Source organism: Vibrio sp. L85 (genome assembly GCF_963871815.1).
GTDB lineage: Bacteria > Pseudomonadota > Gammaproteobacteria > Enterobacterales > Vibrionaceae > Vibrio > Vibrio harveyi.
The window spans coordinates 57672-115342 of sequence record NZ_CAWMYL010000246.1; the positions used below are offsets into that span (position 1 = coordinate 57672).

The 57671-nt window shown below is 45.4% G+C and carries 56 protein-coding genes (2 of these 56 cut by a window edge); 28 read left to right on the forward strand and 28 right to left on the reverse strand.

The genetic code is table 11. The features are described from left to right. Window positions 1–1672: the 5' portion of an SgrR family transcriptional regulator gene (locus AACR11_RS27105; protein WP_029788591.1), read on the reverse strand. 101 nt of this gene lie to the left of the window's left edge; only the first 1672 of its 1773 coding nucleotides appear in the window; its start codon is at window positions 1670–1672; its stop codon lies off the left edge, out of view. A 227-nt stretch (window positions 1673–1899) separates the two neighbouring features. On the opposite strand from AACR11_RS27105, the gene AACR11_RS27110 reads away from it, so the two are divergent. Both AACR11_RS27110 and AACR11_RS27115 read left to right on the forward strand, forming a co-directional pair. Then, window positions 1900–2040, forward strand: coding sequence for a hypothetical protein (locus AACR11_RS27110; RefSeq protein ID WP_009696400.1), 141 nt, complete (start codon window positions 1900–1902; stop codon window positions 2038–2040). 237 nt (window positions 2041–2277) lie between these two features. Further along, window positions 2278–2817 carry a redoxin domain-containing protein gene (locus tag AACR11_RS27115; protein WP_009696401.1) on the forward strand — a complete coding sequence of 180 codons (540 nt, stop codon included), beginning with the start codon at window positions 2278–2280 and terminating at the stop codon, window positions 2815–2817. Between the two features lie 105 nt (window positions 2818–2922). Here the strand turns inward: AACR11_RS27115 and AACR11_RS27120 are convergent, their stop codons facing one another. After that, window positions 2923–3291: a winged helix-turn-helix transcriptional regulator gene (locus tag AACR11_RS27120; protein ID WP_017190783.1), complete on the reverse strand. Its 369-nt coding sequence runs from the start codon at window positions 3289–3291 to the stop codon at window positions 2923–2925. Window positions 3292–3445: 154 nt separating this feature from the next. Further along, window positions 3446–4030: an NAD(P)H-dependent oxidoreductase gene (locus tag AACR11_RS27125; RefSeq protein ID WP_009696403.1), complete on the reverse strand. Its 585-nt coding sequence runs from the start codon at window positions 4028–4030 to the stop codon at window positions 3446–3448. Window positions 4031–4299: 269 nt separating this feature from the next. On the opposite strand from AACR11_RS27125, the gene AACR11_RS27130 reads away from it, so the two are divergent. The 3 genes from AACR11_RS27130 (at window position 4300) to AACR11_RS27140 (ending at window position 6146) form a co-directional block, all read left to right on the forward strand. Next, window positions 4300–4641, forward strand: coding sequence for an ArsR/SmtB family transcription factor (locus AACR11_RS27130; RefSeq protein WP_005452482.1), 342 nt, complete (start codon window positions 4300–4302; stop codon window positions 4639–4641). Window positions 4642–4726: 85 nt separating this feature from the next. Further along, a complete protein-coding gene (arsB, locus tag AACR11_RS27135; protein ID WP_005425129.1) occupies window positions 4727–5782 on the forward strand; it encodes an ACR3 family arsenite efflux transporter in 1056 nt (351 codons plus the stop codon). Between the two features lie 151 nt (window positions 5783–5933). Then, window positions 5934–6146, forward strand: a complete 213-nt coding sequence (locus AACR11_RS27140) for a hypothetical protein (RefSeq protein ID WP_005452486.1) — start codon at window positions 5934–5936, stop codon at window positions 6144–6146. A gap of 20 nt (window positions 6147–6166) precedes the next feature. On the opposite strand, the gene AACR11_RS27145 is transcribed toward AACR11_RS27140, so the two are convergent. Together AACR11_RS27145 and AACR11_RS27150 are read right to left on the reverse strand one after the other, a co-directional pair. Then, the gene (locus tag AACR11_RS27145) at window positions 6167–6949 is read right to left on the reverse strand and encodes a helix-turn-helix transcriptional regulator (RefSeq protein WP_029788592.1); all 783 of its coding nucleotides are present in this window, start codon (window positions 6947–6949) and stop codon (window positions 6167–6169) included. Between the two features lie 31 nt (window positions 6950–6980). After that, window positions 6981–7514: a YbhB/YbcL family Raf kinase inhibitor-like protein gene (locus AACR11_RS27150; protein WP_005452491.1), complete on the reverse strand. Its 534-nt coding sequence runs from the start codon at window positions 7512–7514 to the stop codon at window positions 6981–6983. Window positions 7515–7706: 192 nt separating this feature from the next. On the opposite strand from AACR11_RS27150, the gene AACR11_RS27155 reads away from it, so the two are divergent. The 3 genes from AACR11_RS27155 (at window position 7707) to AACR11_RS27165 (ending at window position 11268) form a co-directional block, all read left to right on the forward strand. Further along, complete coding sequence (locus tag AACR11_RS27155) at window positions 7707–8498, forward strand: PhzF family phenazine biosynthesis protein (protein ID WP_029788593.1); 792 nt, start codon at window positions 7707–7709, stop codon at window positions 8496–8498. Between the two features lie 197 nt (window positions 8499–8695). After that, complete coding sequence (locus AACR11_RS27160) at window positions 8696–9313, forward strand: NAD(P)H-dependent oxidoreductase (RefSeq protein WP_029788594.1); 618 nt, start codon at window positions 8696–8698, stop codon at window positions 9311–9313. Beyond that, the gene (locus AACR11_RS27165; RefSeq protein WP_005452494.1) at window positions 9310–11268 is read left to right on the forward strand and encodes a monovalent cation:proton antiporter-2 (CPA2) family protein; all 1959 of its coding nucleotides are present in this window, start codon (window positions 9310–9312) and stop codon (window positions 11266–11268) included. The genes AACR11_RS27160 and AACR11_RS27165 overlap by 4 nt, the downstream gene beginning before the upstream one ends. Before the next feature lie 51 nt (window positions 11269–11319). Here the strand turns inward: AACR11_RS27165 and AACR11_RS27170 are convergent, their stop codons facing one another. Continuing rightward, window positions 11320–11613, reverse strand: a complete 294-nt coding sequence (locus AACR11_RS27170) for a hypothetical protein (RefSeq protein WP_005452495.1) — start codon at window positions 11611–11613, stop codon at window positions 11320–11322. Between the two features lie 152 nt (window positions 11614–11765). Continuing rightward, window positions 11766–12632 (reverse strand): LysR family transcriptional regulator, encoded by an 867-nt coding sequence (locus tag AACR11_RS27175; protein WP_029788597.1) that lies wholly within the window; start codon window positions 12630–12632, stop codon window positions 11766–11768. A gap of 117 nt (window positions 12633–12749) precedes the next feature. On the opposite strand from AACR11_RS27175, the gene AACR11_RS27180 reads away from it, so the two are divergent. Beyond that, the gene (locus AACR11_RS27180) at window positions 12750–13121 is read left to right on the forward strand and encodes a YybH family protein (RefSeq protein ID WP_009696409.1); all 372 of its coding nucleotides are present in this window, start codon (window positions 12750–12752) and stop codon (window positions 13119–13121) included. 179 nt (window positions 13122–13300) lie between these two features. Next, entirely contained in the window at window positions 13301–13507 is a 207-nt protein-coding gene (locus AACR11_RS27185; RefSeq protein WP_050922556.1) for a hypothetical protein, read from the forward strand. A gap of 183 nt (window positions 13508–13690) precedes the next feature. Here AACR11_RS27185 and AACR11_RS27190 read toward each other — a convergent pair whose 3' ends face one another. Then, window positions 13691–14785 (reverse strand): permease, encoded by a 1095-nt coding sequence (locus tag AACR11_RS27190; RefSeq protein WP_005452504.1) that lies wholly within the window; start codon window positions 14783–14785, stop codon window positions 13691–13693. 251 nt (window positions 14786–15036) lie between these two features. Here AACR11_RS27190 and AACR11_RS27195 point away from each other — a divergent pair, with 251 nt between their 5' ends. Further along, on the forward strand, window positions 15037–15330 hold the full coding sequence (locus AACR11_RS27195; protein WP_005433559.1) for an ArsR/SmtB family transcription factor: 294 nt from the start codon (window positions 15037–15039) through the stop codon (window positions 15328–15330). Further along, the gene (sigZ, locus tag AACR11_RS27200; RefSeq protein WP_009703482.1) at window positions 15317–15877 is read left to right on the forward strand and encodes an RNA polymerase sigma factor SigZ; all 561 of its coding nucleotides are present in this window, start codon (window positions 15317–15319) and stop codon (window positions 15875–15877) included. Before AACR11_RS27195 ends, sigZ begins: the two co-directional genes overlap by 14 nt. Before the next feature lie 7 nt (window positions 15878–15884). Here the strand turns inward: sigZ and AACR11_RS27205 are convergent, their stop codons facing one another. Beyond that, complete coding sequence (locus tag AACR11_RS27205) at window positions 15885–16778, reverse strand: LysR family transcriptional regulator (RefSeq protein ID WP_029788598.1); 894 nt, start codon at window positions 16776–16778, stop codon at window positions 15885–15887. Window positions 16779–16863: 85 nt separating this feature from the next. Here AACR11_RS27205 and AACR11_RS27210 point away from each other — a divergent pair, with 85 nt between their 5' ends. Continuing rightward, window positions 16864–17979 carry a linear amide C-N hydrolase gene (locus AACR11_RS27210; protein WP_079325286.1) on the forward strand — a complete coding sequence of 372 codons (1116 nt, stop codon included), beginning with the start codon at window positions 16864–16866 and terminating at the stop codon, window positions 17977–17979. Window positions 17980–18272: 293 nt separating this feature from the next. Here AACR11_RS27210 and AACR11_RS27215 read toward each other — a convergent pair whose 3' ends face one another. Beyond that, window positions 18273–19052, reverse strand: coding sequence for an SDR family NAD(P)-dependent oxidoreductase (locus AACR11_RS27215; protein WP_029788600.1), 780 nt, complete (start codon window positions 19050–19052; stop codon window positions 18273–18275). 325 nt (window positions 19053–19377) lie between these two features. Between AACR11_RS27215 and AACR11_RS27220 the strand changes: the two genes are divergently transcribed. Then, window positions 19378–20367: a zinc-binding dehydrogenase gene (locus AACR11_RS27220; RefSeq protein WP_029788601.1), complete on the forward strand. Its 990-nt coding sequence runs from the start codon at window positions 19378–19380 to the stop codon at window positions 20365–20367. A gap of 70 nt (window positions 20368–20437) precedes the next feature. Here the strand turns inward: AACR11_RS27220 and AACR11_RS27225 are convergent, their stop codons facing one another. Further along, window positions 20438–21787 (reverse strand): alpha-amylase family protein, encoded by a 1350-nt coding sequence (locus AACR11_RS27225; RefSeq protein WP_029788602.1) that lies wholly within the window; start codon window positions 21785–21787, stop codon window positions 20438–20440. 591 nt (window positions 21788–22378) lie between these two features. On the opposite strand from AACR11_RS27225, the gene AACR11_RS27230 reads away from it, so the two are divergent. Further along, entirely contained in the window at window positions 22379–23449 is a 1071-nt protein-coding gene (locus tag AACR11_RS27230) for a hypothetical protein (RefSeq protein WP_029788603.1), read from the forward strand. A gap of 52 nt (window positions 23450–23501) precedes the next feature. Here the strand turns inward: AACR11_RS27230 and AACR11_RS27235 are convergent, their stop codons facing one another. Next, on the reverse strand, window positions 23502–24416 hold the full coding sequence (locus AACR11_RS27235) for a BRCT domain-containing protein (protein WP_017818602.1): 915 nt from the start codon (window positions 24414–24416) through the stop codon (window positions 23502–23504). Between the two features lie 158 nt (window positions 24417–24574). Then, entirely contained in the window at window positions 24575–24868 is a 294-nt protein-coding gene (gene ppiC / locus AACR11_RS27240) for a peptidylprolyl isomerase PpiC (protein WP_079722410.1), read from the reverse strand. Between the two features lie 253 nt (window positions 24869–25121). Between ppiC and AACR11_RS27245 the strand changes: the two genes are divergently transcribed. Beyond that, window positions 25122–26036 (forward strand): chemotaxis protein, encoded by a 915-nt coding sequence (locus AACR11_RS27245; protein WP_079325288.1) that lies wholly within the window; start codon window positions 25122–25124, stop codon window positions 26034–26036. Between the two features lie 18 nt (window positions 26037–26054). On the opposite strand, the gene AACR11_RS27250 is transcribed toward AACR11_RS27245, so the two are convergent. The 4 genes from AACR11_RS27250 to hutW form a co-directional block, all read right to left on the reverse strand. After that, the gene (locus AACR11_RS27250; protein WP_005452525.1) at window positions 26055–26591 is read right to left on the reverse strand and encodes an ATP:cob(I)alamin adenosyltransferase; all 537 of its coding nucleotides are present in this window, start codon (window positions 26589–26591) and stop codon (window positions 26055–26057) included. A 103-nt stretch (window positions 26592–26694) separates the two neighbouring features. Beyond that, window positions 26695–27225, reverse strand: a complete 531-nt coding sequence (gene hutZ / locus AACR11_RS27255; protein ID WP_005452526.1) for a heme utilization protein HutZ — start codon at window positions 27223–27225, stop codon at window positions 26695–26697. Window positions 27226–27359: 134 nt separating this feature from the next. After that, a complete protein-coding gene (gene hutX / locus AACR11_RS27260; protein ID WP_005452528.1) occupies window positions 27360–27863 on the reverse strand; it encodes a heme utilization cystosolic carrier protein HutX in 504 nt (167 codons plus the stop codon). 17 nt (window positions 27864–27880) lie between these two features. Further along, a complete protein-coding gene (hutW, locus tag AACR11_RS27265) occupies window positions 27881–29251 on the reverse strand; it encodes a heme anaerobic degradation radical SAM methyltransferase ChuW/HutW (protein ID WP_079325290.1) in 1371 nt (456 codons plus the stop codon). Between the two features lie 166 nt (window positions 29252–29417). Between hutW and AACR11_RS27270 the strand changes: the two genes are divergently transcribed. From AACR11_RS27270 to AACR11_RS27315, 10 genes are all read left to right on the forward strand, one after another. After that, window positions 29418–30170, forward strand: coding sequence for an energy transducer TonB (locus AACR11_RS27270; protein ID WP_005452531.1), 753 nt, complete (start codon window positions 29418–29420; stop codon window positions 30168–30170). Continuing rightward, entirely contained in the window at window positions 30170–30868 is a 699-nt protein-coding gene (locus AACR11_RS27275; protein WP_005452532.1) for a MotA/TolQ/ExbB proton channel family protein, read from the forward strand. Before AACR11_RS27270 ends, AACR11_RS27275 begins: the two co-directional genes overlap by 1 nt. Next, entirely contained in the window at window positions 30865–31278 is a 414-nt protein-coding gene (locus AACR11_RS27280) for an ExbD/TolR family protein (RefSeq protein WP_029788605.1), read from the forward strand. Before AACR11_RS27275 ends, AACR11_RS27280 begins: the two co-directional genes overlap by 4 nt. Before the next feature lie 26 nt (window positions 31279–31304). Continuing rightward, a complete protein-coding gene (locus AACR11_RS27285; protein WP_029788606.1) occupies window positions 31305–32174 on the forward strand; it encodes a heme/hemin ABC transporter substrate-binding protein in 870 nt (289 codons plus the stop codon). 9 nt (window positions 32175–32183) lie between these two features. Further along, window positions 32184–33221, forward strand: a complete 1038-nt coding sequence (locus AACR11_RS27290; RefSeq protein WP_009696421.1) for a FecCD family ABC transporter permease — start codon at window positions 32184–32186, stop codon at window positions 33219–33221. After that, window positions 33221–34003: a heme ABC transporter ATP-binding protein gene (locus AACR11_RS27295; RefSeq protein ID WP_017190799.1), complete on the forward strand. Its 783-nt coding sequence runs from the start codon at window positions 33221–33223 to the stop codon at window positions 34001–34003. The genes AACR11_RS27290 and AACR11_RS27295 overlap by 1 nt, the downstream gene beginning before the upstream one ends. Before the next feature lie 406 nt (window positions 34004–34409). Further along, complete coding sequence (locus AACR11_RS27300; protein ID WP_029788607.1) at window positions 34410–36041, forward strand: methyl-accepting chemotaxis protein; 1632 nt, start codon at window positions 34410–34412, stop codon at window positions 36039–36041. Window positions 36042–36628: 587 nt separating this feature from the next. Beyond that, window positions 36629–37579, forward strand: coding sequence for an HlyD family secretion protein (locus AACR11_RS27305; protein ID WP_408642790.1), 951 nt, complete (start codon window positions 36629–36631; stop codon window positions 37577–37579). Between the two features lie 3 nt (window positions 37580–37582). After that, window positions 37583–38509 carry an ABC transporter ATP-binding protein gene (locus tag AACR11_RS27310; protein WP_029789398.1) on the forward strand — a complete coding sequence of 309 codons (927 nt, stop codon included), beginning with the start codon at window positions 37583–37585 and terminating at the stop codon, window positions 38507–38509. Beyond that, complete coding sequence (locus AACR11_RS27315) at window positions 38509–39606, forward strand: ABC transporter permease (RefSeq protein WP_033001387.1); 1098 nt, start codon at window positions 38509–38511, stop codon at window positions 39604–39606. The genes AACR11_RS27310 and AACR11_RS27315 overlap by 1 nt, the downstream gene beginning before the upstream one ends. A gap of 236 nt (window positions 39607–39842) precedes the next feature. Here the strand turns inward: AACR11_RS27315 and AACR11_RS27320 are convergent, their stop codons facing one another. The 8 genes from AACR11_RS27320 to AACR11_RS27355 all read right to left on the reverse strand — a co-directional run bounded on the left by AACR11_RS27320 (window position 39843) and on the right by AACR11_RS27355 (window position 49755). Beyond that, window positions 39843–40205, reverse strand: coding sequence for a RidA family protein (locus tag AACR11_RS27320; RefSeq protein ID WP_029788776.1), 363 nt, complete (start codon window positions 40203–40205; stop codon window positions 39843–39845). 14 nt (window positions 40206–40219) lie between these two features. Continuing rightward, on the reverse strand, window positions 40220–41266 hold the full coding sequence (locus AACR11_RS27325) for a lactonase family protein (protein WP_029788777.1): 1047 nt from the start codon (window positions 41264–41266) through the stop codon (window positions 40220–40222). 80 nt (window positions 41267–41346) lie between these two features. Then, complete coding sequence (locus AACR11_RS27330) at window positions 41347–43800, reverse strand: beta-N-acetylhexosaminidase (protein WP_079325292.1); 2454 nt, start codon at window positions 43798–43800, stop codon at window positions 41347–41349. Window positions 43801–44156: 356 nt separating this feature from the next. Next, the gene (locus tag AACR11_RS27335) at window positions 44157–44786 is read right to left on the reverse strand and encodes a bifunctional 4-hydroxy-2-oxoglutarate aldolase/2-dehydro-3-deoxy-phosphogluconate aldolase (protein ID WP_029788779.1); all 630 of its coding nucleotides are present in this window, start codon (window positions 44784–44786) and stop codon (window positions 44157–44159) included. A gap of 16 nt (window positions 44787–44802) precedes the next feature. Further along, the gene (locus tag AACR11_RS27340) at window positions 44803–45747 is read right to left on the reverse strand and encodes a sugar kinase (protein WP_029788780.1); all 945 of its coding nucleotides are present in this window, start codon (window positions 45745–45747) and stop codon (window positions 44803–44805) included. Window positions 45748–45849: 102 nt separating this feature from the next. Continuing rightward, window positions 45850–47370, reverse strand: a complete 1521-nt coding sequence (locus AACR11_RS27345) for a sodium:solute symporter family protein (protein WP_029788781.1) — start codon at window positions 47368–47370, stop codon at window positions 45850–45852. Between the two features lie 495 nt (window positions 47371–47865). Then, window positions 47866–48258: a RidA family protein gene (locus tag AACR11_RS27350; protein ID WP_005425100.1), complete on the reverse strand. Its 393-nt coding sequence runs from the start codon at window positions 48256–48258 to the stop codon at window positions 47866–47868. A 51-nt stretch (window positions 48259–48309) separates the two neighbouring features. Next, window positions 48310–49755 (reverse strand): N-acyl-D-amino-acid deacylase family protein, encoded by a 1446-nt coding sequence (locus tag AACR11_RS27355; RefSeq protein ID WP_029788427.1) that lies wholly within the window; start codon window positions 49753–49755, stop codon window positions 48310–48312. Between the two features lie 179 nt (window positions 49756–49934). On the opposite strand from AACR11_RS27355, the gene AACR11_RS27360 reads away from it, so the two are divergent. Both AACR11_RS27360 and AACR11_RS27365 read left to right on the forward strand, forming a co-directional pair. Beyond that, window positions 49935–51206 (forward strand): amino acid deaminase, encoded by a 1272-nt coding sequence (locus AACR11_RS27360; RefSeq protein WP_029788426.1) that lies wholly within the window; start codon window positions 49935–49937, stop codon window positions 51204–51206. A gap of 89 nt (window positions 51207–51295) precedes the next feature. Next, window positions 51296–52159 (forward strand): MurR/RpiR family transcriptional regulator, encoded by an 864-nt coding sequence (locus AACR11_RS27365; RefSeq protein WP_079325294.1) that lies wholly within the window; start codon window positions 51296–51298, stop codon window positions 52157–52159. A gap of 155 nt (window positions 52160–52314) precedes the next feature. On the opposite strand, the gene AACR11_RS27370 is transcribed toward AACR11_RS27365, so the two are convergent. The 3 genes from AACR11_RS27370 to fdhF form a co-directional block, all read right to left on the reverse strand. Then, complete coding sequence (locus tag AACR11_RS27370) at window positions 52315–52686, reverse strand: hypothetical protein (RefSeq protein WP_005452561.1); 372 nt, start codon at window positions 52684–52686, stop codon at window positions 52315–52317. Window positions 52687–52936: 250 nt separating this feature from the next. Next, the gene (locus AACR11_RS27375; RefSeq protein ID WP_029788424.1) at window positions 52937–53863 is read right to left on the reverse strand and encodes an endonuclease/exonuclease/phosphatase family protein; all 927 of its coding nucleotides are present in this window, start codon (window positions 53861–53863) and stop codon (window positions 52937–52939) included. 92 nt (window positions 53864–53955) lie between these two features. Further along, window positions 53956–57671, reverse strand: the 3' portion of a protein-coding gene (gene fdhF / locus AACR11_RS27380; protein WP_029788423.1) for a formate dehydrogenase subunit alpha. Its footprint extends 523 nt past the window's final position; 3716 of the gene's 4239 nt are visible here — the last part of the coding sequence; its start codon lies off the right edge, out of view — the gene reads right to left on this strand; its stop codon occupies window positions 53956–53958.

The following is a 57671-nucleotide window of genomic DNA, read 5'->3' on the forward strand; positions in this document are numbered from 1 at the left end:
ACATAGGCGCTATCCAATACTCACTGACCAGTGTTGAGGCGATCGGCTCTAACGCTTTGAGATAATCCTCTAACGCCGTATAGCCACGTACATTCTCTAGTTGCTCATTCAACCATTCGGCATTCTCTTCTCCCAAGGTGTGATGTAATACGACGTTGCTGAAAAAGTTAGTAAACACCGAAGCGTGGCGATTGTCATCCAAGTTGATATTGGTGATCACTAACGTCTCATCAAGGGTACCATTTCGAGCTTTTTCACTTAACTCTCGGTAGGTGTACATGACGATATCAACCTTACTTCCCGTTCCCTCTAAACGACTCGCGATTGCACGCGCGCATCGACGCAATGCCGTATAGTTATAGCCGGCAATGGTGATGTTTTTTGGTAGTTTGCTCTCTTCACCAAACGGACGTAATACAGGCTTCCAGTTCGGTAGCAAGTTGTAAGCAGGCACGCTTCCAAACACAATATTTTCTTTGCGCATGACCTCCGTAAGTCGCTCCGGTTGGATTAACTCGGCAATATAGCGACGTTGACTCTGAGAAAGCGGATGCCTAGCATGCTGATTAAACAGAGCGAACAAACATCCATCCTCTGTGCGACTATGTTGGCTTGCAGGTGCAGACTCTGCATCTTGGGTCGACATATAATGCCCACACATGCTCTCAGAAAGCTCATCTCTGACTTTTTCCACCTGCTTTTGAGGGGGATTTGCGGCTAAGGATGGGTTTTCCATCCTCTCGTCATTGACGATCCAGATCGTCACCATATCAGTCAGTACTCGACATGCGTAATAACCATCGAACGCCTGCAGCTTTAACCGATGAGCACTGTGCTCAATCACAGAGAACGGACCACTACCAACGACCAAGTTGTTGTTGGCAACGTTGACTTGGCTAACGGGTTGAATGCCATATTTCACACCAGAGATTAGCCCTGCAAACCCCAAATCTGGTTTACTAAGGGTAAAGACCACTTTTAGAGGATTTGGCGCAGTAATGTTTGCCACATGGGCAAGTTCTTTTTCATACAGTTCGAGTGAACTGAGTTTGGCAAAAAGACTAACGACTGTATCGGCATTTATCGGTGTACCATTGTGGAATGTTAGCCCCGGACGAAGATAAAACGTCCACTCATAGCTTTTCTCATCATATCGCCAATGGTGTGCCAGCTCTGGCTTCACCACACCGTAGTAGTCACTCGATACCAAGCAGCAATAAATTTGGCGCAAGAAAAAGCGTTCACTGCTGCGGTGCAATTGGTGCGGGACAATACGTTCAAACATGCGTTTATAAGTGAGCTGAATATTGAGTCGACCTTCTTGAACGGATGCACCTGATGTGGTCTTGAGTAGTCGACCAAATGCCGCCTCGTCTTCATCAAGGATCGCTAGCGCTTTTTCATATTTCCCTCGTTTGATCCGCTCCAGTGCGAGGCTTTCCTTTAGTGCACTCAGCTCAATATTTAACAGAAGCGTCGAACGTTGATTTCGCCCTGCTTTTGGTTGCCAACTCAACCATTCTTGCTCCTGCATTTGAGACAGCAAGCTGCGTGCATGGCGAGGAGAAGTAAACAGCAAGTCAGCAACTTCCTGCAATGTGGTTTTGACTTCACCACCAATGCCAAGTGGAGTAAGCCGTTGGTAATAACGAAACAAGTTGAGATCAGACACCGAGCGCCCTCAATAAGTGGGTATAAGTTTATTTTACTCAACTTCATCCGTAGAAAATAAGAAAACTTCCTATCACTTTGTTCCTCTTTTTGCTCCCCTGATAATAAAAATTGGTGATTTAGCGCACTTCCCGCACCTAATTAGGAATAAACACCAGAAATCTACTCTCTTTTTCAGCTCCTCTTTTCTTTGCATACTGAATTCATCAGCAACAAGGAGGAAATGTCATGCGATGTAGAAGCACAACTCAATCGACTGAAACGTTGCCTACCATGGCAGCTTATTTCCAAAAGCGCGTAGCGCAATCAGAAAACAAACTTGAAGTTTTAGCTCTGACTTACATGATCGAATTGTTTAATTGGTCATAACGGAAAGAACAACACCAAGCAGAACTTAGCTCCTGATACCACACCCCCACTTCGTTGTATCTTTAAGTTCTGCTTTTTCTTTTCCGATCTTTTATTCTTGCCATTTCCGACTAGGTTACTAAAAGTTAACTAGTTGAAATGCTTCGAAACAGGGTCTACATTGAAGCTTAAATCTCCAACCCAATAGCTGCTATTGAGAAAGGAGGTTCATGGATAATGACCGATTCAGGAGTCAATATGGCAACTTCAGTAAAACTTAAAGCGGGCGACAATTTCCCTTCTCTTCAAGCAACTTTGCTAGATGGTTCAAGCGTGACATTAGGTCAGCCGCAAGGTGATGCGACTTGGCAAGCTGTATTCGTTTATCGTGGTAAGCACTGTCCTCTGTGTACCAAATACCTCAACGAGTTAGAGGGATACAAACAAGCTTTCTCGGAAGCGGGTGTTGATATTCTTGCAGTTTCAGGCGATTCAAAAGAGCAGCTAGAAGGACACCTAGAGAAACTCGAAATCAGCTTCCCTATTGCTTACGGGCTCACCGAAGAGCAAATGAAAACGTTGGGTCTGTACATTTCCATACCGCGTTCAGAACAAGAGACCGACCACAATTTCGCAGAACCCGGTTTGTTTGTGGTGAATGAACATGGCAACTTGCATGTCGTCGATATCTCAAACAACCCGTTTGTTCGACCAGAACTTGGGGCGCTATCACGTGGTTTAGCTTGGATCCGTAATCCAGATAATAACTACCCTATCCGAGGTACGTTAGATTACTAAACACCTCTCGCTAGACAACAATCAGACATAAAAAATGCCAGCGATACGCTGGCATTTTTATTGGCTTAAACGGTGAATTCGTAGTGCTAAACCACTATTCGGCTATTACTTTCGTAACTCAATTTGGTGTGTTTCAGACCAAATTCGCAAATCATCAAGGATCTTAAGTGCCGTACGCCCAAATTCGGTCAGCTCGTAACTGACTGCTATTGGGCGGTCACTGATAACTTGGCGTACTACCATGCCTTCGGCTTCCAACTCTTTTAAACGTTGGTCAATCATCTTCTTACTGGCGCCGCCAAGCATTCGAGCTAAATCATTGAAACGAACTGGACCATCTTTCAAGTGATAAATCAGAGAGCCTTTCCATTTGCCACCAATTAAGCGCATCCCTTTTTCAATAGCACACGGCTCTGAGCACACATTCGCCACAGACTTGCGACCTTTGTTATCCACACTGATTCTACTTTCCACGATTCACCTCAAGATACGCACCTAATCTAGGTAACGAAAAGTACGTTAGTTACATTTCGTGCTTTAGAGTAATAAAAACATTCCCTCGCCGCAAACAAATAAAAATGGACCGCATACAGCAGTCCACCTTAATTCATCGATTACTCTAGGATAATTAGAAGTTTTCGTTTATATGCGCTTCGAAACGAGCAAAATCATTTTCAATGTCGCCATTCTTCATTACGTCATAGCAAGCAAAAGTCGGTAGTGCACCCATACCAAAGAAGCGGAAGTTAGCGTGCATATGAAGCATTAAATCGTCCACACTTTTACCTTGGAATAAGTATTCGTTCTCATCATCAAACGATTCTTTTGGTGCATTGAATGTCAGTGACAGCATGTATTTGCTGTTTGTTTGAGTACCACCCGTACCGTAGTTTTTCTTTGGGTCCTCTGCACTACGTCCATCGAAAGCACATAGCGCGCCCCCCATGCCAGCAGTAAACACGTCATCCATGTATTTTTTGAATGACCAAGGCACAGACATCCAGTTTATTGGGCTTTGGATGATCACTCGATCAGCCCATTCAAAGTGCGCGAGTTGCTCCTCTACGTTGATTTCATCTTGCATTGTCACAACGCGAACCTCATGGTCTTTTGCTTGTAGAAGCGTCTGTGCTTTGTCGACAAGAGAAGCGTTTAGACGACCTTCAGAGTATGGAGATGGCTCGTGTGCATTGATGATCAGTACATTGCTCATGGGATTACCTTTAAATAAGTTCACAAGATGACGCGATAACCGTGGTGCGCCTTATGTGGTTTATTATGGTAACCTGAAGCTATAATGCAATTAGTTAACTTTTAGTAACCTACTAAGATTTTTCATATAACTTTGTTTTTGAAGGAAATATTTCTTAAACTTTTTCTTTATCGTGATTTCCCGATTAAATTTCCATTGAATTGTTGCATCTTACATAGAGCAGGCGTACACTTTATCGCAATTCGACGATTAACTATTAAGGCTTGTCAATGAGTGATAAATGCAACACAACTTGCGGCGTAGCTTTTGAGACCACACAGCAGCAACTTGAGAAGGAACAAGCCTTAGCGGCTCAAGCTAAGGCGCTGTCACATCCCGCTCGTTTGCGCATCCTTCATATTCTGCATACGCTTGATACCATGGGCGGTTGCCTAAACAGTGATTTGGTCTCTGAGCTTGGTCTTGCACAATCTACCGTTTCAGAGCATTTACGTATTCTTAAGCAGGCTGGCTTTATCAGTGCAGAGCCAAATCCTCCTAAGGTTTGCTACCGCATTCAGCGCGACGCGTTTGATCAATTCAATCTAGATTTTTCCAAACTATTTAACTAATTGTCTTTGTGTGCTGGTACGGCACACAAAGATAAACTATACCTTTAACTATCGCCTTTCGACGATAAACGAATAAGAGAACACTATGACTACTCAAGTTTTAAATAGTGCCAGCGACAAAATGAGCTTCTTGGACCGTTATCTAACGGTTTGGATTTTTGTGGCAATGGCAATCGGTGTAGGTATTGGCGCTGCATTCCCTCAAGTTGCAGAGTGGAACGAGTCAATGTCTGTTGGCAGTACAAACGTACCGTTAGCGATTGGTTTGATTTTGATGATGTACCCACCACTCGCAAAAGTGAACTACAACCTACTAGGCACGGTGACTAAAGACAAAAAAGCCATAACGCTGTCCTTGGTCATGAACTGGATTGTCGGCCCTATTTTGATGTTCATCCTTGCATTGACTTTCCTAGGTGATCATCCGGGGTACATGGTCGGCATTATTCTTATCGGTCTTGCTCGCTGTATCGCGATGGTATTGGTGTGGAACGACATTGGCGGCGGTAACAAAGAATACGGTGCAGCGTTGGTTGCGTTGAACAGTGCATTCCAAATCGTGACTTACAGTGTGATGGCATGGCTATTCATTACTGTCTTGCCACCTGTCTTTGGTTACGAAGGTTTCGTGGTTGATATCTCAATGATGGACATCGCTGAAAGCGTGCTAATTTACCTTGGTATTCCATTTTTAGCAGGCTTCCTAAGCCGTAAATGGCTGGTCGCAGCAAAAGGTGAACAATGGTACAACGAGGTATTTATTCCGCGCATTTCACCAATTACTTTGATTGCCCTTCTGGCGACGATCGTGCTGATGTTCAGCTTGAAAGGCGAAATGATTCTAGAACTGCCAATGGACGTATTCCGAGTGGCCATTCCGCTCGCAATCTACTTCGTATTGATGTTCTTCGTGAGTTTCTTCGTTGGTAAGAAAATGGGTATCGATTACGACAAGAACGCATCAATTGCCTTCACCGCAACGGGTAACAACTTCGAACTTGCTATTGCAGTTTCCATTGCAGTATTCGGTCTGAACTCAGATCAAGCGTTTGCAGGTGTAATTGGTCCGCTTATCGAGGTACCCGTATTGATTGCTCTGGTGAACGTTGCGCTTAAAATGAAGCAGAAATACTATAAATAACAACTCGTAATCATCGCTCAAAAACGCCTTTCATAAATGTGAAAGGCGTTTTTTGTTTGTGTTAATAGGCATAACGCGCTCAACAAATTCTAATATGCTAACTTGAGGGTTAAACAATGTTCTAAATTGAAGATTCAAAAGGAGTTTGGGTATGAATTTAGAATATAAAAAACTGAAGTGGCATGCTGTTCTCAAGCTTTCCCAAGAAACGATTAAATACTTGAATGAAGAAAACAGCAGCAAGCTGAATGACACCGATAAAGTCAGGGCGAACGTTCACGCAGCACAGTTACTTCAGCAACTCTTAACAGAACTCGCTACAACCGATTTAACCCCGCTCCCACCGCAACAAGGGTTCAAGTGACCTGAATGTTGTCGTCGGATTTAGTTCACAACAACCGTTTTGATGTAATCGCTCGGAGTAAGTCCAAACTTCCCTTTGAAGCGTTGGCTAAAGCGTCCTTCGGATTGGTAACCACACAATTGTGCCAACATGGCAACGTTGTAGTGACCGTTTTGCATTAAATACAGAGCATGATTTAAGCGTACTTCTGCGAGAACTTCTCGGTATTGCGTTCCCTCTTGCTTGAGCTTTCTGATCATGGTTGCTCGGCTCATTGCAAAGTGCTCAGCGACCCCTTCTAGTGAGTGCTCTTCACCAGGTGAATGTGATAAGTAACGGCTTAATTTTTGACTGAATGTGGTATTAGCGCTGGCAAACAAGTGGTGCAAAACACCTCGTTCCGCGAGTTGTTGATACAACCCCATCACCCAGAAGGTCTGGGTTTCTTGACTCATCGACTGCTGGTCAAATGAAAACAGGGCGTTTAACGTATCTTCCAATGCTTTATCCGCCAACAGTGTCGGTTGTTCGCCTTCTCCACCAATGCTCATACTAAGTTCAAGCATGGTCTCTGTTGGCAAACAGTGGAAACTGAACATTCGCGAAAGGAACTTTCCTTTCTGTGGCAAGTTCTCAAAGCTCAGCGATGCAGAGGCTTCACACAACAGTAATTCAGAATGAGAGAGATCCAGTGCCGACTCTTTCCAAAATAAACGCTTACTGCCCGTGATGATCTGCACAATACTAGGGGAATGAATCCTCACATTACGCAGTTTTTGTAACTGCTCTGCACGAAACAACGTGACTTGATATTGGTGGCTCATCGATTCCCCTCGCCCTAATTTCTGCTGCACTTTAGCGGGTGTAAGTCGCCGTCAGCTTAGCTTTGTCTAACGCCATGCTATTCAGTGTGAAACCAACCACAGCTGCTGGTGTATTTTCATCTAAATTCAGTTTATCTGTTGGCAGTGCCCAAACCGTAAATTGGTAACGGTGCATGCCGTCAGCTTCTGGAGGGCATGCGCCACCGAAACCAACCGTTCCATAATCGATGCGAGATTCTTTACCACCCAATTTAGCAATATTAACATCACGAGGTAACTCACTGACCGACGCCGGGATATTGAATGCAATCCAATGCCAAAAGCCACTACCTGTTGGCGCATCTGGGTCGTACGCCGTGATAGCAAAGCTCTTTGTACCAGCCGGTGCATCTTTCCACATCAATTGTGGTGAATGGTTTCCACCATCACATCCCCAACTGTTGTATTCAAAAGTCTTCGCCATTGGGTGACCTTCTTGAATATCTTTACTCGACAGCTCAAACGCTTGAGCCGAACCAATGGTAAGTAAACTGAGTGCCAATACAGATTTAGTCATTGCTTTCATGATAATGTTCCTATTTCTTAAGTTCGGAGTTAGTGTATTCCCGAATAGAGATAGCAACCTTTCAATAAGTATCACACTAAATCAGTTTAAGCCAATTTTTGACACTTTAAGTTAAAGCATCACTTAAATGCTTCTCGACACCGAGTACAGACTGATCTGGTTAGCTCATTACCAATGAACAAGGAAGGACAGATGGAATTAGATATTTATATCGTCGACGCATTTACTGACACTCAGTTTAAAGGTAACTCTGCTGCAGTCGTCCCATTAAAAGAATGGTTAACCCCAGACCTCATGCAGAGCATTGCTACTGAAAATAACCTTTCTGAAACTGCTTTTCTCAAGTCCGTCGGTGAAAACCAATATGAGATTCGCTGGTTCTCGCCAATGACAGAAATCGATTTCTGCGGTCACGCCACTCTCGCCGCTTCACTGGTGTTGTTTGAGAAATTAGGCGTACAGGAAAAAATCGAGTTTCATACGTTAGAAGTGGGAACACTCAGCGTAGAAAAAAACGCATTGGGTAAGATCGAAATGACCTTCCCTTTACGAATCCCTCAACCTATTTCCGATATTCCACAAGCACTGATTGAAGGCTTAAGCTGCAAAGTAGAGCGCGTGTTATTGAGCCCACAAGCGTACTTTGTAGTGCTCGAAAACCAAGACGAAATACTTGAGGTTCAATATCAATCCGAACAGCTTAAAACACTTGCTCCTTATGATGTTGTCGTCACAGCAAAAGGAGAAGAGCATGATTTCGTTTCACGCTACTTTTGGCCAGCTAACGGCGGTGATGAAGATCCAGTAACTGGATCAATTCATGCCGGCTTGGCACCTTTGTGGGCAGAAGAACTAGGAAAAACCTCTCTCGTGGCGTATCAAGCTTCCACACGCGGAGGCATTCTTCATTGTGAGGTTAAAGCAGAGCAGGTAAAAGTCTCGGGCGATGGTGTGCTTTACATGCAGGGAAAAATCTTCGTGTAATCGCTCTACTGCATATAGAAAAAGTATCACTTTCGCGAATTAAGATTATCTTCATTTCGTTGAAAGTGATTTTAAACTTTTCGATGTTCTATCCCTAAAGTAGATAGGATAAGGTTTATGAGTTACAGTTTGTTACAGCAATTAAAAGTCTTTCATTCTTATAGCAAAAATAGTTTAGACGCTTAGCAAGGATCCTCATGATAAATAAAAAAGTCCTCATTCTCTTTGCGCATCCTTCCCAGCATCGCTCTGAAGTGAATGCTCCTCTTTTTAAAGCAGCTAATACCGTTGAAGGCGTGACCTGTGTCGATCTCTACGCAGAATACCCGCACTTCAATATCAACATTGACCGCGAACAGCAGCGATTGCGTGACCACGATGTGGTGATCTTTCAATTCCCATTGTACTGGTACTCCACACCAGCCATTTTAAAAGAGTGGCAAGATCTCGTGTTGGAATATGGCTTTGCTTATGGCTCTGAAGGCACAGAGCTTCATGGCAAAACCCTACTTTGCGTGTTATCTGCTGGCGGTAAAGAGGAAGCGTACAAAGCTGAAGGTTATAACCATTTCACCATTCGAGAGCTGCTTGCTCCAATCGAGCAAATGTCAGCACTCACGGGGATGAATTACATCGCACCACTCGCGCTATTTGGTTCTCGTACTGCACAAGAAGAAAACCGAATCGATCAGCATGTTGAACGCTACAAAACACTGCTCAATGCGTTAGTTAACGACACCCTAGACATTGAAGCCGCCGCTTCGCTTATTAAGCTTAACAGCGCACTACCACAACTAATTAAGGAAGCGTCATGACAGGGATATTCTTACAAGCCTTTGTTTACCTTATTGCCGCCGTCATAGCCGTTCCTTTAGCAAAACGTTTAGGCTTAGGCTCGGTGCTTGGGTATCTCATCGCCGGTGTGGTTATTGGTCCAATCATTGGTTTAGTTGGTGAAGAAACAACGACAATTCAACACTTTGCTGAATTTGGCGTAGTGATGATGCTGTTCCTCGTTGGTTTGGAGCTTGAACCCAAAATGCTCTGGGCGATGCGTAATCGCTTAATGGGCTTAGGTGGACTCCAAGTTGGTGGTACAGCAGCACTGATCATGGCGATTGCGCTTTACTTTGGTCAGCCATGGACGATTGCATTAGCGATCGGTCTGATTTTTGCGCTTTCATCCACGGCGATTGTTTTGCAAACCTTTAGCGAAAAAGGGTTAACCAAAACCGAAGGGGGTCAAAACGCATTCTCGGTACTGCTTTTCCAAGATATTGCCGTTATTCCAATGTTGGCGTTCATTCCACTATTGGCACTCCCTGAACTTGTGGAGCAGGCACAGTCTGCAGCGCAATCTGCGGCGGAGCATCACGAAGAGCTCAGCTTAGTTGCTGGACTTCCTGGCTGGGCGTACGGCATGGTCATTACGGCTTCCATCGCTATCGTAGTCGTTGGTGGGCATTTCTTAAGTCGTCCACTATTCCGCTACGTAGCAAGCTCGGGATTACGTGAAATCTTTACTGCTACAGCATTGATGCTAGTGATCGGTATCGCTGCGTTAATGAGCTTAGTCGGTCTCTCCCCTGCTCTAGGTACTTTCCTAGCAGGCGTAGTATTAGCGAACAGTGAATTCCGCCACGAGTTAGAATCAAACATTGAGCCATTCAAAGGACTCTTGCTTGGTCTGTTTTTCATTACCGTCGGTGCTGGCATCGACTTCTCTGTGCTGTTCAGCGACTTTGGTTTGATCATCGGCTTAACGCTTGGCGTAATGGTCCTGAAAGCGGCGATTCTCTTTATCCTTGCTTTTATCTTCCGTATCAAAGGCAGCAACCGTTGGTTGTTTACCTTGAGCTTGGCGCAAGCGGGTGAATTTGGCTTCGTATTGCTGAGCTTCTCAGTTCAAAACCACGTCATTCCGTTCGAACTTTCGCAAACACTGGCGTTAGTCGTTGCGATCTCTATGTTCCTAACGCCCGGCTTATTTATCTTATTCGACAAGGTTATTCTTCCTCGCTTCGAGAGTGAATCGAATGAGCGTGAAAGTGACACCATTGAAGAACAAGGCACAGTCATCATTGCGGGCATCGGTCGTTTTGGTCAGATCATCAATCGCTTGTTGGTTTCTAACGGCGTTCAAACGGTCGTATTAGACCATCAAGCAAGCCAAGTAGATAACATGCGCCAAATCGGCACACGCGCTTACTTTGGTGATGCTATGCGCCCAGATATGTTGCACACAGCAGGCATTGAGCACGCAGCAGCACTTGTGGTTGCCATAGATAACCAAGAAGCGAGTGTTGAATTGGTCAAATACGTTAAGCACACCTATCCGAAAGTGAAAGTGATCGCGCGCGCTTTCGACCGTGGTCACGGTTATCTGCTTCGACAGGCGGGTGCTGACATCATTGAATCCGAAACATACCACTCCGCTTTAGAAATGGGCGGTCATGTGATGAAGTCTTTAGGGATTCATCCGTTCTTCGTTGAGCAACAAAAAGCGACTTACAAACGAGTAGAAGATCGTAAGTCCGACATGCTTTATGAAGCGTGGGCAGATGATTCGGAAGGCGAACGTTACGACAATAACTTCCGTCAGCTATTTATTCATCTAGAAGAAAAAATGGCAGAGGAAATGCAGAAGGATCGTCACGATAAGCTTTCGCGTTCCGAACGTGGTTGGACTCCACCACCAAAAGGGTACGCGGACGACTTCAACGAAGAAAATGTTCAAGAACTTCACCTTCCGAAAGAAGACGCTCAATAAACGCGAAAACCTCCCACTGGGAGGTTTTTTATTGCCCCAAAAACAACCGCGTTACATAAGATCACTCATTAAGATCTCGTACTCTTCATTCGCTTCATCCACTAAATGGGAAAGCTCTAACGCATCGGTTTTAGCAAGATTAAACTGCCATGGGACCGTATCTTCTTTACCACAAATACGAGTTTGAGCACCGCTGCTTTCAAAAGAAAGATCATCAAACTCGGTGGTATGGTGCTCTTGAAGTTCGACAATTTCGACTTCCAATTTGCCGACGGGATTGACTTCAACATGGGCGTGTAAATCTGGGCTATTCGATAAACAATACTCTCGATGAACTGCAATCATGGCTACCTCCTTGGTCTGCCAACTGACAACTCATCAAACAGTGTAGACGAGGGATTTTGAACGTGGGGTGAAATAATGATGAAGATTGATCCCGAATAAAAATGCAGCGGATTAATGCTCCTTACATTCTCAATTTTGATGGAGTCAAACTCTTAGCTTCTGCATGTAATCACTTGCTCAATACGTTCTTCAATTGCTTGAATCGCTAATGTCACAGACATCGGCACATGAGCATGATAAGGATGTAATACGTAAATTGGATTCACTTTTGAGGCTTGTGCATTAGGTACTGGTTCAAGGAGTGGATTCGAGTCCAGAATAAAATCAGGAACAACCCCAAAGCCCAATCCCATCTCTAAAAGACTCACCACATCAAACACGCTGTTCGCTCGATGCTTCACTGGGTATTGAACTTGGTGGTCTTGTTTCTCCAAAAAGAACGTATGAACAATGGGTTCGACCTGCCAATGTTGAGCGATATAAGAAGCATCTCCCATGTCAGATTGCTCCCCTCTCGCGCGGCACAATACGTCACAAAACTGCCCAACTTTCCGCTGTTTAATGTTTGAATCACCAGACGCTCCAACTCGGATTGCAAGGTCAATATTCTGCTGAATGATATCGACATGTTTATCATCACTGATCAAATTTAAATGCACATCGGGGTAATCGGCAAAAGCAGCCGTTAAGGCAGGTAATACGATCGAGCGCATTAATGCGTTGGGAGCCGTCACGGTGATCACTCCCACTGGGGTTTGCTTCAACTCTGCTGCTTCTAGCCACGCCTCTTCCGCTTGCTTCGTCATTTGCGCGCACTGCTGATAAAAGCGCTCACCAGAGGGTGTCAACGTTTGCTTTCTGGTCGTGCGTTTAAGTAAACACGTATCCAACTCCCCCTCAAGTTGTTTGAGTGCAGAGCTCAGTACAGATTTAGAAAGTTCTAACTTCTCTGCGGCTTTGGAGATCGACCCACACTCTACAATATGAACGAATAGAGACATCAAACGCAGCTTATTCATCACTTTTCCTCATTGTTCTATTTATCAGAACATTCCGTTCTTATTTGTTTGTTTTTCTGATTCAATTCTACCTCTATGATTGCCACATAAACAAACACCAAACACAGGAATTTCAGGATGACTCAATCAGTTTTAGAACGCGCTCAAGCAGGCATTTCAGCATGGCAAATCGCTTTTAATAATCAGGACGCTGCAGGATGCGCAGCACAATACGCCGAAGATGCAATCATGGTTGCCAAACCTTTTGGTACATTTGAAGGTCGTGAAGCAATTCAAGCATTCTGGCAAAACATCATGGACCAAGGTTTTAACAGCGTGGACTACACCAACACGAAATGGGAACAAGATAGCGAACAAGGTTACATTCTGACGTCCGATTGGACCATGAACAAAGCGTTTGGTGTGGTGCATAAAGAACTATGGGAGATCCAAGCTGACGGTCTTTCTCGTCTGACCTATGACGAGTTCGAAGTACTTGGCGAACGATAAAAGTTATTGATAGTTATCGCAAATATTTATTCAGTTACATTGACAATAAAATAACCAATCAATATCATTTCAGCCGGAAAAATGTGAACTAACATCACAATAATTATAATTATCCGTCTATTAATAAACAATTGGTTGAATATTTAATCATGTCAAAACTCTTTTTTGCGTCACTTTTGATGCTTTTATCATTTCAGTCTGCGGCGTTTACGCCCAAAGAAGTGTGCTTCGATCAAGATTCGGAGTTTATTGGATGGCTTACCGACGAAGAGTGTGCCGCTTTAAATGGCAACAGTCCTGATGACTTTACTCAAAACTCGGAATATTCACATCCTACGCGAGAGCCAATAGCAGAATCAGAAGAACCCGTAGTCATTGTCTTATAGTAATTAAGCCTCGACTATGAACATTCTTCCGAAAACAAAGAGCCCATTTCGCTGTATTTAAATGGGCTCTTTTTGTTTCCTTATCCCTGACAGGCGCATCCGGTAAACATAAAAAATCCCCAAGTCTGAATGACTTGGGGATTTTTGTTTTTAAGTAATCGTGCTTATCCCGTCTAACTTTTATTAAGCAAAGATAAAGCTGTATAAGTAACCCGCGCCCATTGCCATACTTAGGATGACAAATAGGAAAGCTGCAATCATTTGGTTCTTAAAGATAGATTTCAACAAAATCACTTCTGTAAGACTTGCGCCAGCGCTACCAATGATCAATGCCATAACTGAGCCCAATGCCATACCTTTTTGTACTAACGCCGCACTTAGTGGAATCACTGCCTCTGCACGAATGTACAATGGAATACCAATGATTGCTGCTACCGGAATCGCGTACCACTTCGCTTCACCTGCGTATTCTGCAATCAGATCCGTTGGGATGAAACCATAGATGAATGAACCAATCGCAATACCCATCATTAGGTAAGGGAACACTTGTTTAAAGTCTTTCCAAGTTGAGTGCCAAATACGAACCCAACGGCTTGGTTGCTTCTCTTCGACAATCGTCGCTGTTGCAGTACCGTCTGATGAACAGCAAGATACTTCCACTTTAGGTTCAGCTTTTGGCGCATCACCACAACAAGATGTTTTCGCCACAACTGGAGCTGGTTCACCACAAGCGCTGGTACCACAGCTAGATGCTGGTTTCGCTTCTTCTTTTTTCTTGCTTGAGTCACCGCAAGAAGTACCGCATGAAGAAGAACCTACTGCTTCGTATGCTTCTGGTTTTACGTAGCGCTCAAACCCAAGTTTTTCAAGTACATAACCTGCTACTACTGATACTGTCATCGCAATAGCAAAGTAGAATACTGCCACTTTCCAACCAAAGGTCACCACAAACAAGCCAATGATCACTGGGTTAAGCAGTGGACTTGCAAATAGGAACACCATCATTGGTCCAAAACCCGCCCTTGCACGCAACAATCCTTTTAAGAAAGGAATCGTTGAACATGAACAGAAAGGCGTAATCGAGCCTAGCAACGCTGCAATAAAGTAGCCCTTACCCTTTTTAGAGCTCAGGATAGACTGAATTTTTTCTGGTGTTAGAAAGTCTTGCAACACACCCACGATATAGCTAATTGCTAGGAATAGAATGATTAGTTCGGTTGCAAGAAACGCAAACATATCAAGCGCTTCTTTGGCCATTGTCATGATTTCTGGATTCATATTTTATCTCCTACTGATGTCACATCAGTAACTGTAAATTTCCTAATGAAGCTGAATTCTTCATTTCTATTTTTCTCGAATTATAGAATTAAAAATCGATGCGTCAACCATTATATTTCGATAAATATCGAAATATAAATTTAACCCTTACTAATCAATAAATTAGATATTGAAATTTTCTTGTTTGCTATTCATCTACACTTTCACTATCATCGAAATGTATTTATCGTCAGTCATTCCAAGAGGTCAGTATGGAACTCGAAGCTGTAGCAAAAGCGCTCAAAGAGCTAGGACACCCTACCCGTCTATGTATCTATAAAGAGGTGGTTAAAGCGGGCTATGAAGGTATCGCAGTTGGTGGCGTACAAGATAAACTTGGCATTCCAGCTTCTACTCTTTCTCATCACATCTCGAGCCTTGCCTCAGCTGGCTTAATCAGTCAGCGTCGTGAAGGTCGTACTTTGTATTGTGTTGCTGAGTATGAATGTTTAGATACGGTTATTGGCTTCCTGCGTGACGAGTGTTGTATCAATGAAAACTGCTAACCTTGAATCGATTTGGAGCGAATACGAACACGCTATTCACGCCTTCTTGCGCTCTAAAGTCAGTAATGAAGATGACGTAGACGACCTCAAACAAGAGATCTTACTTAAGACTTATCAGAATCTTGGGGATATTCGTGATGTATCGAGCATCAAGTCATGGCTATTCCAAATCGCTAATAACGCCATCATCGACTTCTACCGCAAACGTGCACGAAACCAGCGTGATAATGACCTCATCGCTGAAGATCTGTGGTTTGAAGAACAAGCAGCGAGTCTTAAACAAGAGTTGTCAAAGTGCATTGCACCGTTTGTGCAGGCGCTACCAGAAGAGCAATCGCAACTGCTCTCTTCTATTGAGCTTGAAGGTATGAGCCAAAAAAAGCTAGCAGAACAGCAAGGCATCAGCTACTCGACTCTCAAATCACGTGTTCAAAAAGGACGGGTAGAATTGAAAAAGCTATTTGAGGAATGTTGTAGCTTCTCATTCGATAAACAAGGTCGCATGACAGACTGCAACCAAAACGGTTCTTCTTGCGATAAATGCTAAGCAGTTTTTAAACCTGCTTATCAAACCATTCGGTCACCAACGCCACCAGCTTTTGATGCACAGGGCTTAACGTATTGCCTCGCTTTAATAATACATAACCTGCACGACCTTCGTTCGCCATAAAGTCTATGTTTAAAGGGACAAATTCGCTCTTTTCATCATGAGCTTGCACTAAATGACGAGGAAGCAAGGCAAAGCCATCATTTTTCAATAGTCGCATCAACACATCAATGTTGCTGATTCGGGAGATATTTGGTGACATCACCTGTTGATTGCCAAGTGCACTGGTACTGAAATTCTCTGCAATGTATTGGTGATGTGATGCGAGGTCCTGCAGAGTCACAACGGGGTTCTGCGCTATCGAGCTTTTCCGATGCGCATAGAAGGTAAACCTCGGATAGCCCAAGTTTATAAAAGACATCCCTTCAGTTGGGAACGCTTTACCACTGTTAAGTACCACCGCAAAATCCGCGTGTTTCGCCATAAGCATGTCTAGCGCTTCATCTCGGCTGCGATGTAACCAATGAATCGCCGTATTTTTGTATTGCTTGCGCAGAGACAGGTCGATGTCTGCGATGGCATCACACGGCACCGACATGTCGTGACAAATCGTTATTTCCGGAACATCCCCTTGAGAGTAGCTATCACAAGAAAGTTCTAAAGACTGCATTTGGTAAAGGATGTGCTTGGCTTGAGTAACTAACGTCGCCCCTACTTCCGTCAAGACTGGTGTTCTTCCTTTGCGTTCAAACAAGATCACATCCCAATCAATTTCGAGATCGCTGACTTGGTGATGCAGCGTCGCCCTGTCTTTCCCGATTACCCTTGCGGCTTGGCTAAACGATCCATGCTCCGCGACAGCAACAAATGCAGTAAGTTGGTCAAAACTGGCTCTGGGCATTAGAAGATCCTCAAACAATAAACCCGTTTATCTTAGCTCAACCGACATTCTTTTGTTGCAAAGTTTGCAACACAACTGAGATTACATGGTGAATATTCCACGTAATAATGATCTCGTATTGAAACGTTACGAGGGCAATTCAATGAAAGGTTTTAGCAAAAAAGTACTTCTAGCAGCATCAGTCGCAATGGCAGTCGGCAGCATCTCTACCGCAGCAAATGCGTGTTCACGTTTGGTTTGGGAGACTCAAGACCACGGTGTATTTGTCTCTCGTACCATGGATTGGATGGAAGCCAATCAGCCAACTATTGATGTTCGCCACGCAGGTCAAACCTACCGTGGATACGATAAAGGCGATGCGCTGACGTGGACATCGAAATACGCTTCTATCGGTGTGAGTATCTACGGCGTGGGTATTATTGATGGCTTTAACGAGAAAGGCTTTGCGGCTAATGCATTGTTCTTGGATGAAGAGAACCCTGGCGCGCCACAAGCGGGAAAACAACAAGTTGAAAACTCGCGCTTTGTCGCTTACCTGATCGATAGTTTTGCATCCGTTGATGAAGCATTGAAGCACCTAGATTCAATCCAAATACAACAGTTCAGTCACAATGGCATTGAAATGAAGGGACATTACTCACTAGAAGATGCAAGTGGCGATTCTGCCGTATTGGAATACATTGATGGTGCTTGGCAAGTGCATCATGGCAAACAATATGACGTGATGACTAACAGCCCAGAGTACGCGCAACACTTGAAAAACTGGCAAGAAGCGCAACCAAAAGCGAAGAGTGATGTGAATGGTGAGTTCCCAATTCCGGGTAACATCAACTCTGCTCAGCGCTTTATCTGGAACAGCTATATGAAGGATCAGCTTAAAGAGCCAAGTAGCTACACCAATGGCATTGCGAAACTCGACAGTGTGACCTACAAAATCCCATTGGATGCAGCAAACCGCCCTGTGAATGGTGAAATGCGCGGCTACGCGACCATCTATGGTTTGGTGTACAACTTAGACCAAAAAGTGATGAACGTACGCTATCAGTATGATGACAGCTACACACAGTACTCAGTGGACTTTAACAAGTTGAATGACGGTCATAACTACACGATCAAAGCCGACTTACCGGATCTGTTTAGTGACATTTCATCTCGCTTAGAAAAAGGCGACGGCGTAATGGGTCAGCACTTAGTGAAATAGCTCTGATTATGTAAAAAAAACAGAACTTGAAAGGTGTGTGGACAAAAGCACCATTCACAAAAGCGCCGACATGCTCGGCGCTTTTCCTTTCTATTCGTTTTGTACTCAATGACGCTGCTCTCGATAATGCCCAGGGGAGACTCCCCTCCAAGTGCTATACGCTCGAATGAATGAGTCGCAGGTAACTTGGCGTATGCCAGCACCAATTGCGGGTCGATATCCATATCGTTAAGGAGCACTTTCCAACTCTGAGGTACGCTGAACTGACTCGCTCGCTTGATCATATCTGATTCCTAAGCGCTTTTTTCCATAGTTTGACGCGATATTTTTAGCACCAATTTTCTTGGTAGAAAAGGGACAATCCACTCAAGGATGAACTTCAAACCGCCTTCGTTGAACGCCACCAACTTGCCTTGTTCCATAGCGCTATAGCCACACTCAGCAACAGAACGAGGAGACTTAGCATTTTTGAAGACTTCCACTCCTTGTAGATCCCCTGCGGCAACAAAACCCGTCGCTACCGCACCCGGACACAAAGCTGTGGCAGTTACGTTGGTGTCTCTAAGCTCTTCTGCTATCGCTTGGGTAAACGAAGTAACATAAGCCTTAGTTGCGTAGTACACCGCTTGCAATGGACCTGGCATAAACGACGCCGTTGATGACACATTTAAGATCTTACCATGATTGCGCGCCACCATACCTTGCAGATACAAGTGAGTCAGATTGGTTAACGTCACCATATTAAGTTGCATCATGGCTTGGTCTGCCACGAGATCACGTTCATGGAATTTTCCGTGACCACCAAAGCCTGCATTGTTAATCAGCACATCAATTTGCAACCCTTGCGCTTCGGTTTGCTCAAACACACGTGTAGCAGAATCAGCTTCAGTCAAATCTTCTGCAATGACAAAAACTTGTACCTTATGTTTGTCGCGAAGCTCTGATGCCAGTGCCTCTAGCTTGTCTTTAGAGCGGGCTACAAGCACTAAGTCTCCACCCTTTTCGGCGTGTATACGCGCTAATTCTTCACCGATACCACCTGATGCGCCTGTAATTAATGCTGTATTTGCCATGTGCTTGTCCTCTAATGTTCTGACTGATTCGCTGTTGGTCACAGCGTAGTTGGTATGGACACAGTTTATGCAATCTAATCACGCCACACACTGGCAAAAGGTGCCATCTTGCTCGCCAATCGTGCCACTCATTAAGAGACCTTTGATTACAGAAATTTATTACATTCAAAACAAATGATAATTTTTAGCTCACTTATGTGATGGCTAACATATCGAAATGACTTCAAGGTGCGTGGGAATACGCATCGAACAACATGGAAATTTCCAACTATTCTAACTTTGTTGGGCTGCATAAATCTGGGTTCCAAACCCTCTGGGGAAACGAATGAAAGCAATCACCTATCAAAAAGATCAAGATACCTTTACCTATACTGACATCGATACGCCAGAGATAAACGGCAGCTTCGATGTACTAGTGAAAGTTCATGCCGTTGGGCTCAATCCTGTCGATGCAAAAGTAAACCTTTGGCACGAGATGGTCGACGGGATAGATGATACATTCGTTGGTGGTCTCGATGTTTCGGGGGAAATCGTTGCCATTGGCGACAAGGTATCAGGTTGGCAGGTGGGCGATCGCGTACTCTACCATGGCAACATGCGTCGAATGAGCGGTGGCTTTGCCGAATACGCAATTCAGGACTCGCGCACGCTGGTTACGCATCCTGATGTTGATCCAGAAATCGCAGCCGCTTCTCCATGTGCAGGTTGGACGGCTTATCGAGCCCTTGTCGACAAGCTGAACATTTCTACCCGTAAGAGTATCTTTATTGCGGGCGGCTCTGGTGGTGTTGGTAGTTTTGCTATTCAGTTAGCTCGCTTCTTTGGCGTAGAAACCATCATAACCACAAGCTCTGCTGCAAACCATGAGTTCGTACGTTCGTTGGGTGCAACACACGTAATTGACTACAAACAAGAGAATGTACGTGAGCAAGTTATGTCAATTACTGAAGACTTAGGAGTGGAAGTATCTTTGGATTGCGTTGGTGGCGACAACGACATCTTATGCGCCTCTGTGCTTGGCTTTGAAGGTGAAATGGTTGAACTAGTAAGAACAACTCGCGCAACAGAATACCCAGGCGCTTTCCTGCAAGGGCTCACTTTTCATCAGTTGAGTCTAGGCTCAGGGCATGTTCATGGTGAACAAGGCTTTGCTTCTATGGTTAACGCTGGGGTGGAATTCTCGCATATGTTAGAACGCGGAGAGGTTATGGTGCCAAAATTGGAAGTGGTAGAACTAAAAGACGTCGCTCAAGCTCTAGTCTTTATTCGTCAGCAACGAACGGTCGGAAAAATCGTCGCGAAGCTCATCGACTAAGCACTCAATCCCAAGCGACAAAAAGGAAAAGGAAGCGCAAACTCCAAAGCAGTTTGCGCTTCAAGGGGTATTATTTCTCTACAAGCAGCATCGCCGATTTTGCTGCCACTTTAATCTCTTCAGTACAAGGCATCTCTTCGCCTGTCATCATGTCTACCAAGGCTTTATTCAAGGTAAGTTGTAGTGATTGCGCTCGTGAAGATTTATTCAGCACTAAGATGCCCTTTTCGCCACGTTGCAACACCAACATATCGTCGTTACCTTCAAGCACCGTCATCGGTTCACCATGCACTAGGTTATGGAACGCTACCATCTTCGCCATACGCGCATCTTGCCACGCATTTTGCCATCTTGGTCGACCATCTGCGCCCTTTATGCCACTGGTATCCAAATCTGTGTAAACAAGTGGTACACCTCCATCGCGGCCTAGGATATAGGCATACGCTATCCACTCATTCTCTTCATCCATGACTAAATCCAAGAACACATCGTTATTTGGAATATCGTGAGTGATGGCAAAAGTAATGGCTCGACGGTTCGACAACGCTTGACCAAAACAGTACGGGTCGATCAAAGACTTAAAGCTGCCTTTCTTTGAGAACGCCTTAAAGATGGTTGAGAACAACGGAAAGTCATATGCACCCAATCGTGTCTCTTTCAAATACGGTTCCAAGAACAGCTCATACTCTTCTTCTGTTGCGCCACCATCGGTGATGATCTCACCAAAGATATGCACATCTCGCGTGATCTCTTCTGTCCAAACCAGCTTTAGGTGCTCTAGGGTCATATGCTTCGCAGCATCGATACGGAAACCTTTCACACCCATTGACTTAAGCGCCTTTAAATACGCTTTTTGCTGCTCAACAACGTGCTTGCATACACGCAAAGTTGGTAAGCCAGGATCGGTAGGACCACCAGTGATTCGACCGTTTTGCACTTGCCATTTGTCTTTCCAATCTTTGATCCCAAAGGCTTCAACAAAGTCATTTTCGTCAAATAGCGGCTCAGATAAATCGCCAAATAGAATCAGGTCTTGATACTTGCTCGCATTTTGTTGGTAGTCGTCCATCACGCCTTGACGTGGATACTGTAGATCTGGACGAAGGTGCGCTTCGTTCGCCATATGATTAAAAACGACATCGGCATAAACCAGTACGCCTACATGATTGAGTGCTTCAATCATGTTTTTGAAATCTACTGTGTTACCGAGTGCATTGTCGATAACCCGATAATCTTGAGGTTGGTAACGCTGCCACCAGCGTTCGTCTTGTGCGCTTTTCATCGGTGGAGAAACCAACACCGAGCCATAACCTAGCTCGCTGATTTCCGATGCGCGTTGGGCAATGTCAGCATACTTCCAATCAAAAGCGTGCAAGATAACATTTGCACCTGTTGATAGTGTTTCCTGTAAGCCACTCATGTTTCTCTCCTCGTCGCGTTCGCTCACCTATTGTTACTCAAATTCGTCGTGAGCGAATCCAATAGCCGAAATTATAAGAACTATTGACGCGTCGCCCTCACCCCTTTTGTGTTTCTGCTAGGGGGAAAAACAAGGCGTAGCTCATCCCTTGTTAAGGGTTAAACGTGTGTTTAAAAGCACTTTAACACCATAGAGATAACTAAACATGAAAACATGAACCACTAAGCATCTGTTTTATAAATACTTTATTAAACTCATCATAACCCATGCTTAATCGAGCTAATACGCCTTTTCTCAATAAGAATGAGAGAAAAGAGCGCAACAAGACCATATGTAACAAATATTTAAGAAAGTGAAACTGCTGCTTACGTCACAGTTGGTGCGAATAATAAAACGCTCAAAGTGAAACCTATCCCTTTAATCACCCTTTAGATGGAAAAAGAATCCATCAAGTTCAACACTTTAGAACTACACAACAATACATAGAGCAATGAAACTATGAAGCGCGTCGTCGCCTAGCTATAGGGTGGTCACCTTTTAAAATTACATATGCAACAATTTGCACTTATTTTTGAGTACATGAGGAAAAACATGTCTTTTTGGGGAGTTACATTCGCGATCTGCATTCAGCTGGTTACTGCAGGCATTTTTGGAATGGTCGTAACGGCTTGGATTGCTTTTAAAGCAGAAACTTATGATAAAAACGATTACCAACATATGTTTTTCCTCGTTAATTTTATCTGCTTTATCCTAGCGCTATTTGCCTCTGTCGGGTTATTAATCTACGGTCTTATTTTTAGTGACTCATCTCATTTCTATCAATATCTAGGGCTGCCTTGGTTTTTTGCTCTGACTGGTTTTTCGTACCACATATACTGCCATTTAAGGTACAGCAAAGCATACCGCATGAAGGAAATGCAAATGTGGCGTGAGCACTGGTATGAGACGTTAGAAATAGAAACCGATGAGGATTTATCTAAGTTCAAACTTGACGATGTCATTCGATTTGGCGCTTGGAAAGCAAGCTCAGAAAAGCAAGCCTCTTGTCTCGATATTTTACCTGCAGGAAAAGAGGTCTATCAGCGGGTTCAACAAGCAAAAGCACTGGCGGTAACCAAAGTACCAGCAGACGACCAGACGGTGCTCAATAAGCTAAAAGAGTTCGAAGCCTCTGTTTCAACAGTGTATCGCCTCTCATACAAAGCAAGTCATGCGTTTGGGTTCAAGAATGACGAATCTCACTCCTTTCAACGTAATGTCCGTAGAGGGAACAAAGATACCTACCCAGACCTTGAAGACGAAGTTTCGAAAGTACTGGATGCTCTAAATGAAATTGCCGTCGTCACGATATCCAACAACTCGGGCGAGACAATGATCGATGCGCACATCTTTTTGCAATATGCATTAGAAGGGTTATTTGGTGAGCAGGAAATACTGACGAACTATGTACTATGGACTTACGTAGAGCACTTTTATCACGTCAACCCATTCCAATTAGCACTAGAGTTATCGCAAATGGGCGTGAAGGTCCTCAAGAAAGACGGGGAAATCTTTGTCTTTGTCGAAGAGCCAGAACAATCATCGCTACGGTTAGAGGACTTTAATTCAGGAACTCAGTATGCAATAAGTACTAGCAAAAGCCAAGCGATGCTTGGCTTTTAGTAAAAGTAGACCATGTCAGATATAGCACTAGCGTTATGAATGCAGTAAAAGCTTAATTTGAACAGCCTACTAACGCATTCCATAGTTCCTCGTTAATAATTTCCACGCTTACTCCTTCGTCTCGCAATGAGAGAGCGGATTCGATCTTTCTTCCGTAACTAGTAAAGCGCCAATCCCTACTAGCAATAGATCCTAATACGAGAATATCTATACTTTTTGAAACGGTCCCTTTTATTTCAGCACCAAGAGCATTAGCTCGCTGTTCTTGAACTTTACGAGTACCACTCAAGAATTTACCTGTAAAACAGACTCGCTTACCGTTGATACACAAACGACCATCTTGCGTAGTGGAAAAATCGGCAGTCATTCCATAAGCTAAGCCAGTATCAAGCATTGATTGACCAGAGACTGCTTTTATTAGATCTAACAGTTCTTTCCTTTCGTCTTCATCAACCAAGTCATCAGCTAAAATAGCATCTAATCTCTTTTTAATCGCATTAGCGGGCCAGATACTTGATAGAGTTTTATCTTTTTCAAGTAAACTCGAAAGGCGTTCAATTTCCATATCACAAATGGTGTCATCCGCGCTAATTCCACTTAAAAAGCCAAGAAGATGATTAACGGTACTCTCGTAGCCTCCATCCTCTAAATCTCCATAGTCGAGAATATCTTGAAGCATTTGTTGTATGTCTTTCAACTCGGAAGCTGATATCACGCCATCTTCTAAAATGTCTTCAATTTGCTCATGAATATCAACGAAGTCCCCATCTCTGAAGTTGAAAATGTCATTGTCTTTCCACGCTCTCAAATAGATTTCTTCAATAGGGTTTAAGTGCTTATCAGCATGAATTCCATCTAGAATCCCTTTTAGAGTCAAAATAGCTTTTGCTTTATTTCTTTTATAATTAAAGGCAATGCTTTGCGGTTGTGCGTGGTCATCCAAGTGCTTCAAGTCTTTTACAGTCATGCTCTTCACCAAAATAAACAACTAGATGCATACTTAATACATCATTGACAGCTCAACATTCAATATGAATGACGGTTAATTGTTAGAGAGGTAACAAAACGAGTCGTTTTAGGCACAAAAAAAGCACCTAACAAGGTGCTTTTTAAATGCGATTCAAACTAAGTACGGTAAAGAACCTTTACAACGTGCCAGCCGAATTTAGTTTTTACTAGGTGCGGAGTTAGAACCTCACCTGAAAAGCAAACTTTGTCGAACTGTGGCACCATTTGACCACGGCGAAACTCACCTAGGTCGCCACCACGTTTACCAGATGGACAAGTTGAGTATTTCTTTGCCAACGTCTGGAATTTAGCACCTTTCTTAAGTTGCTTAATGATGTCTTCAGCTTGTTCTTTGTGCTTTACCAGAATGTGTAAAGCGGCTGCTGTATTTGCCATGTGTTTGTCTCTCACTGTTCGGGTGGCGCAAGTTTACCGAAACGCTTCAATATCGCAATGATTTCTCAAATTCAGGCTCTATCTTCATCCATTAATGATCGGAACTCGCGGACAAGTTGATGAAAAGTTACCCATTATTGAACGTTATTTCTCTCTTTATTTGTTCTATTTCCTAAAAAGCTCATTTTTCCACGCTCTACGGTTGAAGCTGTCGCCTTATAAGATTAGATTAGTTACATAAATCAGTGATATTGATAAGGTTATTTTCATGGCAAAAGTCGCAAGTAAAGCGAACCAATCTCAGGGCATGTTGGTGTTTAAACTCACCCTGCAACAGAACTTCGCAATTGGCACACTTAAAGTCCGTGAAATTGTTCCTTACATGCCAACGACCAAGATTCCATATTCTCATCACCACGTGATTGGGACCGTCACGATTCGAGACTTAACGGTACCAGTGATTGATATGGCAGCAGCGATTGGATTCCGTCCGATTCAAGAAGAGGAATACAAAAACTGCTATCTGATCGTGACAGATTGCTTGCGCACGGTGGTTGCGTTCATGGTACGAAGTATCGAGAAAATCATCGAATGTGACTGGAAAGCAATTGAAACGCCACCAGAAAGTGCAGGTCACAACATCTTTGTTACTGGCATTACTCGCTATGAAGAGAAAATCGTCCAAATGTTAGATGTCGAGCTTCTGCTTTCGAAGATCTACCCTCAATATGAAAACACTAAGATTCCTATGCTGACAGACATTGAGCGTGAACGCCTGAAAGCCTTGAGTATCCTTTTAGTTGACGACTCTTCGATTGCACGCAAACAGTTAAGTGACGCGTTGGATCGCATCAATATCTCTTATCAAATTTGCAAAAATGGCTCTGATGCACTCGATTTAATGAAGCGAGAAGCAGAAGAAAACCGCCCTATTGATCTTCTAGTAAGTGATATCGAAATGCCAGGATTGGACGGTTATGAACTTGCATTTGAAGTTCAAAACGATTCCGCACTGAACAACTCTTACCGTATTCTTCACACCTCTCTCTCTAGCGAGATTTGTGTTGACCGAGCTCACCAAGTTGGCGCTCATGAAGCGTTAGAGAAGTTCAATGCAGGAGAATTGATTGAAGCTATGCTGCGCGGCGCAAAAGAGCTAGAAGCAAAAGCGATGGCATCATAACGACTTTAGTTTGTCTCGTTATTTACTTGGCATCGTGTAGCTGCGAGACACAAACTCCGTTTCTTCCACTTGATAAATGTGATTGATATAGGAAGCCAAGCTGTAAAGCACGTTAGCTAGCAGGTTTGAATAGCGGAACAAAATTGGGGCGGGTTGCTTCTTACCTGAATGCTCTACCGCAACCAATGCGCGAACGACCTTCTTGGCTTGGCAGCGACACAAATGTAATTGGCTGGAAGTTGGGTGACCACCGGGAAGTACAAACCCCTTAAAACCACCGTCAATGCGCGCTTTGATTGCGTCGTAGTCAGCTTTTAACTCATCAACTTCCGCTTCTGTGATTGCGAGCTTGCCGCGGATAGAGCCGTTCACATGGTACACGTTTGGCTGCATGCGAGTTAGGACGTCGCGACTAAAATCATCTAACTCCATCGATAGCACAAGCCCAATTCGACTGCACAACTCGTCTGCCGTAATTTCAAAATCGCAGACCGGACTGTCTTCATAAATGAATGGGTAACAAATCTCGCCAAGTTCCTTACTTACTGGTCTCATGCTCTTTCTCTGTACTTTTGGTCTAATAAAAAGGGAGTTATTATAACCTAACTCCCTTTGGGCATTCACACCCGTTTAGACGATCATAAGTTAGAAAGCCAGCTTACGCTTTTTCGACTCTCTTGTGACCTTCTTGAAGGTGAACAAAATCAACCAAATCATCGCCAGACACTTGGTAAGCCTGACCAAAACCTTTTACGAATAGACCTTGTTCTGCTTTTAGGTTAAATAGAACAAAGTCTTCTAGTTGGCTTAGACCGTCGATGATTTCACCAAAACGATCTTTCATTTGACCAACAACTTGCTGCCACATTTCAGAGTCACGTTCTACAACTGTCGCAACCGCATCAAACGTTAGACGCTTGCGAGCAAACAACTGCTTAGATGAATCCTCATCTTCAATCATCATCAAAGATACGTTTGGATTCTCAAGCAGATTGCGCGCGTGACGAGCAATCTGAGAAATAAGAACGAAGTAACCTTCCTGGTTTTGTACGTATGGGGCGTAACTTACGTTTGGACGACCTTCCGCATCAACTGTTGCTAGTTGAATCGTACGGCGCTCCTGACGGAATTCCTTAATTTCTGGTCCTAGACGACCTTGTAAACGCTCTTGTTTAACTTGCTGATCCATTTTGATACCTAACTTTACTTGTTTTGTGTTTCCGAATTTAAACTCGGTTATTCTTTGATAAACGACGCCACCCCACCTGTTGGCGGATGGAGCAAACGTCGTATGCATTTAACTTTGTTAATTCTATGTTGGAACTACTGATTGAACTCAGCTTGCATTGCACGGAATGCCGTTACTTGCTCTTCAATCAGTTCGCGCTTTTCATTACGACCTAGGTAGATCTTAAAGATGTTGCTACCGCACTCAGAGAAGAAACCAAAGTAGTGGCTTTCGCGTCCCATAAACGGTTTGCTTACTAGCGCGATGTTTTTCACGTTATCCAGTTTAAGGTGACCGTGAAGCTCCCCTTCTTTGCCCATTAAGTTGTAGTAACCACGTGCCACTTTGCCTTTCGGGAACGGTGCTTTCACTTCAAAGATTGAGCCGAAAGAATGAACAATCGTCGTTACAGGACCAAAGCCTACAAGACCTTCTAAAATGCTTTGAGCTTGCTCTCCCGGAGCCACCGCTACCATTTCTTGAGGTAGTGCTGCAACCACATCAAATTCCGATACGCCAAGGCGCTCTGCCATCGCCGCAGGTAGCAGTTGCGGTTCTTGTTCTAGTAGGCTTTCAACCTGTTGCTTAATTGATTCCATTGGTTTTTCCATTTCTTTTAGATGTTAGATACTTTTGGTACGTTTTCGTTCATTTCCGACGTTAGTACCTGAATACATGCCTGTGCGAGAGAAACAGCCCAGAAGCTCCCTGCAAGGGTTAGCACTAAGCTACTCTCTTGAAGCTCGACCAAGCCCTTGTCGTGCCATACTTTGAACAACGGCATTAGGAAGTTAAAGGTGTCTTCACCCATGAAGTTTGGCAGTTTGTTCCCTTGAACAATGCCACGGTCGAAACCTGACTTTAGCGCAGCAAAGAGTGGCTCTAGCGGGCTCTGTTTCATCATCATCGCGATGGTGCTTTGCCCTTCATTGACGGCTTTGACATAAGTGTCTAGCGTGCGATGTTGCATCATGCCGTAACCACCGATGTTACCGCCGGCACCACAACCAACCGGAAGCACTTCTGCATACGTTTTCGCTAAGCTGTTGTATAAGCTGCGTTCACGGTTATCGATCGCCCAATGGTTTACACTGAGCTGCTTCATATGGTGTTTCGACATGAATTTCGCACCGAGCTCGTACATACCAGCTTTTTCAGGCGTGGTTGCCGGTGGCGGCATCTTACCCTTCTCAACTAGGTTCAACATTGGGGCTGTCCCACCAACAACCAGTTGATATAGGTCCAAACCGTGCGCGCCAGTAGACATAAAGTCGTGCAAATCTTGTTCGAGCACTTCCTTTGTCTGATAAGGCAAGCCATATAGCAGATCTATAATGACGGGAATTTTGTCTTCTTTAGCGAGCTCAGCAACGCGGTTCAAGACATCTTCACGATCATCTAAACGCTTAGCACTACGACGCACTTTGGTATTGAAGCTTTGCACACCAAATGAAAAACGGTTGAAACCTCCGTCTAGCGCTCCCTGATACAGCTCGTCCGAGAATCGGTTAATACGTCCTTCTAGGGTAATTTCACAATCGGCGGCTAAAGGGAAATAGTCATGAATTGCCTGACCAAGGATACGAACCTGATCTGCAGATAAATCTGTAGGCGTGCCCCCACCGATATAAACCGCATGAAAAATGCCACTTTGTGTCCATGGCAGTGCTGCTTTTTCTTTCAGCTCTTTCATCAGCGCTTCAAAGTACTCATCAACAAGCTTACGGCTCGCAGCATTTTGGAAGAAGTTACAAAAAGTGCAGCGCACACGACAAAATGGCACATGAATGTACAAGCAACGCTTATTGTTCTTTTGCGTTGTTTCAGAAGTGATCCGTGACAGGATTTCACCTTGTTGTGGCGGTGGCACAGGCATACTGCTACCACCCGCGTGCGCAGAGTGTTTTTTCACAAACGCAAAACGCAGCGGATCGGGGCTGTCACTCCCGAGAATTGATTCGTCAAATTTATAAATGTCGACGCTCATATTTACTCACTTAAAGCCCACCACACAAAGGATTGAGGCTCATTTCAAAAAAACTGTAAAGATCATAATTTGCACGTAATGATAATGCAATTGATAATTGATCTTATTTCCTTTTCGAGCAATAATCTTCCCACTTGATAATGATTCCTACTACCGAGATTTACCCGTGAACGTAAAAAGATATGCCATTGCCGGTGGCGCCTCTTTAGTGGTGCACGCAGCGCTTCTTTTTGTCTCCCAAGAGACAAAAGTGTTTGCAATGCCAGCAGGCAATCCCACCAGCTCGGTAAGCTTGAATTTAGTCTCAGCGCCAAAACCGGTACAAGCGGCTCCTACGCCACAAGAAGTGGTGGAAGAGAAGCACCCGGAGCCAAAGAAACAACCTGAGCCTCCGAAGCCAAAACCAAAGCCTGAGCCGATTAAAAAGACGGTAGAAAAGCCGATCGTAAAAAAAGAAGCGGTGAAGAAAAAACCAGTCCAAAAGAAACCTGAACCGGTTAAAAAACCTCAACCACCAAAACCCGTTGCAAAGAAAGATCCGCAACCAAAAGAAAAAGTGGAAGAGAAAGTCGCAAAAGAACCTCAACCACAACAAGCGGCTCCTACTGATCAATCGAAAGGGGCGACATCACAGCCAGTGATGATTGACCAACCGACGTTTGTTTCTCAACCAGTACAACCTCGTTACCCACGTTCAGCGCAAAAGCGTGGTATTGAAGGGGTTGCGCTGTATGAAATTTGGCTTGACGAAAACGGCAACCAGATTAAACAAGTACTTATCGAATCATCTGGTGCAGAAATGCTCGATCTTTCTGCTCTACGTGCCATTAAACAATGGCAGTTTTCACCTCATATTTCTGGCGGGCACAAAGTCGCTCACCGAGTTCAAATCCCAGTTCGTTTTAAGTTGGATGGATAATGGAACAGCTACAACATTTACAAACCCAATTTGGTCTTATGACTTGGCCTTTAGTTATTTGCTCTGCACTTACAGTCATGATCATTGCGGAAAGACTCTTTCAAGTATTCATTAGCCTAGGAGTTGGTAAACGCGCGATTCGCCAAAAGCTGACCAAGCTTGACCCAACCAACAACAAAGACATCGAAGCACTAGCGGATGAGTTTTCGGGTAAACGACCTCTTTTATATCGTGGTGTTGCAATGCTGCTTGCGCATCACTCTTTTTCTAAATCACTGCGTGAAGATGCGGCTGGTATTTGGCTTCAAGAAAAACGTCATCAGTTGCACTCAGGTCTGCGTCTGTTGACCTTGATTGGCGTGATCAGCCCCCTGATTGGTCTATTAGGTACCGTTCTTGGTCTTATCGACATGTTTAAAGGTATTGCTTCTTCTACCGGTAACATTACGCCAAACGACTTGGCAGATGGCTTGGGTCTTGCGATGCGTACGACTGCAGCTGGTTTGATCATTGCGTTACCTGCTATTTCTGGCGCACAACTGATTGGTCTTTGGGCAGATCGTGTTATCGCTAAGCTTGAACACACTCTGAACTATGTAAATCTGTGGCTCGAAGGCATTTCTCTACAGCATGTATCTCCGGAAAACAGCAAAGAAGTCGCGACTGTTGCAAATCATGTTGAAGCGAGAAGTTCATGATTAAGGCACCACAAGACAACAACAGTCATGGCTTAACACCAGACTTAACGCCACTGCTCGACATCATTTTCATCGTAATGGTGTTTTTGATGCTCACTGCAGCAGTGAAGTTAGATTCCCTAGATGTGAACCTACCAAGCACCGATTCCCAAGCTGTGGCTGAGGTGGACAAACAATCAATCACGGTGAACATCCTTAAAGAAGAGCCACACTGGGCGATCAACGGTAAGACGTACATCGATTGGGAAAACTTTACGATGGCTCTGTTAGAAGAGAGCAAATCAACCGACAAACCTATTGTGATTGGTGCGGAAAAAACCGCAGACATTCAGTCACTGGTTAAGCTTCTTGGCTTTTTACAAGAAAACGGAATTCAAGCGACTCAACTGCTCACTGAAGAGTCGCAATAGAAGAACATAAGATTGAGAACACACTAATGAATAAAACACTTTCGCCCGTTCGTACCGCATTGACTGCAGCCATTACTATGCTTGCTAGTGCGAGCCTATTTGCCAACGAAGCTCCATCAAATGAACGCGTGGTCAGTGCCGGCAGCGCTGTCACTGAACTGTTACTTGCTCTTGATGCAAAAGATAGCCTTGTTGCTGTCGACGTAACAAGCCAACTACCGGAAGGTATGGAGTTACCAAAAGTTGGTTACCACCGTCGTCTTTCTGCTGAAGGGCTACTGGGATTAAGCCCGACTAAATTGATTGGATCAGATGAAATGGGACCAAACACCACGCTAGACCAATTGAAATCAGCAGGTGTTGATGTTGAAGTCGTCAACACAGAAGCAAACGTGGAAGGTTTGGTTGATCGTATCGACCAAATTGCGACCATCATGCATCGCGAAACTCAAGCGACAGCACTAAAAACTGAAGTTGAAGCACAAGTGAAAGCACTGGAAGGCAACCAACCAGCAAAAGCTGACAAAAAGAAAGTACTTTTCCTACTGATTCACGAAGGTCGCCCAGCAAACGTAGCGGGGTCAGAAACAACACCAGATGCAATCATTCAACTTGCAGGTGGAGAAAACCCAGCAGCAAGCAAACTCTCTTCATACAAGCCACTGTCAACAGAAGCTATGGTCGAGATGCAACCAGACGTGATTCTTGTGAGTGGGCGTAGCTATCAAACAATGGGCGGTGCAGATGCCATTCTGAAAGCAATGCCTCTCCTTGCCGCGACTCCAGCAGGTATGAACAAAAACATCGTGACAATTGACGGTCATGCGCTTGTTGGTGGTTTAGGACTTAAGAGCCTTTCAGAGGCGAAGCGCCTAAACGAGCTGCTTTACCCGTAGAGAGATTCAATGCTGTTAAGACGAATTCCTTTATCTACTACCCTACTCGCGTTATCTGGCATTTTAGCTTTTATCGCAGTGGCGTCCATTACAGTAGGTCCAATGAATATTAGCTTCTCAGACAGTCTGAGAAGCTTAACAGGAGCAGGTTCAGACCTTGCTCCTCATATTCAGTTAGTCATCAACGAAATCCGCCTTCCACGCACCATTCTTTGTATGTTTATTGGTGCGATCCTCGCTATCTGTGGTGTTGTGATGCAGGGGTTATTCCGAAACCCTCTAGCCGAGCCAGGCATCATCGGTGTTTCCGCTGGCGCGGCGCTTGGTGGCGCATTTGCAATCGTCGTATTTGCCGATTTCAGTCAAAACTACCCGACACTAATGAACTTAGCTGCCTTGCCATTTTTCGCCTTCCTCGGCGGTGCAATTACCACGGTATTAGTTTACTGGTTAGGTACGAATAAGTTTGGTACGTCAGTCACCATCATGTTGCTTGCGGGGGTTGCAATCAGCGCACTCTCGGGCGCTGCGATTGGTTTTATGAACTTCATCGCCGATGATCAAATGCTGCGAGACTTAACTCTTTGGTCGATGGGATCGCTGGCTGGGGCAAACTGGTCAGGGATTGGTTTAGCTGCTGTGACTCTCATCATCTTGATGTTCTGGTTCCAGAGAAAAGCCATGTCATTAAATGCGTTGCTTTTGGGAGAATCAGAAGCCAAACACCTAGGTGTGCCAGTACAGAAGCTCAAACGCCAACTTATCCTGTTGTCTGCAGTTGGTGTGGGTATTACGGTGAGTATCTGTGGTGCAATTGGATTTATCGGTCTGGTGATACCGCATTTAGGTCGTATGCTTGCCGGTCCAGACCATCGCACGCTGCTGCCTATTTCAGCGCTTATGGGCGCACTACTTCTTACCGCTGCTGATATGTTTGCACGAGTTGTTGTTGCACCCGCAGAGTTGCCTGTAGGCATTGTAACCGCATTGATTGGTGCGCCATTCTTTATCTACTTACTGTTCCAACAAAAAGGGAAGATTCTGTAATGAATGACATCGTTCTGTCTGGCAGAAACATCTCCATGAGATATGGGAGCCGAGTGGTACTAGACGACATCAGTATTGATATTCGTGCAGGCGAGATCACCGCATTATTAGGTCCTAATGGCGCGGGTAAGAGTACACTGCTGAAGCTATTGTGTGGCGAGATTCCGTCTCAGAATGATATCCAGTTCTTTGGTAAACAAAAAAACGACTGGGAGCCTTCGGAGAGCGCCAAACACGTGGCGATGTTGCCGCAGCACAGCACGCTGACATTCCCGTTCTTAGCGAGAGAAGTGGTCGAACTAGGTGCGATTCCTCTGTCCATTTCTAATAAAGAGACCACGGAGCTTGCTCTGCAATACATGAAGCAAACCGATGTTTTGCATTTGGCTGATAACCTCTACCCTGCTCTCTCTGGTGGTGAGAAACAACGTTTGCATTTGGCTCGCGTGTTAACACAACTTCATCTATCCGGTGATAAGAAGATCTTAATGCTGGACGAGCCTACCTCTGCATTGGATTTAGCTCACCAGCACAATACACTAAAAATCGCTCGTCAAGCGGCAAAAGAGCACAACGCAGCGGTTGTAGTCGTATTACACGATCTTAATTTGGCATCCCAGTATGCAGATCGCCTTGTACTACTGCACGACGGTAAACTTGTCTGTGACGATACGCCATGGAACGCATTAACACCGGAACGCATAGAACAGGTTTACGGCTATCACTCCATTGTGACCAAACACCCTACGTTGGATTTCCCACAAGTTCACGCTGCGGCATAACCTCTATCGATTAACCAAACGATTCATGCCTAACAAAGCCCAATGTTCAATATTGGGCTTTTATTTTGCCTAAATAACACTCAAATTTCCGAGTCTAATCTGTTTTAATCATTCAATAATATTTTGGATACACAAATAACTAAATTGAACAATAGGTAAATTCTGAATTGCCATTTAGTTATCAACAATAATACATATTGGGAATTAGAATAATTTATCATTTAATTAATAATCATCCTCATCAATATCGATTAATTATTAACTTATTTTCAAACGAAAGATGAACATTAAGTTTCCAACTTAATTCAGGTTGCGATAAAATTTTTTGCGACATTCATCACACAATATATCTATTCTCCCCCTTAGACTCCGGACTTTTCAAGCCCCCCAAATTTGCAGTGAGTCTATGAAGCTTTCTAACTTAAGTATTAAAAGTAAAATTAGTGCGTTGATATTAATTATCTCCGCCGCCGTAATTGCACTCTCTTTCTTCTTTAACTCTCAAATTAAATTAATCGATGGAAAGATGTCGGAATTTTCTGACACCACAGTTCCGAGTATTTTGTTAGTTAAAAACATTGAAATCGAAGTCGGCATTTTAAGAAAAGATGAATTTTCTTTATTGACGAATGTAAACCATGCTGAGTTTAAAGCATGGTTGAAAGGTCTAGATGAATCAGAAAGTAAAGTTGACAACTATATTAAAAAGTATGGTCAGTCGTTATGGGATCAACGTGACCGTGATGCCTTCAACCGTGTCAACGATGCATGGGAAAAATACCGTAGCTTCAATGAAAAATACTCCGCACTGCTTCTAACCAAGCAAGTTGATGAAGCCAACGCAATGCTGCTTGATGGCTTCCCTGCTTTCCAAGAGCTACAAAACGCTATCATCGCTCTTGTTGAGCTAAACCAAACCTTCATTAAAGAAGACATCGACAGCACACATATCGTGGTAACCGATGCGATTACTTATGGCATCATTGCTATTGTAGCCTTGTTAGCTTTGGGTTTTTCTCTAGGGCTATTCCTTACCAAGCAAATTTGCTCGCCACTTAACTATGTTGTTGAAATGGCGTCTAAGATTGCCTCTGGTGATCTTACTTACCAACTGCCACGCAATAAGATTGGTAATGATGAACTTGGTATCCTTGCCGATGCATGTATCGATATGCAAGCGAAGCTTTTAAGTCTGGTTGACAGCATTTCTTCAACTACCGCACAAGTAAGTACAGCAACAGAAGAAGTGAGCGCGATTTCGGAACAAACTTCATCTGGTATGGACGAGCAGCAACAACAGCTTAACCTGATTGCAACCGCAATGAACGAGATGCAAGCAACAGTTAACGATGTCGCCAACAATACCGAAGCCGCATCTGAAACCGCGAATGGTGCGTCGAACGATGCGAAACAAGGTTTAGAAGTCGTTCAAGAGTGTATCTCGCAAATCAATGAAGCATCTGTTGCGATCCAATCTGTTGGCACTATGGTCAGCGAGCTTGAGCAAGACGCATCAAACATCAGCGTTGTCGTCGACGTGATTCAAGATATTGCTGAGCAGACCAACCTTCTGGCTCTCAATGCAGCGATCGAGGCAGCACGCGCTGGCGAACAAGGTCGAGGCTTCGCGGTTGTTGCAGACGAGGTACGTACACTAGCAAGTCGCACGCAATCATCCACAGAAGAGATCGTCTCCATCATTAGCAAGCTACAAAACTGCTCTAAAACCGCAGTGTCTGCGACAAACAACAGCAATGATTTGATTCAAGTGTGTGTTGAACAAGCACAAAACGCAGGTGCAACCATTGGTCAAATCGAGCAAAGCGTGGACAACATTGCAGAGAAAAGCATTCAAATTGCAAGCGCATGTAGCGAGCAGAGCTCAGTCACTGAAGAATTGCATCGTAACGTAGAACACATCAATCAGTTCTCTAGTGAAGTGGCAACGGGCTCTCGCCAAACCGCGGTTGCTTGTCGTGACTTAAGTGAGCTGGCTGTTGGTCTACAAGAAATTGTAAGTCAATTTAAAACGGCTTAGCCAATCATTAAAGGCTTCTAGCCTACCTTTACTCGCATATCCAAAGCCCAATGTTCATTCATTGGGCTCTGTTTCTTTTATCGCTTCAGAGAAAACCCGATCGCCGTCTCGATTCTCCAATTTATCCCACCGAAACCCACTAGCATCAGTGGTAACCCACTATGATTATTCTTTGTGGCGTATAAAGTGTAAAAACTATTTCTATACCCAAGTAACCTCGAGATGCTAGGTTCAGCGAGAATGACTTGGAGCAACAAAGTATACAAACCAAGGCCCTTACTATTTGCAAAGAGTGCCCTTTGGGAGCGTGTCTTTGACTCGCTTTTTTAGTCAAACAAATGGCTGCGTCAAACAACTTGGAAAGAGCTAGCTATTACACTGCGTTGTTTTCCTTACTCTCGAATCAATGACAACGCTCTGAATCCTGCATCTTGAAGTCACTTGGGCATAATAATTAATCAATTGATGAATATTGAGGGAATTATCGCCCTAGCCGACTAAAACTTGTCCACGTTACACTGAATACAGTCCCACATTCTTCTGCAACCTGACCTACGATCAGGCTCAACTTCTTGAGGAAGCATCGCATGATGAAGCGAATCATTCTTGGCACCTTTGTTATTACCCTTTTGACCGCTTGCTCAAAAGACGATGGTCAGCAAGCTCTTGGCACACTAGAACGTGACCGCGTCACCTTTACAGCCACCTCAAGCGAAATCATTCGTGCTCTACCCATTAAAGAAGGCAGCCAAGTAACTGAAGGTGAGGTGCTAGTTCAACTCGATACTAAGAACCAAGAAGCGATATTAGCCCGCGCCGTAGCTGAGCAAGCTAAAGCAGATGCTTACCTATTAAAGCTGACCAATGGCGAACGTCCTGAAGATATTGCAGCAGCCCAAGCAAGAGTTGCAAGAGCAGAAGCGCAATTAACCGAAGCTCAAAAGAACTACCAACGTAAAGCAGAATTGGTACGTAAGAAACTCATCAGCCAATCGGAAAAAGACACCGCATTGGCCGCAAGAGATTCTGCGCGTGCCGAGTTAGATTCGTCACAAGAAGAGTTCAGCAAACTTACCGCAGGCTCACGTCCAGAAGACATTGAACAAGCCAAAGCCGAACTGATGGCAGCAAAAGCAGATGTGGCTCTTCAACAGCAAAAACTAGCAGAGCTAACCATTACCGCTACCCGTGATGGTTTGCTCGACAATCTACCTTTTAACTTAGGCGAGCGCGTTCCAGTCAATGGCATCGTTGCCGTGATTCAAGCAAGCCGTGTCCCTTATGCACGTGTTTATGTCCCTGCGACTTATCGAGTTAACTTTATTCCCGGTAAAGCCGTACAAGTCCATGTGGATGGCGTCGAAAAACCTTTAGAAGGAACCGTGCGCTGGGTTGCCACTGAGCCATCATTTACCCCCTACTTCGCCCTAACAGAGGAAGAGCGTTCGCGCTTGATGTACCTTGCAGAAGTCGATTTACAAGACTCTGCTGAATTTCTACCCTCAGGCATTCCTGCACAAGTGGATTTAGTGGAGTAAACGATGACTGAATACGCAATTCAAGCAGAGAATGTGGTAAAGAAGTTCGGTGACTTTACTGCCATCAATAACATCACGCTCAATGTGCCCAAAGGCAGTATTTATGGCTTTCTGGGTCCAAATGGTTGTGGTAAATCTACCACCATTCGTGTGTTAACGGGTCTACTCAGCCCAAGTGAAGGCAATGTTGATGTTTTAGGGTTAGAGATCCCAAGACAATCTGAGCTATTGCGACTCAAAATTGGTTACATGACGCAAAAATTCTCCCTCTACGATGATCTTTCCGTTCAAGAAAACCTCGAGTTTATTGGGCAGATCTTTGGCATGGATACTAAAGCACTTAAAGCTCGCATCGAAGAACAATTAGCGACATATGGACTTGATCAATTACGTAAGCAACGCGTTGGTGGCATGAGTGGCGGACAAAAGCAGCGACTTTCTCTTGCGGCAGCGACCATGCACAAACCTGAATTGTTGTTTCTCGATGAGCCAACCTCCGCCGTAGACCCGGAGAACCGTCGTGACTTCTGGGAGCAATTATTTGATCTCTCCGATCAAGGCACCACAATTTTGGTCACCACTCACTATATGGACGAGGCAGAACGCTGCCATCGACTTGCTATTATGGAGGCTGGAGAAATCCGTGCTGATGGTGAGCCGGAGCAACTCATGGCGCAAATGGGTGTGAATATTGTCGAGGTCAAAACGGATAACTTGCGTGAACTGAAAGAGAAAGTCATAAAACGTGAAGAAGTCCGTTCTGCTGCCCAGTTAGGTATCCGCTTACGCATCCTAATTCATCAACATATCGAACAACCGATTAATTGGTTAATACAAACCTTCCCAGAACTTGCAGGCTGCGAGATGAACATCGCGCGTCCTAGCTTAGAAGATGTATTCGTTAGTGTAACGGGGGAAGGTCGCCAATGATGAAGTCCATTGCTCGAATGAAGGCGGTGATGATCAAAGAGATTCGACAGCTTTCCCGTGACCGAATCACCTTTGGCATGGTGGTCATGATTCCTCTGATCCAATTATTGTTATTTGGATTCGCCATCAATACCGATATTCGCAATATTCCCGTCGGCGTTGTTGACCAAAGCGGTAGCACCGCAGGTCGCGTTATTACTGAATCGGTAAAAGTGACTCAAGTTGTCGATGTGGTCGAAACCTTTGCCACCGCTTCAGAGGCGGAACAAGCGATACAAGACGGTCTCGTGCGCGCGGCACTCATTCTGCCAAGCGATTTAACTCAGCGTATGGTGCAAGGTCGAGAGCTGGGACAGTGGATTGTAGACGGCTCTGATACCATGATCAGTTCAGCCATTCTCTCGCTGCAGACCATGCCATTGACTGATTTCGACTTTGAGATCCGCCCTGCTCCCACCAAAACTTTTGAAGTCGCGTTGTATTACAACCCGAGCCGGCGCTCAGCAGTGAACATCGTACCCGGTTTACTTGGGGTCATACTTACAATGACGATGATCTTGTTTACCAGTGCTGCCATTGTGAGAGAAAGAGAACGAGGCAACTTGGAATTACTCATCACCACACCAATTCACTCTATTGAGCTCATGGTCGCTAAAATTATTCCGTACATCTTTGTCGGTTTAATTCAGGTATTTATTATTCTTGGCTTGGGGCATTGGATCTTTGGCGTGCCGATAAATGGAGCCATTAGCCAGATATTATTTGGCACCTTGTTGTTTATAGCTGCCAGTTTAACGCTCGGTTTGGTGATATCCACCATCGCCACAACACAACTTCAAGCCATGCAGATGACGGTATTTATTCTCCTCCCGTCTATCCTTCTGTCTGGTTTTATGTTCCCTTATGAAGGGATGCCAATCGCAGCTCAATGGATATCAGAGGCTCTGCCCGCGACCCACTTTATGCGCATCATTCGTGGTGTGGTGCTTCGTGGTGCCGATCTAATGGAGTTATGGCGAGACACAATATGGTTACTTGGTTTTACCGTGGTGGGCTTAGTCGTCGCCTCTTTGCGCTTTAAGAAATCACTCGATTAGACCAGAAACAAAAATGCCACTCCGTTCAATACGAGTGGCATTTTATACCCAAGTAACCTCGAGATGCTAGGTTCAGCGAGAATGACTTGGTTTGTAGACGCGGCGGCGACTTAAAGATCTAGTCATTCTAAATCAACAATCGGCAACAAAGTATACAAGCCAAGGTCCTTACTATTTGCAAAGAGTGCCCTTTGGGAGCGTGTCTTTGAATCTCGATAGAAGCTAACGATGAGCCGTTACTGGTACTTCTCACCCGCAGCTGCAACGAACGCCATTTCGACTAAGAGTTCAGGATTCGCCAATTCAACTTTGACGCAAGCACGGCTCGGTGCGCAGCCCTCAGGGAGCCACGCATCCCACACTTCGTTAAGGGCATCGAAGTTAGCAAAATCTGTCACGTAAATCGTCACAGATAGAATGCGTGACTTATCGCTGTCAACACTTGCTAGCATTTGCTCAGCTTGGTCGAAAATCTGTTGTACTTGCCCTTTCATATCCGCAGTTGTATCTGCTTCTGCCACCTCAACAAAGTTGGCAATACCGTTGAATACCGTTACATCAGACCAACGTTTGCATGGATTAATACGATGAATTGTCATGTTATTTCTCTTAATTACTGCTTCTCAACCAAACACACAGGCGCACCGATGTCGCATGAGTATCCGGTTGGAGTGATAACGCCGGTTTCCGGATTCCTATGGAAGCTAGCGACATTATGTGAATGTTGATTGGCAACGAGCATCCACTGCCCGTCACGGGATAAAACAAAATCTCTTGGGAACGCGCCACCACAATCGGACGCGGCAATTTGAACCGGAATATCACTCGTTACATCAAATGTACTGATCAGATTTTGCGCACGGCATGAGACATAGACAAAGCGCTCATCCGCAGAGAGACGAATAGCAGACGCCGCTTCTTTGTTCTCTTCATCGGTTAGCAACTTAACTTGCTGAGCCAGATTCCATTGCCCCCTTTGCTTGTGAAGTACCGCTAGCGTTTCGGACAGTTCGCAAACAACGTACGCGACAGACTCATCACTATCGAAGACCAAATGACGAGGGCCAGAACCAGGAGGCATCGCGATGCTTTGAGAAAGTGAAAACTTAACTGTCTCACCATCTTTTTTATAGTCATAGAAATGAACACTGTCTGTGCCTAAATCGACCACAGCAAGTTGCTCGGAGTGGTTGAGAAACGTTGCTTGATGCGCATGAGGCGAGGCTTGACGATCAGCATTGGGACCACTGCCTCCCACATATAATTCTGCGATGGATTTCAGAGGCTTACCTTGTTCATAAAGTTGGTAAACACTTACATTACCGGAACCGTAGTTTGCCACAGCAAGCAGCGAGGCTTTGATATCAATATGGCAAGGATAGTCGCCTTCAATTGGTAATGCATAGCTGTCTGTTTTTTCAGCAAAAATCAGTTCTGCACCTTCCAAGCGTTCTACTTCATTAAAGGTATATAACCCCTCTCCTTTGAGCGCAAGGTAAGAAGGGTTACGAACCGTTTTCACCGCTTCAGGAACAAGTTCATTGGTGAGCGTTAATGCGCCAGTAGCAATATCGAGAGAAACACACGCGATGCCCTGACTTTGGCTTGGTGAATCGGTATAGGTGCCTACATAAAAATGTAAGTGACCATTTACTGTCATGAGAAAACCTTTGGGAGATATAAGAGTGCTTAAACGATAAGATGCCGCCTGCGTTACCAGACGGCAATCCCTTTTAGTTATCAATCGGTTAAAGTGTGAAGCAACCGCTCAGTTGGTACGACAATAGCGACAATGGTTTCATCAAAGATAATCGCATTTTCATTGATGATTTGTTGATACGCTTTAGCGTCAGATTGACTAATACCACGGCCCTGCTTGGCGAGCTCAATCAAGGTTAAACTTAAGTCGGCAACTTTGATGGCAGACTCTGCAACTGGCACCGTTTCTACTGACGCCACGTTGGCTGCGAAAATAGGTTTGGCTTGCTGCGCCGCTAACTTAACGCTTTGATAATGCATCGCTAACGCATCCAACGCGCTTTTATCACCTTGAGCATAAACTGCGACCAAATCTTTCATCTCGTACACTGCTAGGCTTTCTACTGGCAATGCATCCGCAAAGCGGTTTAGTCGCTCATACTGGTTGTACAAATCACCCTCGTTTGGCGTAGAGATCCACTTCTCCCAGTGACGAGCGTAGTATTGAGCCGGCTCGATGTACTTCGCTAACGTTTGTAGCGGTGCTTCGTCCGCACCATTAGCAAGACGTTTCAACATCATATTGGCATCGGCATGATGGCGCAGACCAAGCGAAATCTCAGACCATGTATCCATCACCTTCATGCGCTTGTACATGCTGCGCTCATCGGTCAGGTCTTGGCTCGACCATAGGCGCTCAGCAATCGCGTAGCTTCTGGGCCATAAACGTTGCTCGATGGCCATTGAATCGAGGTTCTCACCCCAAATGGTAATTTCTCCACCTAAGATTAGCTGCTGTTCTTTCTCGGTCAGCTCAGCCGGATAGCCACCGTTAGGCTCAGGAATGACACTCCCTGCCATGTCACTGCTCGCGACCAACTCTCCAGTCGCAGGCCAACGAACATTGCCTATCAACTGGTAACTAGTGTCTTTCAACTTGCCATCCGCGAAGTCATAGTTGAATTCGGTGTAAGACATAAAGTTATCGAAGTGCCCTTTAAACTTCACACCCGGCACATACTCAATGATGAACACCTCTTCGCGGGACTTACCGTTGTAATCGGTAAACGCACGATAGCTGCCGTCTGTTGCTTCAATAATGGTTAGATTGCCGGTGCGCGGACCGCCTTTGTTGCGTGGTTTCACCCAGTCATAAGTCGCGAATTTCTCACCTTGATGAAGTTGGTCATCTACCGTGATTCCTTTCGGCATTGGGTCATTGCGATAGTGGTAACTGGTTGGCTGCGGCTGATCTAGGTAATAGCCTGTTGAAAGAATACCTTGGTAGCCCTCTTTTGCAGCTCGACCGATACTGTCGTGCCCTTGCCAGCTTTGAATCACAATCGAGGTTGGAAGGTCTTTGTGCCAGATTTCATCCCAGCCAGTCATCTTCTTACCGCGCTGTTCCAGCATCTGTTCAACCTTGGTGTTCAGATACGATTGCAGACCACGCTCACCATCAAGATTGTTGTCTTTGATGAATTGCTGAATCTTCGGGTTGTCTTTCCACTGTTGGTAATTTGGTTCATCGCCGCCGATATGGAAGTACTCATCAGGGAAGAGCTCAACCACTTCGTCGAACACGCTCGCCAGCATCTTGTAAAGTTCGGGATTGGTCGGGTCCATTAACGGCTCAAACACACCCCAGCCACGTTGATGCGGATAAGATTGTTCCCCCATACCAGACATTAATTCAGGGTAAGCGTGCGCCACTGCCGAAGCATGTCCCGGCAGAGAGATTTCAGGGATAACTCGAATGCCAAGGTTATGCGCGTAATTCACCACATAGCGAATTTCATCTTTGGTGTAGTAATCACCATCTGCGGTGTCTTGCCACAGCTTTTGGTAATTATCGAGCTGGATACGAATCGCTTGGTCATCCCAAATATGCCAATGGAAAACGTTCATTTTTGCTGATGCCATCGCATCGAGTTGGCGAAGAATCACATCAAGTTCGATAAAGTGACGGGAAGTGTCGTAAGAAACGCCACGCCAAGGAAAGCGAGGTTCATCTTGAATCGACACCGCAGGCACAAAGTACCCAGTCGCGTCCGTAGTCACCAACTGCAAGAAGGTTTCTAAACCATGGAAAGCACCGTAAGGGCGTTCGGAGCGAATGATGATCTGACCATTACGCGATTCAAGTTGATACGATTCATCACTGTTAATGTCTTGCACCTCTGACTTGGGCGCATTACGAATATCAATCACCAGAGTCGCGTCTTTTTCCGACTCAGCATGCCAGTTCAACATTGGTAAGCCGGTTTGACGATATAGACGGTCCATGGTGCGCTTGGCGTTGAACTGCACGCGCGGTGAGTCGTAGCCTTTGATGTAAATGCTGAAGGATTTATCCAGTGTGATTTTACCCTGCCCCAACTCTACATTTTGTGGGTAAGGCATTAGGTTAAGATCGGTGTTGGGAGTCATCGCCATCGCTGCCGTTGGAATTGTGATTAAGCCTGAAATGAGTAGTGCTAATGTACCTTTGTTCATCCGCGCCATCCTATTGTTACTAGGGTCTGTTGATCTTTCGCGGTTAAATTTTGTTCGAGATAAAATCGTTTTAGGCGCGGCAAGGAGTGTGCCGCCTAGTCATTCTAAGCAAATACTCCTTAACAAAGCATAAAACGATTTTAGCCGAACCCTTTGGGCAGCGTTTGTTGGTCATTTCTACTGCGTTATCGACTTCTCATGTAGGCTAGCTACATAGCAAAGTCTCTGCCTTGTATAAATATCCAACAATTCGCTGCAAAAATCAGCTCGAAAGTTCAACAGACCCTATAATTGTTCAACCCAAGTCACGCTATTTAATGGGGTCTCGCGACTTGGGTAAAAGAGCTCTATTTTAGTTACGCAACCAGCTCTACTGCTTCACGAACCAGCTTGCCAATTTCGTCCCATTGTTCGTTTTCAATTAAGCTCGGCGCAACCATCCATGTACCACCGCAGCAAACCACACGGTCGATGGCTAGGTAATCATTGACGTTGTTCTTACCGATACCGCCCGTCGGCATCAGACTCACATCAACGTATGGAGCCAGTAGCGACTTCACCATCGCGATACCACCGCTGGCTTCCGCCGGGAAGAATTTGAGGAAGTTCAAACCCAACTCTAGTGCTTGCTCAACCTGACTTGGGTTATTGACACCCGGTACGATTGGCATGTTGATTTCTTGGCAGCGACGCACGGTATTTGGGTTCAGCCCCGGCGCGACAATAAACTCTGCCCCCGCGTCTTTTGCTTGGGTAATCTGCTCTGGCGTCAGTACCGTGCCAGCACCGATGCACATTTGCGGGTAAGCATCGCGCATGGCTTTAATCGCATCGGCAGCGGCTTCTGTTCGAAACGTCACTTCCGCGACTGGCAGACCGTTTTCTACTAGCACTTTTGCCAATGGAATCGCGTGCTCAACCTTATTGATTTGAATAACAGGAATAACTTTGAATTGCTGAAGTTGCTGAATCATTGCTTGGGACATAATACGTTCTCGGAAATTATCGAATTAGATGAGTCATGGCGTCGTTTGGAATGATCGCACCAGGATATTGAATAACGGTTGCTGCTAGTGCGTGACCGAGTTGGGCAGACTGCTCACAGCTTTGCCCGGTCAATCGACCTGCAAGGTAACCAGCAGCAAATGAATCGCCGGCGGCACAAGTGTCGATCACTTTGATGACCTTCTCGGCGGCTACGTAAGCGGTTTGCTTGTCATCACCTTGCGACCAAACCAATTTGCAAGGCTCACAGCCACGTTTAATCACGATTTCTTGACAACCAAAGCGAAGGCAGCGCTGCTCGGCCCTTTCCTCTTCACCCCATACCAAGACATCATCGTCTTCAGTGATAAGCGCAATGTCGACTAAAGGCAGAATTTGGCTGTACCAATGCTTTGCCTCTTGTGCAGACCAAAGTTGAGGACGGAAGTTATTATCGAAGATAACCTTGCCTCCAGCTTGTGAGAACTGACTTAACGCCTTTTTAAGCCTTACTTTGCTATCGTCATTTAGAATCGCAATGCTGATGCCACTTAGGTAGAGGTAATCCAGCTCTCGGTTCGCAATCGCGGCTTCTAATTTGTTGAACGAAGAGGTAGAGAAGTAACTTTTAACGGCTGCGCTGTCACGCCAGTATAGAAAGCTGCGTTCGCCTTCTTGGTCGGTCTGCACCATATACAAACCTGGAAGCTGAGCTGGGAAGATCTCGACAAGATCAGTCCCAATGCCCTCTTGTTGCCAGTTTTCCAGAAGCTCTTGAGAAAGTACGTCCTCCCCAAGCCCTGTCGCGTAAGACACTTGGACAGGCTGCTGAGCCGTTAGTCGAGAGAGGTAAAGTGCGGTATTGAGCGTGTCGCCACCAAAGCCTTTGCGAATTGGGTCGCCGCTCAGTTCAATCATGCATTCGCCAAAGAAAGCAATTTTAGTCTGGGATGAATCGGTCATCGTTCACCTACTTTGGATAAATTTAGAATGGTGGCTCGGGGGAGCCACCAGTTTGTCAGGAGCTTATGAGCGAGTTTCTGTTCGAGCCGAAACTCTTTGCTGTTAAGCGTTTTGATTTACTGTTGTGCGGTTTTTTAATGAAGCGTCTTCTTCTAGAACGCCTTTGTCAGACAGTTCCATTTCCATCAGAGCACGCTCATCATCTAGGATTGCTCGTGCCATTTCTGGTGACACTTGGTTAGCTGGAGTCACTAGGCTTACTGCCACACCAGCGGTTAGGGCAAACAAGCAAGATGGAATCACTGGGTTGCCCCAGAAAGCGGTCAGGTCAGGGCTAAGCATTACTGCAAATGAAGCAATAGACGCACCTGCCAATGTTGCCAATGCACCTTGCCAGTTGTAACGCTTCCAGAAGCGACCCAACATACCGCACACGAACATGCCAGACATAACTGTCGAGATCATCTTAGTGATGTAGCCGATGATGTCGTTAGAGGTTAGCGCAAACAGCAATGCACAACCGATCACTACAACCAAAGCCAAGCGAGAGTAATTCAACATGGATTCTTTGTTTGGCACGCGACCGGTGAACATAACGTACACATCACGCAGTAAGATAGACACGCCCGCAATCGCATCGGAACTTGCACTCGACATGGTTGCCGATAGACCTGCAATAAGAACGATAAGACCAACGCCTACTGGCAATACCGTTGCCGCGATATATGGGAAAGCAAAGTTTGCATTATTCAGCTCGGGGTCAATCGCATGCGCCGCCATACCAATGACTGCAGGGATGATGGAGAAGAACAAGTACAACACACCAGACGCTACGAATGAACGGCGGATGGTTGATACGTCTTTACCTGAGTAGATACGTTGACGGAATGAAGGCGTTGCAAGTACACCCACACCAATCACAACAGCAAGAGAAACTGCTGGGATTAAACCAAGCTTATCAATCGCAAGGAAGCTCACTGCTTCTGGGTCCATGGCTGAGTACAGGTTATCCAAGCCGCCAATGTGCTGCACTGACAGTACCGCCATTAGGATGAAGCCAACGAATAAGATGATAGCTTGAATGGTGTCCGTCCAAACCACCGCCGTGTAGCCGCCAATAACAACGTAAATGGTAAACGCTGCTGCGATGATCATCTTCGCAGTGCTCAGCTCAATATCGGCAATCCACGCTAGGTACATACCACCACCAAGGATGTGTGCGCCCAACCAGCCGATAGAAGCGATAAAGATAAGCAGACCAACCACGTTCTTCACGATGCGGTTTGCACCTACGTAGTATGCGAGTTCTTCACTCATAGTCATAAAGTTGAGTTTACGAACTGGCGCGAACCACAGTGCCAATAACAAGATACCAATTGCGCCGCCAATGCCGTAAAGCGCACCAGCCCAACCATTTGAGTAACCAAAGCCAACCGCGCCCATACTAGAGCCCGTGCCAACCATGGTTGCTACTGTGGTACCTAATACGAGGAACAGAGGTAAGCCTCGACCACCGAGTAGAAAGTCTTCACCTGATTTTTGATTGCGAGAGACAAACCATCCCAACCAAATTAAAAATAAGACATACGCACCGAAGCCGGTAAGAAAAAGTGTACTGTTCATTGAACACCTCTCATATCAAAATCCATCTTTCAGATTGATATAATTCCAGCAGCAAGTATTAGATTTTATTCCAGAAATTATCTAATTTTATTTTTATAGCTTTTGCTAAATATATTAGGCACTACTGCTTTATGAAATTATATTTATGTAGGGAGTGAGAGTGCCAAAAAGATAATAACAGGAAAGTAATTATATTTGGCACTCAATACCCAAGTGACTTCAAGATGCTAGATTCAGAGCGTCGTCACTGATTCAAGTTCAAGGAAAACAACGAAGCGGAATAGCACGCTATTTCCAAGTTGTTTGACGATGAAGTTGCTTCAGTGACACGCTCCCGAAGGGCGAGTTGCCTTGGTTCGCATGCTTCGTTAACAATTTTCGATTTAGAACCACTAGATCTTCAAATTGTTGCCTCGCCTTCAAACCAAGTCATTCTCGCTGAACCAAGCATTTTGAGGTTACTTGGGCATCATTTAATTAGGTAAAGTGTGATTTCTATCGGCGATCTTCGCGGTAGCAAGTCACATCGACTTCGACTTTCACGTCCACCACGAGATCACACACCATGCAAATACGTGCAGGTGGGTGGTCGCCAAAGAACTCTCTGAACACTTTATTGAACGATTGGAAGTAACGAGAATCCGTTAATACCACTTTTACGTGTACCACGTCAGCAAGCGTGTAGCCTGCTTCTTCCATGATGTCGACACAGTTTTGAATCGCTAGGCGAGACTGGTCAACGATACCGCCTTCTACCACTTCGCCATCAGTCATTGGTGTTTGACCCGATACGTATAAGAAGCCGCCCGCTTCAGTTGCACGTGCAAATGGTAAATGTTGACCGCCAGTACCTACGCCGCCTTCTACACCATAACGTTTAATTGACATAATATTCTCCAGTGATAATGGTCAATCTATAAAATTAATTTATTTAATAAGTTATTGATGGGTATTATTTCTATAAATAAATACGCCATTTCTACTTTCGGTGACTTTATCTTTTAAATAAGATATTTCGCCATTTACAAATACAGATTCAATACCTTGCGCGACGGAAATTGGATTTTCGAACGTTGCAGTATCTTTAATTGTATTTGGGTTAAATAAAACCAAGTCTGCGTAAGCGCCTGTTTTTATTTCCCCACGATCTTTCAATTGGTAGCGTGTTGCCGACATCCCCGTCATCTTGTGAATTGCTTCTGCCAATGGGAAAAGCTGCTCTTCACGACAGTAATGCCCCAAGACTTTCGGGAATGTGCCCCACAAACGTGGATGTGGATGCGGGTCATTTGGTAATCCATCCGAGCCCACCATGGTCAACTTATACTTAAGGACACGTTTGACGTCGTTTTCATCCATGCAGTGATAAACCGCACCCGCAGGTTGCAACGCTTTTGCTGCTTCCATAAGAGGCAGTTGCATCTCGTCAGCAATGTCTTTCAGCATCTTGCCAGCGTGTTCTGGCTTGCTTTCAGACCAGGTGATGAAGATGTCGATTTCATCCGTCACCTGTTTTAAATCCAGCGTTGAAGAACTGGCAGAATATGGGTAGCAATCGCAAGACACGTCTTGATGCTCAGAAACCTTATCCATCAAATCCAGCACTTCTACCGTGCGTCCCCAGTTGCCTGCACCTGCGCATTTCAGATGAGAAATCACCACTGGCACTTTGGCGTACTGCCCAGTTTCAAAGGCTTCTTCCATTGCGCTGATGATTTCTTCAAACTCAGTACGCATGTGTGTGGTGTAGATACCACCGTGATGACCGAGAATTTCCGCTAGGCGCATCACTTCATCCGCGTTCGCTTGCTTGGCACTCGCATAAGCAAGACCCGAACTCAAACCCAACGCGCCCTCTTCCATCGCTTGCGCCAATGTTTGACGCATTTGCTCGATTTCTTCATCGGTTGCCGTGCGCAGTAAGTCGTCCATCACGTTGTTACGTAAAGTTGTGTGACCGACTAACGCTGCAACGTTGACCGCAGGGTTCGCTGCTTGCACCGCCTTCGCATACCCCGCAAAGGTTGGATATTTGAAGTCTTCCTGCTTGCCCAATAGGTTCATTGGATCTGGCGGAGTATCACTGAGTACCGCAGGACTCGCGCTAATTCCGCAATTACCTACGATTACCGTCGTCACGCCTTGGCTGATCTTTGGCAAGCAGTCAGGGTAACGAATCACATTGGTGTCATCGTGCGTGTGCACATCAATAAATCCCGGAGCCAACGCAAGACCCTGACCGTTGATAACCTTCTTTGCAGAAAGCTCGTCTAGCTGCCCTACTTGCTCAATACGATCTTGACGAATCGCAACATCAGCAATGAATGGTGCTGCACCCGTACCGTCAAATACCTCTACGCTTTTGATAATGGTATCGAACAACATACTTCACTCTCTTCGTCCGTCGTTAACATGATTCCATCTTAATAATTCTTGAAATTTAAACAGTGAAGAAACACACAAAAAACTCAGATTTGTTTGATACTTTCTAACATATTATTTATGGTGGTTAGCAACAAACACTTAATATCAATCACTTAGACCATGTTAGAAGTAGGTACGCCATGAAAGACAATCGCCAAAAGTGTGATAAAAACTATCATAATGAGTGTGTTACCACGCCAGGTTACGGAGAAAAGGCTCAACCTGTTGCGTGCAATTCCGATGGGTTACACAGTTTGATCCATGAAGAGATCACCTTGCCCGCTGCGGTGATCAAATCTTCTTCATTGAAGAACAACCTCGATTGGATGCAGCGTTTTGCCAATCAGCACAAAGTGAAGTTGTCACCGCACGGTAAAACCACCATGACTCCCGCTTTCTTCCAGCAGCAATTAGAAAACGGCGCTTGGGGCATTACCGTCGCAACGCCAGCTCAGGCAGAGATTGCGGCGCTAGGCGGAGCGAAAAACATCATCATGGCGAACCAACTAGTCGGGCGCGCTAACATGACTATCATCGCCAACTTGATTGAAACCCATGGAATCAACTTCTATTGCTGTGTGGATTCAATCCGAAACGTCAAAGCGCTCGAGCGTGCCTTCGCTGAATATCAGTTGCCGCTTAATGTACTGATTGAGTTTGGTGTCGAAGGCGGTCGCTGTGGATGCCGAAACCAACAAGATGTGGTTGAGCTAGCCACACTCATCCACCAGCAACCTCACCTTACGCTCAAAGGTATCGAGGTTTACGAAGGTGTCATTCATGGTGACAATGCTGAGCAGGACATCCGTGACTTCCTCAACACCACATTAGAAATCGCAGCTCAACTACAAAACGACAAGTTGATTGAGTCCAAACCTCTTGTTACTGGCGCAGGCTCTGCTTGGTATGACGTGGTTTCTGAATGCTTCGCCAACCTAGAAGATTTTGACGCCATAATTCGCCCAGGTTGCTACGCGATTCATGACACAGGCATTTACCTAGACGCACAAAACAAAGTCATGCAGCGTGCTGAAAACAACCAAGGTGCGGCGTGTGATTTAGGTGGTGATTTAGAATCGGCACTAGAGCTTTGGGCTTATGTCATTTCTCGCCCCGAGCCAACCAAGCTAGTTGCCGGCTTTGGCAAACGTGACGTGGCGTTTGATGCCGGATTACCAACGCCCGAGCGCGCTTACCGCGATGGTGAGTCAATCTCTATTGAAAGTGCGGTAACGACCGCAATGATGGATCAGCATGCGTTCATCGAAGTAGACGCAAACAGCGACCTTCAAGTGGGTGATATGATTGCCTTCTCAACCTCTCATCCATGTTTAACGTTTGATAAGTGGCGTGCCGTGGCGGTTTGTGATGATGAGTATCAAGTCACTCATTGGGTGAAAACCCGTTTCTGATGATGAGCTTAGTGAGGCTTTTCGTTATACTTCATGCCAAACCAGTGGAGGCGGCACAATCGCCTCCATGCAATAGATAGGAACACAGCTTGAGTTTAGAAGTCGATATTATCTCTCAAATCACTGAACGTTTCAGTGCGCTGCGCGATGCCGAAAAGAAGGTCGCGAAGTTGATCATGGACGACATTCAAACTGCCGCCAATGCCAGCATTACTGAACTGGCAGAAAGCGCAGAAGTGAGTGAAGCCACCATCACCCGTTTTGCTAAAGCTGTTGGCTGTAAAAACGTACGTGAGATGAAGATCAAACTGGCACAAACCTTAACGGTTGGACAACGATTCATCCTTGAACCGCCTGATCAAAGTGGCTACCAAGGCATCTATGAGTCGATCAAGCAATCCCTTGATGTAAACCGCAGTTTGATTGTTGAAGAAGATATCGACACTGCTGTGAACTGGTTGCACAACGCAAGACAAGTGATCTGCATTGGTATGGGTGGCGGCTCAACCATTGCAGCACAAGAGATGCAGCATCGTTTGTTCCGTCTAGGCTATCCTGTTGTGGCGTACAACGATGGCTTGTTATCGCGCATGATTGCGGCGACTGCAGACGCGAACGATGTGTTGGTGATGATCTCAGCCACCGGCTATACCCCTGCCATCATAGAAACCGCGCAATTAGCCAAGCAGTACGGCGTAAAAGTCATTGTGATTACTCCGAAAGACACGCCTTTGACTGAGCAAGCCGATTTGGTTCTGCCTATTGAGCACCAAGAGACGGACTTCATCTACAAGCCATCCGCTTCTCGTTACGCGATGTTGGCTTTGGTTGATGTACTTTCAATGGCATTAGCCGTTAATCATAAGCGACGCTCGCGCGATAAACTTCGTCGACTCAAAGTTGCCCTCGACTCTTATCGTGGCGGTTTGGAAAGACAGCCTCTCGGGGATTAAACCGAGGTAACTCATATCGATGACAGTCGAATCCGGAAACGACAAAGCCCGATATTCAACATCGGGCTTTTGTTTATTCGCTACTTGGTAAAGGGACGATTGAAAGATATCAGCTACTCACCATGCTATATACAAGTGACTTCAAGATGCAGCATTCAGTAGTATTCGCCCCAAGAGCAATCATGCAAATCAGAGATTATGTAGCTTCTTAGTGAGTTGATTTTAAAATTGAAGACTACTTGCTTGCAGACATTTCGGCTGCGGTCGCTGTAAGTGATATAACCTTCACTGTAAGCCCGCTTACCGTTGGTCGAGGTAATGTCGGCATTGAGTTCTAGATGAGCTTTGTGCTCTTCTACACGCGCCATCATCTCATGTACATCCAGCCACTCTTCTCGGTTCGCCATTTGGATCAGCATCGATTCCGCCTGTGTTTCTAACTTTTGCGGATAAACGTAAAAGCGGTTATAGGCAAAGTAAGCGCTCATTAAAATAAGTATTAACACTGCTGAGGTAGTTCTTGTCATGCAAGTTGCCTCTTATCGTTATGAATTTCTTGTTATACCCGCTCCACTTTTGCGTACTGATTGCATAAGAACGGCTTGGGTATACTTTCAGTATAGAAAGCGGATGAAGTTTAGGTTAAAGAATTCACACAAATAACAAGCGACGGCCAGAATCCGTCAATTCCATGACAAGCCGTAGCACAATCTGACCTCATTCTAAATAATTAGAAACTTTGGTTCTTTGATCATCTTGCCATTAAAAAGTACCAGTTCATTGTCCTATTAGAGTCGTAACTAACCTATGATCTGACCCCTTTGGCTGGCTCGACGATAAACGTGAGCAAATTTTTCTGTCAGCCTTTTCTGATTTAAGCCAAAGGTGATCGATGCCTATCATCGCGATCGAGGGGACAGATATGCCTTTGAGTGACGCAGGCCAACTGGCGACAGGTTGGGAATGAAAACGTGAAAACAACTCATTAAACCTAGGACTTACTGCAGATAGGTTAAAGTCCCCAATCACAATCATTTCCGGTGTTGGGTACAAATCAGTAAGAGTTTCTATGGTTCGAATCAGTGCATTTCTGCGTTGCCACAACAGCTCAGTTCTTGGCGAAGGAGGATGTGCTGTCATCAAAGTAATAGGCTCATCTACTTGCCATACAGCGTGAATCACTTCTTGCCCATCAGGGGTGTGATAAATCGAGACTGACTCCAAAGGATAACGACTTAGAATCATCTGGTTAGAAGGGTAACCAACGCCACGCTGCCCTCCGTAATAAAAAGGATAAATATCATCGAGAAGGTGCAACTTATTCCCTACTTGTGGCGAGAGCTCTTGCATCACCACCAAATCCACGGGATGTTTTAGCAAGTAGTTAATAAACTGATTGATGTCTGGGTTTTCGTAAAACAGATTGAACTGGATGATTGTCAGTGGGTGCTCACAGGCTTCGCTGCGGTTGATGTGTGCAGGTAAGAGAAATGGAACAAAAGCACTGCTGATCACGATTGAGGTAAGCGCCTTCGCCCAGCGACGAAAGACTAAAAGCACGAGAGCGAGACTGAAATAGATGAATAAAATGAGGGCGGGAATCGAGGTCAGATTCTCCGCCCACCAGATATCATGATATTGCCTTGCCACCAGCCAAATTGATGCAGGTAGAAACAACATGATCCATTTAATGACTCTCAGCACACGCACTGCTCGTTTAGCGATTACATATCATAAGCTTATATGTAGTTTGCTAACTCGCCAGTGCGTCGCTGACCAATACGCAGCGTATCAGCTTAAATAGTATGAATCGCTTCCGTTGCAGGCTCTGTATGTAGAACCTTTTCGCTCACTTCCACCTTAACCGCGGCGACCTTGAATTCAGGGATCTTCGCATGCGGATCAGTCGCTGTTGTCGTTAGGCGGTTCACCGGGGATTCAACAAAGTGGAATGGAATGAACACCACACCTTTTTGAATTCGCTTAGTCACAAAAGCATCAATCTCAATGCTGCCGCGACGTGTAGACACCTTCAAACGCTGACCATTACTGATGCCTAGCGCTTCTGCGTCTTCCACGCTCACCATCGCACGTGGACCAGCAAGATTATCCAACCCTTTGGTTTTGCGCGTCATAGTGCCGGTGTGGAACTGCTCAAGCACACGACCAGTCGTTAACACAAGCGGATACTCCTCATCTGGCAGCTCAGCCGCATAACGGAACGGTACGCCCACCATTTGACCTTTACCACGAGTAAACTGGGTTTGGTGCATGATGCGAGTACCTGCTGGGTTGTTCTTGTTGCTCGGCCATTGCACTCCGTTTGGCGTTATCACCTCCCAACGAAGGCCTGCGTATTGAGGCGTCACTCGTGCAATCTCGTTAGTGATATCAGACACGCAGTGGTAGTCCCAATCACTGCCCATTGCATTGGCGATTTCTTGAATAATCCACCAATCTTCTTTCGCTTCACCCGGTGCCGTTACAACCGGATTCACACGCTGAACACGACGTTCCGTATTGGTGAAGTGCCCCGCTTTCTCTGCAAACGAGCAAGAAGGCAGAACCACATCCGCGTATTGAGCGGTTTCCGTTAGGAAGATGTCTTGAACCACCAAGAAATCGAGCGCTTCTAAGCCTTCAATCACATGCGCTTGGTTCGGGTCACTCAATACTGGGTTCTCACCCATGATGTACATACCACGAACGTCACGATGGCAAGCCGCATCAATGATTTCTGTCAGGGTTAGACCTTGCTCAGAAGGCAGATTTGGCGCGTTCCATTCAATCGCAAACTTCTGACGCACAATTGGGTTGTATACCTTTTGGTAACCCGGGAAACTGTTTGGCAAAGCGCCCATATCACACGCGCCTTGCACGTTTGATTGACCACGTAGCGGATTGATACCACCACCTTCAATACCGATGTTGCCACACAGTAATTGCAGGTTAGCGATAGAACGCACGTTGTCATGACCTGTCGTGTGCTGAGTAATACCCATCGAGTAGTACACAGCGGTACGATCTGCCGTGCCAATCATACGCGCCATTGCTTGAATGTCTTCGGCTTTAACACCTGTAACCAACTCCACTTTATCGAGGTTGTAAGCTGGCGACATCACCTCTTGCAGTAAGGTATCAAAGCCGTCGACACGTTCTTCGATGTACTCTTGATCGTACCAACCGTTCTTGATGATCTGCTGCATGACGCCGTTCAGGAGCATCACATCAGTACCCGGACGGTGCGCCATGTACAACTCAGCATGCTCTGCCATATCGACACGTTTCGGGTCAGCTACAATCAAACGAGCGCCGTGATGACGAATTGCTTGTTTGATATGTGAAGCGATAATCGGGTGCGCCGATGTGGTATCCGAACCAATAATAAAGATTACATCAGAGTGCTTAATGCTCGGAATGTCGTTGGTCATTGCACCACTACCGAGTGATGCCTCAAGACCGGTTACACTCGATGCGTGACACAAACGCGCACAGTGGTCGACGTTATTGGTGCCCAATTCACGGCGGACAAATTTTTGGAACGCGTAGTTGTCTTCGTTGGTGGTTTTCGCTGAAGAGAAACCCGCCAATGCGTTGCTGCCAAAATCTTGCTTGATGCCAGAGAACTTGCTCGCAACCAGCTGAATCGCCTCTTCCCAACTTGCAGGCTGCAACCAACCGTCTTTACGAATCAATGGCGTGGTAAGACGCTCTTCACTGCCAATGAAGTCAAAACCAAAACGCCCTTTCACACACAGCATGCCTTGGTTCACCGGCGAGTCACCGCCTTTCACGTAACGAATCGTATTGGTTGCTTCGTCCACGAACATAGTCAACTTACAACCCACACCACAGTATGTACAAATGGTGTCGACCGCTTTCAGATCTTCAGTACGACCTTGCGAACGGTCACGACTATCGACCATCGCCCCCGTTGGACACACTTGAACACACGCGCCACATTGCACGCAGTTCGAATCGCCCATCAGAGTTAAACCATTCTTGTTACTTCCAAAGTGTGGACGATCGTCTGGACGTAACGCAGGGCGACCTTGTTTATCGCACACAAAGTTCAGTACACCGTGCACGGCTTTGTCGCGACACGCTTGGATGCACTGACCGCAGCTAATACAGCGATTAGCATCAAACTCAATAAACTCAGAACTGCGGTCAACTTCGTACTTATGACGCAAGTCTTTCGCACGAAGATCTAACCAATCTTGATGTGATTTAATCTGCAAGGAGAAGTCAAAGCTTTGCTCAGCTTCATATTCGGTGGAGTAATCACGCAGCGCACAATCGGTATTTGCCTGACAACCACATTCTAGACAGCGCGCAGCTTCCTTCATCGCTTCTTCGTTATCAAAGCCTAATTCCACTTCAGCGAAGCTCTGCTCGCGTTGTGCTGGAGTCAGTTCAGGCATGATAGAGCGAGCGACTTTTTGGATGTTCTCGAAGTGAAGCGGATCGACTTGAGAAAGTTTCTTCTCTTTGCGCGAGTTGAACACCGCCTTTGGCATATCCGCCATATCGCCATTCAAAAACAGGTCAATGGCTTTTGCCGCAACGCGACCATCACCCACGGCTTCAACCGCCGTTGCTGGACCACGGCGGAAATCACCGATACTGAAGATGTTACCCGTGCCGGTGTGCATGGTCTTTTCATCGGCATCAGAGGTGTTCCAGCGCGTAAGCGGAATCGACAAATCTTCGCCTTCGAGGAAGCTCAGATCTGGCTTTTGCGATACTGCCGCAATCACGGTGTCGAACTCTTCGGTAAAGAACTCGCCGGTTGGTTTAGGGCTTCGACGACCAGATGCATCAGGATCACCCAACGCCATGTGCTCTAGACGAATCGCACTCACGCGTCCGGTTTCATCGGCAAGGTTTTCTGCAGGGTTGGTCAAGAAGTGGAATTTCACCCCTTCGTGTTCCGCTTCGACAATCTCGTAGTCTTCCGCCGGCATTTCGTCACGTGTACGACGATAAATCAATGTGGTGTCTGCACCAGCACGACGTGCAGTACGAGCACAGTCAATTGCCGTATTACCACCACCAATCACCGCGACTTTCTGACCCGTAACGTAGTTTTGCTCAGTAACGTAATCTTTCAGGTAATCAACGCCCAGGTAACAACCTTCAAGGTCGCTGCCTGTGTAATGCATTTCAACCGCTTGAGACGCACCGACAGCCAAACACACTGCATCGTATTCTTCGCTCAATTGAGAAAGCGTGAAATCCACACCCAGTTTTTGGTTGGTGCGAACCTGCATGCCATTGCGGCACATCAGTTCGATTTCTTTATCGAGAATGTCTTTTGGTAGGCGATATTCAGGAATACCATAACGCAACCAACCGCCCGCTTTTGGCATGGATTCAAAGACAGTGACGTCGTAGCCTTCATTCGATAAGTAGTAGCCAGCCGTTAGACCACCAGGACCACTGCCTACGACGGCAATGTTCAAACCTTTGCTTGATTTCTTTTCTGGTACATAGGCTTCATGCGCAGACA

What these genes read in the sequence shown, in the direction of transcription:
- AACR11_RS27110 (WP_009696400.1), top strand. Translation starts at nt 1,900, where the DNA reads ATGCGATGTAGAAGCACAACTCAATCGACTGAAACGTTGCCTACCATG.
- AACR11_RS27115 (WP_009696401.1), top strand. Translation starts at nt 2,278, where the DNA reads ATGGCAACTTCAGTAAAACTTAAAGCGGGCGACAATTTCCCTTCTCTT.
- AACR11_RS27125 (WP_009696403.1), bottom strand. Translation starts at nt 4,030, where the DNA reads ATGAGCAATGTACTGATCATCAATGCACACGAGCCATCTCCATACTCT.
- AACR11_RS27130 (WP_005452482.1), top strand. Translation starts at nt 4,300, where the DNA reads ATGAGTGATAAATGCAACACAACTTGCGGCGTAGCTTTTGAGACCACA.
- arsB (WP_005425129.1), top strand. Translation starts at nt 4,727, where the DNA reads ATGACTACTCAAGTTTTAAATAGTGCCAGCGACAAAATGAGCTTCTTG.
- AACR11_RS27140 (WP_005452486.1), top strand. Translation starts at nt 5,934, where the DNA reads ATGAATTTAGAATATAAAAAACTGAAGTGGCATGCTGTTCTCAAGCTT.
- AACR11_RS27145 (WP_029788592.1), bottom strand. Translation starts at nt 6,949, where the DNA reads ATGAGCCACCAATATCAAGTCACGTTGTTTCGTGCAGAGCAGTTACAA.
- AACR11_RS27150 (WP_005452491.1), bottom strand. Translation starts at nt 7,514, where the DNA reads ATGAAAGCAATGACTAAATCTGTATTGGCACTCAGTTTACTTACCATT.
- AACR11_RS27155 (WP_029788593.1), top strand. Translation starts at nt 7,707, where the DNA reads ATGGAATTAGATATTTATATCGTCGACGCATTTACTGACACTCAGTTT.
- AACR11_RS27160 (WP_029788594.1), top strand. Translation starts at nt 8,696, where the DNA reads ATGATAAATAAAAAAGTCCTCATTCTCTTTGCGCATCCTTCCCAGCAT.
- AACR11_RS27165 (WP_005452494.1), top strand. Translation starts at nt 9,310, where the DNA reads ATGACAGGGATATTCTTACAAGCCTTTGTTTACCTTATTGCCGCCGTC.
- AACR11_RS27170 (WP_005452495.1), bottom strand. Translation starts at nt 11,613, where the DNA reads ATGATTGCAGTTCATCGAGAGTATTGTTTATCGAATAGCCCAGATTTA.
- AACR11_RS27175 (WP_029788597.1), bottom strand. Translation starts at nt 12,632, where the DNA reads ATGAATAAGCTGCGTTTGATGTCTCTATTCGTTCATATTGTAGAGTGT.
- AACR11_RS27180 (WP_009696409.1), top strand. Translation starts at nt 12,750, where the DNA reads ATGACTCAATCAGTTTTAGAACGCGCTCAAGCAGGCATTTCAGCATGG.
- AACR11_RS27185 (WP_050922556.1), top strand. Translation starts at nt 13,301, where the DNA reads ATGCTTTTATCATTTCAGTCTGCGGCGTTTACGCCCAAAGAAGTGTGC.
- AACR11_RS27190 (WP_005452504.1), bottom strand. Translation starts at nt 14,785, where the DNA reads ATGAATCCAGAAATCATGACAATGGCCAAAGAAGCGCTTGATATGTTT.
- AACR11_RS27195 (WP_005433559.1), top strand. Translation starts at nt 15,037, where the DNA reads ATGGAACTCGAAGCTGTAGCAAAAGCGCTCAAAGAGCTAGGACACCCT.
- sigZ (WP_009703482.1), top strand. Translation starts at nt 15,317, where the DNA reads ATGAAAACTGCTAACCTTGAATCGATTTGGAGCGAATACGAACACGCT.
- AACR11_RS27205 (WP_029788598.1), bottom strand. Translation starts at nt 16,778, where the DNA reads ATGCCCAGAGCCAGTTTTGACCAACTTACTGCATTTGTTGCTGTCGCG.
- AACR11_RS27210 (WP_079325286.1), top strand. Translation starts at nt 16,864, where the DNA reads ATGGTGAATATTCCACGTAATAATGATCTCGTATTGAAACGTTACGAG.
- AACR11_RS27215 (WP_029788600.1), bottom strand. Translation starts at nt 19,052, where the DNA reads ATGGCAAATACAGCATTAATTACAGGCGCATCAGGTGGTATCGGTGAA.
- AACR11_RS27220 (WP_029788601.1), top strand. Translation starts at nt 19,378, where the DNA reads ATGAAAGCAATCACCTATCAAAAAGATCAAGATACCTTTACCTATACT.
- AACR11_RS27225 (WP_029788602.1), bottom strand. Translation starts at nt 21,787, where the DNA reads ATGAGTGGCTTACAGGAAACACTATCAACAGGTGCAAATGTTATCTTG.
- AACR11_RS27230 (WP_029788603.1), top strand. Translation starts at nt 22,379, where the DNA reads ATGTCTTTTTGGGGAGTTACATTCGCGATCTGCATTCAGCTGGTTACT.
- AACR11_RS27235 (WP_017818602.1), bottom strand. Translation starts at nt 24,416, where the DNA reads ATGACTGTAAAAGACTTGAAGCACTTGGATGACCACGCACAACCGCAA.
- AACR11_RS27245 (WP_079325288.1), top strand. Translation starts at nt 25,122, where the DNA reads ATGGCAAAAGTCGCAAGTAAAGCGAACCAATCTCAGGGCATGTTGGTG.
- AACR11_RS27250 (WP_005452525.1), bottom strand. Translation starts at nt 26,591, where the DNA reads ATGAGACCAGTAAGTAAGGAACTTGGCGAGATTTGTTACCCATTCATT.
- hutZ (WP_005452526.1), bottom strand. Translation starts at nt 27,225, where the DNA reads ATGGATCAGCAAGTTAAACAAGAGCGTTTACAAGGTCGTCTAGGACCA.
- hutX (WP_005452528.1), bottom strand. Translation starts at nt 27,863, where the DNA reads ATGGAATCAATTAAGCAACAGGTTGAAAGCCTACTAGAACAAGAACCG.
- hutW (WP_079325290.1), bottom strand. Translation starts at nt 29,251, where the DNA reads ATGAGCGTCGACATTTATAAATTTGACGAATCAATTCTCGGGAGTGAC.
- AACR11_RS27275 (WP_005452532.1), top strand. Translation starts at nt 30,170, where the DNA reads ATGGAACAGCTACAACATTTACAAACCCAATTTGGTCTTATGACTTGG.
- AACR11_RS27280 (WP_029788605.1), top strand. Translation starts at nt 30,865, where the DNA reads ATGATTAAGGCACCACAAGACAACAACAGTCATGGCTTAACACCAGAC.
- AACR11_RS27285 (WP_029788606.1), top strand. Translation starts at nt 31,305, where the DNA reads ATGAATAAAACACTTTCGCCCGTTCGTACCGCATTGACTGCAGCCATT.
- AACR11_RS27290 (WP_009696421.1), top strand. Translation starts at nt 32,184, where the DNA reads ATGCTGTTAAGACGAATTCCTTTATCTACTACCCTACTCGCGTTATCT.
- AACR11_RS27295 (WP_017190799.1), top strand. Translation starts at nt 33,221, where the DNA reads ATGAATGACATCGTTCTGTCTGGCAGAAACATCTCCATGAGATATGGG.
- AACR11_RS27300 (WP_029788607.1), top strand. Translation starts at nt 34,410, where the DNA reads ATGAAGCTTTCTAACTTAAGTATTAAAAGTAAAATTAGTGCGTTGATA.
- AACR11_RS27305 (WP_408642790.1), top strand. Translation starts at nt 36,629, where the DNA reads ATGATGAAGCGAATCATTCTTGGCACCTTTGTTATTACCCTTTTGACC.
- AACR11_RS27310 (WP_029789398.1), top strand. Translation starts at nt 37,583, where the DNA reads ATGACTGAATACGCAATTCAAGCAGAGAATGTGGTAAAGAAGTTCGGT.
- AACR11_RS27315 (WP_033001387.1), top strand. Translation starts at nt 38,509, where the DNA reads ATGAAGTCCATTGCTCGAATGAAGGCGGTGATGATCAAAGAGATTCGA.
- AACR11_RS27320 (WP_029788776.1), bottom strand. Translation starts at nt 40,205, where the DNA reads ATGACAATTCATCGTATTAATCCATGCAAACGTTGGTCTGATGTAACG.
- AACR11_RS27325 (WP_029788777.1), bottom strand. Translation starts at nt 41,266, where the DNA reads ATGACAGTAAATGGTCACTTACATTTTTATGTAGGCACCTATACCGAT.
- AACR11_RS27330 (WP_079325292.1), bottom strand. Translation starts at nt 43,800, where the DNA reads ATGAACAAAGGTACATTAGCACTACTCATTTCAGGCTTAATCACAATT.
- AACR11_RS27335 (WP_029788779.1), bottom strand. Translation starts at nt 44,786, where the DNA reads ATGTCCCAAGCAATGATTCAGCAACTTCAGCAATTCAAAGTTATTCCT.
- AACR11_RS27340 (WP_029788780.1), bottom strand. Translation starts at nt 45,747, where the DNA reads ATGACCGATTCATCCCAGACTAAAATTGCTTTCTTTGGCGAATGCATG.
- AACR11_RS27345 (WP_029788781.1), bottom strand. Translation starts at nt 47,370, where the DNA reads ATGAACAGTACACTTTTTCTTACCGGCTTCGGTGCGTATGTCTTATTT.
- AACR11_RS27350 (WP_005425100.1), bottom strand. Translation starts at nt 48,258, where the DNA reads ATGTCAATTAAACGTTATGGTGTAGAAGGCGGCGTAGGTACTGGCGGT.
- AACR11_RS27355 (WP_029788427.1), bottom strand. Translation starts at nt 49,755, where the DNA reads ATGTTGTTCGATACCATTATCAAAAGCGTAGAGGTATTTGACGGTACG.
- AACR11_RS27360 (WP_029788426.1), top strand. Translation starts at nt 49,935, where the DNA reads ATGAAAGACAATCGCCAAAAGTGTGATAAAAACTATCATAATGAGTGT.
- AACR11_RS27370 (WP_005452561.1), bottom strand. Translation starts at nt 52,686, where the DNA reads ATGACAAGAACTACCTCAGCAGTGTTAATACTTATTTTAATGAGCGCT.